Below are 57,671 nucleotides of genomic sequence, written 5' to 3' on the forward strand. Positions count from 1 at the left end.
CAAGCTAGAGCGCAAGCAGAAGCCCAAGCTAAAGCGGAAGCAGAGGCTCAAGCTAAGGCGGAAGCAGAGGCTCAAGCTAAGGCAGAAGCAGAAGCCCAAGCGAAGGCCGAAGCAGAAGCCCAAGCACAGCAAGAACAGCCCAAAGAGAAAAAGTCACTCTTCGCGCGTTTGAAAGCGAGCCTATCGCGCACTAAAGAGAACTTGGGCAGTGGTATTGTTAGCCTATTTAAAGGCAAGGCAATTGACGATGAGCTGTACGAAGATCTTGAAACTCAGCTTCTTGTAGCTGACGTGGGTATGGACACCACACAAAAGATAATTAATCACCTCACTGATAGCGCTTCGCGTAAAGATCTCAAAGATGCAGAAGCATTGCTCGATATTTTGAAGCAGCAAATGGCCGGCATGTTATCAAAAGTGAATCAACCACTTTCAGACGCATTACAAGCTCATGACACATCAGAAGGGCCTTTCGTAATCCTCATGGTAGGTGTGAATGGTGTGGGTAAGACAACCACCATAGGTAAGCTTGCTAAGCAGTTCCAACAACAGGGTAAAAAAGTTATGTTGGCTGCGGGGGATACATTCCGTGCTGCCGCAGTAGAGCAATTACAAGTATGGGGTGAGCGCAATAATATTCCTGTGATAGCGCAACACACTGGCGCTGACAGTGCTTCAGTACTTTATGATGCGCTAGAGGCGGCCAAGTCGCGCGGTACCGACATTCTTATTGCAGACACTGCTGGGCGCTTGCAGAACAAAAATAATTTGATGGAAGAGCTTAAGAAAGTGGTGCGGGTGATGAAGAAACTAAACCCCAATGCACCTCATGAAGTCATGTTAACGTTGGACGCAGGCACAGGGCAAAATGCAGTAAGCCAAGCTAAGTTATTTAACGAAGCGGTTGGGTTAACTGGGATAACCCTTACCAAATTAGACGGAACTGCAAAAGGTGGCGTTATTTTCTCTATTGCCGATCAATTTGAAATTCCTATAAGGTATATCGGTGTGGGCGAAGGCATTGACGATTTGCGTCAATTCGATGGCCAAGATTTTATTGAAGCCTTGTTCAGTGATATTGAAACACCAGAGAGCTGAGCTAATTAGGTTATAAGGGAAAGCAGTAGGGAAAAAATAATGATAAAGTTTGAGCAGGTAAGCAAAACCTATCCCGGTGGCCAGCGAGCGCTCAGCAAAGTGAACTTTCACATTGCTCCAGGTGAAATGGCATTTTTAACTGGTCACTCGGGGGCAGGTAAAAGTACACTGCTTAAACTTATCAGTATTATGGAGCGCCCCACTGTTGGGCGTGTCCTCATCAATGGTCACGATCTTAATACCATAACCCGTCGAGACATTGCCTATATACGCCGTGATATCGGTATGATTTTTCAAAGTCATCAACTGTTAATGGACAAATCGGTCTTTGACAATGTCGCACTTCCCTTAGTTATTGAAGGCTATACGCACAAGGAAATTAGAAAGCGTGTCGACGCAGCCCTCGAAATGGTTGGTCTTCGCGACAAAATGCGCTGTTTACCTATTACGCTTTCCGGTGGTGAGCAACAGCGTGTCGGTATTGCGCGAGCAGTGGTCAACAAACCGCCTTTATTGTTGGCCGACGAACCCACAGGTAACTTAGATCCCAAATTGTCGATGGAGATAATTCGCCTTTTTGAAGACTTTAATCAAGCTGGCGTATCTGTACTTATCGCGACTCATGATTTAGGTCTTATTGCCCGTATGCGCTATCGCACATTAACGCTTAAGCAAGGACAGATGATAACGGATGGGCTTACGAACGATACATTTGTTGCTGGAGATGAATCATGAGTATTTTGTTTAAAGGCCGCGCTCGTGGTGCATCATCGGCTAAAGTTGGGTTCCTTCAAGTCATTTTCATGTTCTTTGTCAGTCATGTACGACAAGCATTGTCTAGCTTAGGTGAACTATGGCGCCAGCCACTAGCTTCTATGATGACTATTGGTGTGCTGGGACTAAGTATTACCTTGCCAAGTACCTTGTATATCATGGTGAAAAATACCGAAAAAATTACTGCGGGTTGGGAGCAAGCGTCTGAAATATCGTTGTTTCTAAAACCTAATGTAAGTGCTACCAGTTCTCAGCAGTTAGTGGCTCGTCTGAATACATGGTCTGAAATTGATACCGTGGTGTATATTCCTGCCGACGATGCGTTAAAAGAGTTTCAACACTTATCTGGGTTGGGCGATGCCATTGCTTACTTAGAGAAAAACCCGCTACCAGATGTGGTACTTGTTACACCGGCAGAAAAGCACGCTTCGCCTACAGCAGCAAAAGCATTGCTGGATAAATTAAAACAGCAACGAGAAGTTGATATTGGCAAACTCGACATTGAGTGGCTTGAGCGCTTGTACGCTGTTATTGAAATTGCAAGCGACTTAGTGACGCTGATTGGTTTGTTACTTTTTATTGCAGTTGTCTTGATTATTGGTAATACCATTCGACTTAACATATTGAATAAGTACGATGAAATTGTAGTAATGAAGTTGGTAGGCGCCACCGATTCCTTTATTCATCGCCCATTTCTTTATACCGGTTTTTGGTATGGTTTACTCGGTGGGTTAATAGCATGGTTTGCTGTCATCATTATTTTATGGTGGATGGACAGCAGTATTACCGCCTTTGCCTCCCTGTATCAAAAAGAGTTTTATATTACAGGGCTAACGGGGTCTGCATTGTTAACGATGCTCGGATTGTCGATTTTACTGGGTTTACTGGGATCACTAATATCGGTTCAGCGCCATGTACGCCAAATAGAACCTAAATAGTCAGGCTGCGTTAGTTTGCTAGGTAGCAAACTAACGCAATTTAGAGCAAGCTCTACGCTATTGCGCGCGGGTAGTGCGAAGATATAGCGCTACGTACACCGTTACCCCAGACAATAGCTTGGTTGTACAGTACGTGAAGCTGTTTTTGGTCGATGTTTAAGATCTTTGCTTGTTTAATTACATTTAACCACAACGCACTCTCTAGCGATCTAACCAGTGTCATGTAGTTATTCATTTCAATGTTCTTACCAAGTAAAGCGTCATTTACTTCGTCTGATAAAGGTAACTGCTTAACAATGTCGGTCATCGATTGGTCTAGTAACCCTTCGAGTAGCGAAAATAAGCCAACCAAAAACGCGATAGGGGGGTTGTTTTTCAGTCCTCGACGCTCGGCCAAAAGATCAAAGAATTTAGCGCGAACCAGTGACATATGAATGATTTCAAGAGGCTTTTCATCACCTAAATTTGTCAGGCTAAGCAGCGCGATAAACTTCTTGATTTCTACTTCACCCATGTAATTGAGGGCGTGCTTTAAAGACGTTATTTTGTAGCGCTTGTTGATAGTTGGGTTGTTGATGAATTTCAATAACAAGAAGCTAAGAGTGGCATCTCGTTCAATGATTTCGCTAATGCGCTTGATGTCAAAGCTGGGGTTTGAGCTTTCCCCCATTAAATCGACCACATTCATCTTTGAAGCAGGTAGTTCTCGCAAAATGCGCGCTTCTGGCTGCGAAAAAAAGTACCCTTGAAATAGGTCAAAGCCCAAGTCGACACAAATTGAGAAGTTGTCTTGTGTATTCACTTGCTCTGCAACAAGCTTTACATTTGCATCGTGATAACGGGAGATTTGTTTTTCGATAGTATCAAAACGGGTTTTTGATACATCCACTTTTACAATATCAATAAGCGGGAAGATATCGTGTTGAGTACCGACCATCATCGGGTCGTCAATCGCCAGTTTGAAGCCCATTTGTTTAATGTGCTGACACGCCTCAAACAGGGCTACCGTATTGTCGGTTGGGTCAGCTAGTTCAACAATAACCCTATCTGGATTAAGCGTGGTTGGAAATCGAGAAATCAGCGTCTCAGAGGAGAAGGTAATAAAAGACGACTTTTCTCCACAAATATCATCAAGGCCCAACGGATGAAATTGTTCGGCAATGTATTTAGATTTTTTTTCATCGTGAATTGGATAACTGCCGTTCTTTCCATCCCTGAAAAGTAATTCATAAGCAAAAACACTTTTGCCTGCATCCAATATAGGTTGACGTGCGATAAACGCGAACATAATTCAACACAGCTCCAACATGGTTCAGTCGACACCTAATCATATGGGCGGCATGCCATTCCACAGAGTTTATAAGCATCGCTTTTTTAATTTCGTAAATTAATGAGCTAAAAATACACACTAATGTTTTAGTGTATGATACGAAAACGCGATTTAACAACTATATTGTTATATATATCGGTTATTGGGCGTTAAACCTTAACCAAACTCTAATCCTTGGAGTCACTGGTCGTTACATTGTGCATATGCTTAGCCCATTTAATTGCTTCGTTATAATAACTATGTAATAGACTTTGTTTTAACTCGTATTTTGCTGCAAACTGTTGAATACCTGCCCACTTCGCTCGCTCAAAATACTGCGTCAGTGTTAGGCAGTTTCTTAATAAACCGGGTTGTCCGCAAAGGGCGTCTTTTACTGCATCGCTAATAGGCACCTTGCTGACGAGGTCTTCAATACTTTGCTCCATCATGGCATCTAATAACGACAATAAACCCGTAAGGAAACCTGTCAGAGGGTTATCGTTAGGATGAATTTGTGTATAGATCAACTCACAGAATTTAGCCCGTACAAGTGCCATTTGCATTAATTCGGTAGGCTGACCTTCGTTTAAATTAGCAAGAGCTAGCAATGATATGAACTTCTTAACTTCAACTTCACCCATGAAAGTCAAAGCATGCTTTAACGACGTAATTTTATGTCGCTTGTTTACTAGTGGGTTATTGATAAAGCGCAACAGTAAATAAGTAAGAGAGGGGTCCCTTTCAATAATTTTGTTCACTTCATCGAAGTTGAGTTTGGGTTGGCTGCTCAGCGTTAGCAGCTGCATCATAGTTAAACCACTTGGGCCTATTTTGCGATGCCTGACTATTTCTGGTTTGGCTAAAAAATAGCCCTGAAAATAGTCAAAGCCCATATCTTTGAACTTTCTGTATTCCTCATAGGTTTCAATCTTCTCTGCCACCAACTTTATGCCATTAGACTTGAAACGGCTGACTAATGCGGGAATTTCATCGTGTGGAATTTCAGTGATATCAATTTTGACAACGCTGGTGAAAGGTATGAACGCTTCCCACTTACCTTTCATATCGTAGTCGTCTAATGCTATGGGATAGCCCAAACCGCGAATATGTTTGCACGCCGCCACTAACTCGTCGTCAACTTCCACTGTTTCAACTACTTCAATAACCACTTTGTTAGCATCGAGCGATGTGGGGAAGCGGAACATTAATGTGTCGCGGTGAAAATTGATAAAGGCTTTTTTATCGCCGGTGATCTCTTCTATACCCAAGCTGAGATGGGTTGATGTAAGGATCTTGGAGGTTGCTTCATCAGGCGGAATGTCGGGGAAGCAGTTATCTTCTCCAATTCTAAATAGCAGCTCGTAGGCGTAAACCTCGCGATTTACATCAAAAATGGGTTGTCTAGCAACATAAGCAAACATCAAATTCCTCTTTGCTGCACTTATCGTATTACCAATACTTCGACTTTTTTCATTATTCGTTAGTGTCTAGGTAAAACGTTACAGCGGTAGTGATATGCAAAAGATCGATTGTTTCGTTCTATTATTTTCAGTTTCGTCTAAGAAAAGCAAGGTATATGATAATGACATTAGTAAAGCAAGATTTAAAACACCCTGCATGCGTCAAAAGTGCAAAAAAATAATCGCTGAAGTTCATTTCTATGAGATTAACGCTTCAGTGATTCCGCGTAATAAAAGTATAATGCAGGGTGTGTAAAATTCGGTGAAGGGTGTGGCGTCTTGTCGCACAGTGTGAATTTAAAAGTTGGTGAGTTTAAAAGCTGATAGTGCTTTTGGCTTAGCAAAAAATTCTGAACGTTTTTTTTATGTCAGAGGTCTTGATATTTTAGAAAGTGTCTCTATACCTACATACCGGATTTATTTCATATCTTAATTAGGTCTCGCGCAGCTTTGGTTAGTTTGCTAACATGAAGCGGTTATTGAAGAGGTGAACAATGAGCAACAATTTGCAATCTATGGCTCTGTCAGTGCCACACAGCGGCAGCATTGAAGGTTATATTCAAGCTGTGAGTAGCATTGATATGCTCAGCGCTGAAGAAGAGCGCGAGTTGGCAGTGCGCCTACGCGAAGATGAAGACTTACAAGCTGCTCGCAAGCTGGTTATGTCGCACCTTCGTTTTGTTGTGCACATTGCGAAGTCATATTCAGGCTACGGTCTACCGCAAGCTGACTTAATTCAAGAAGGCAACATCGGTCTGATGAAAGCGGTAAAGCGTTTCGACCCAACAGTGGGTGTGCGTTTGGTGTCTTTCGCAGTGCATTGGATCAAAGCCGAAATCCACGAATTTGTATTAAAGAACTGGCGAATCGTTAAAGTCGCAACAACCAAAGCGCAACGTAAATTGTTTTTCAACTTACGTAAGGCGAAAAAGCGTTTAGGTTGGTTTACTCATGACGAAGTTCAAACCGTAGCGGATGAACTTGGAGTAAGTACGAAAGAAGTGCTTCAAATGGAAGCGCGTATGAGTAGCCAAGATCAAGCATTTGACCTAACGGCTGACGAAGATGAAACTGGCAATTTTGCTCCTGTTCAGTATTTAGAAGATAAATCTTCTGATGTTGAGACTGACGTTATTAATAGCGATTGGGATACTGCGGCAAGTAAGCGGTTGTATTCGGCAATTAAAACGCTAGATGAGCGTAGCCAAGACATTATTGAAACACGCTGGTTGGCTGACAATAAAATTACGTTGCAAGACCTTGCTGATAAATACCAAGTTTCAGCAGAGCGTGTTCGTCAAATTGAAAAGAATGCGATGAAAAAGCTTCAAGCTGCAATGGTAGCGTAAAGCAACGTTAAAGTAGTTTTTATGACGCGTTAGTAAAACACGCCAAACTTAATTGTTTGGCGTGTTTTTTGTTTATGAGGGGTTGTATGGTAATGATGATTGGTGTGCTACGATCCTAAGTTTACCTAACTTATCCTTTACATAGGCGAAGGTGTACTCTACCTTTGTTTCATCGCCTTTTGTGTCAGTAAAATAGTAGTTCCCCATTGCAACCGCCATCCGACAACTGTTGTTAATTATCCCAACATTATCAAATTTAACGTTGGTGTAAGGCTTTATGGCAAACCCTTTGTCCTCTGCATAAGCTTCGTTTCCCCCGACAAAATAAGAAAGAGCAGCATCAAAGCTAGACCTAAATTGCGCTTTTGCCGCTAATGTCGGCTTAAAGAGTACACTACTTAGATCGTATCCATACATTTCTTGAATAAAGTCTGCTGCCGCAGTGGTGTAATCACCATTTGCTGAATAGGTCGCGCCAATATTTACAATACCGTCTCCCCACATTTTTTGCGCGTTAACCACTTCCCTTTCAGAAATACACTCCTCTGCATAAAGCAACTGACTGTGTGCCGAGATTGGCGTTGAACCTGAATCGACCATCTCTGGTGCACTACTAAAGTTCTTAGAGTGGGCAGTAGAGCAGCCGGTTAAAACTAGTGACGCAGCAGAGATAGCAAGTAATCTTTTAGCAATTGTATATTTCATAGCAGTACCTTCTTATCACTTTACATTTAATGTTTACGGCTCCCTAATTTCTGAGAGCGTTTGACTAAAGCGTAAAGTTCTCGCTTGAATAAAGCTTTAAGGGAACATTAATAGAAGATTAAAACGCTGAATTTGAACTAGACTGAAGACGTCACATAATTCTATGAGGCTGAATACCAAAATTATATTCGCCATAAATAAACACTTTCGACCATTTTAGCGTATGTATTTTAAGCGATTTAAAGCCAACATGACGTGAGTTGAGGTAAGCCGTGTTAAGACAGTTAATATATCGAAGCCGTGCGACTACGCCTATGACAGATGAAGACATCAGAAAGATTGTCGATGACTCACTACCTTTTAACACCGCGCATGACATTACGGGTTTACTTCTCTTTGACGGAGAGTTTTTCTTTCAAGTCCTTGAAGGAGCCAGTGACTCAATCCTGTTATTATTTGAACACTTAAAGTCAGATGCTCGTCATACCAATATTATTAAGGTACTGGATACCACAATTAGGCAACGAGAGTTTGGTAAGTGGAGCTTAAAGCCCTTTGTTTTCAATCACCATAATAATTGCTACTGGTTACCCTCAGGTCTCAAAATTCGTCGCGATAGCCGAGCTTTTTTTCTGTTAAATAGTTTCGCTACTGGCCAATGGCGTAATTGTGTATCCGCGGAATATAGGTCGAAGCTAAAGCGCACTCTGTTCATCGAAGAGCGTGTTGTCGACGCATTTCCCAATAGTGAAATTCAATTTGCATTCCAACCTATAGTAGATATAAAAAATGGTGTTATTTCTTCATTGGAAGCGCTACTTCGCACACCAGATGGAGCCTTTCCGGATGTATTTTTATCCTCGTTGTCAGAATCTGAGCGGTATGTTTTCGATCTCAAGTCCAAAGCCGTAGCTATTGCTCAAGGCGCCAAGCTTCTAAAGCCAGGTCAGGCGTTATCAGTTAATCTACTTCCAGGCGCGATAACCCATACGTCAAATGTCGCAGAGCAACTGATACGGTATTTGGAGGCTGTAAAACTAGCACCTGAGCAGCTGATAGTCGAAGTTACAGAAAGTGAAATGGTTAAAGAAAGCGATGCTTTTTACACAGCCGTCGACAGTTTACGCTCTTCTGGTATTCGGTTAGCGCTAGATGACTTTGGTGCTGGTTACGCCGGCTTGTCGCTCTTGGCTGATTTTATGCCGGACAAAATAAAGCTTGATCGTGCTATTACCAGAGGAATTCATGAAAACGGGCCGAGACAGGCCATATTACAAGCGGTATTTGAGTTTGCTAACGCAACGGGCAGTCATCTTATTGTAGAGGGCGTAGAGTCATTTGAAGAGTGGTTATGGCTTTATAATGTAGGTGTTCAAAAATTTCAGGGCTTTCTATTTGCAAAGCCAAAGCTCAACGGTGTAAATGCAATTAACTTTGATACCAGTGCATTCTCGTCGACTGAAGAAAATGATTTATAGGCTTGGCTTATGTACAAACGCAAGATATATGTCTTTGGTGTAATATCTGGCTTGATAATGATGATATCGTTGGTATGTACCGCCATCTCAGCGTACATGACACGTGCGAATCTCACACAAACCACAACTGCACAAACACTGCTATCAGAGCATCAAAATTTAAGCAGCATTTCCTATCGGATGTTCAAACAGCTTACCGATGAATTACTGTTTGGAAAAAATGCCAATCAAGCGGTTATTCGCAATAAACAAGCACTTATCGAGCAATCGCTTAGCAAAATTAGAGTACTTGAGGTGCAGCAACGCCATGCGCTGGGTAAAGCTATTACTGACGGCAGTGTCGAAGATACCGATGATTTGATGGCGCTTATCAACGAAATTATTGACGAGTTCAATGCAATAGCGACGGAAGACTGGGATAAGTCGTCGGCGTTACAAAACCGCTTACAGTACTTACTCGAAGTTAAGATAGACAATGAGTTCAGAGAAGCAATCAATGCAGCCGTGGTTCGCCAAGGTAATGTAGTGACCTCAATAAATGCAAGAATTGAGATGTTGAATACTGCCATTTTATGGTTTTCTATAGGAATTAGTGTGTTTGCAATGCCGCTAATACTTTTTGCCTGCTATTGGTTGTTCAACCAGTTGTACCAACCCCTTGCGCTTATCAATAATGGAACAAAAGCCATTGCATCAGGAGATTACAAACAGCGCTTACCAGAGACGTTAGACAGTGAATTTACAATATTGGTTGAGAACCTAAATCGACTCGCATCGCGACTGGCAGAGCATGAACAGAAAGAGCGCCAGTCTAGAAAGGAGCTTGAGTTTAAAGTAGAAAAGCGTACACGAGAAATCTCAGAAGTGAACGAGCAGCTTACTAAGGTAGATGCTAGAAGGCGTCAGTTTTTGGCTGATATATCTCACGAGCTTAGAACGCCTCTGACTATTATTCGTGGTGAGGCACAAGTTACCTTGCGTCAGCAGTCGACTTCACAAGATGTTTATCGCGAAACACTTAGTTCAATTCTGACCCAGGCGGTTAATTTAAGTGAGCTGGTAGATGACCTTCTATTATTGGCGAGAGCGGAATTGAACCAGTTAAAGCTCGATAAAGCAAAGCATGTACTGGAAGTGTTTTTACAGCAGCAAATTGAGCAGTGGCAACGTGTTTATCCCGAGCGCAAATTTAGCTTACACGTAGATGAGGCAATGAAAAACGTAGCGTTGAGTTTTGATGAGCAACGTTTTCGGCAGGTTGTTTCAATTATACTGGACAATGCATGTAAATATTCAAAAGCAGATACTCACGTTAGTGTGAAAGCTGAACAACAAAACCAAATGGCTGTTATTAAAATACAGGATTTCGGTGAGGGAATTTCGCCATCTGATATTAACCACATATTTGAACGCTTTGTTCGGTTTAAGCACAAAGCTGAAGGCATGGGGTTAGGTCTTGCTATTGCAAAAGCGATTATAGAGGCGCACGGTGGACGTATTGATGTTCATTCAATGTTAGGCGAGGGGAGTACATTTATTATTCATATGCCACTGGAGTTTGTTGAATGAAAGTGTTGATTGCTGATGACGAAGAATCACTCGTTAATTTCTTATATCGCGGGCTATGTGTTGAAGGGTTCGAGTGTACGAAAGAGTTGCAACTGCACAATGTAGAAACCCACGCAAGGCGTGAGCAACCAGATGTCATCATTTTAGATAGAATGTTTAATGATGAAGACAGTATTAATATTATCGAAAGACTCAAGCGACTACCACATTCTCCAATGGTTTTGCTTCTAACTGCACTGGACGATGTTATAGAAAAAATAGCAGGGTTGGATAAAGGGGCTGATGATTATTTATGTAAGCCTTTTGACTTTGATGAGTTGATTGCTAGGGTTAACGCGCTTTGTCGGCGAGCAAAGAGCAATCATGAGACTAGTGCGAAAGCCTTGCGTTGTGGCAATATTGAACTTGATTTGGATGCACGAATAGCCAAGTCATTCGATGAAAATACAGGCTTTCACGAGCTTAGTTTGACCAATATTGAATTTAATCTATTGCAATATCTTATGGAGTCGCAAAATAAACTGCTCACCCGAGAGCGTATCCTAAGCCGCGTGTGGCAAAGCAACAGTGACCCACTGACGAACATTGTCGACGTGTACATAAGTCGACTAAGACAGAAAATGCCGCCTCAATCTGGTATTGAAATTGTCACTTTACGAGGGAATGGGTACAGATTACAGCAGACGCATAAATGATCTGATTTATACTAGTGTCTAATACATTTGTTCTCACTTATACGATATTTTTCAGGTGCCTGTAGTGTTCATTATTGCTGCGTAGGTTAATTGAAAACTATGGTTCGTGTACAAAATAAGCCTCTTGATAGCGCTATAAATTTTAAAAAGTAGTCGGTAAGGCATTCACTCTTAATGATGTTTTCTTATTCAAGATGATCTACTCTGTCTAAAAACACCAAAGGAAATAATTATTATGTACCGGAAAATGCTTTCAATTGCGGTGGCTGGGGCAATGTCGCTTTCAGTTGCTTCTGCTAACACGGTTGATGTCGACGCATTGGCAAGTAAGGTAGAAGCGGATGTAATTAGCTGGCGCCACCATTTTCACGAGTTCCCAGAGCTTTCAAACCGCGAATTCAAAACCGCAGAGTATGTTGCGTCTTATTTAAAGAGTCTTGGGCTCCAGGTACAAACTGGTGTGGCTAAAACTGGGGTTGTGGCTATTTTAGATTCGGGTAAACCGGGTCCTGTTGTGGCATTGCGTGCCGATATGGATGGATTGCCTGTAAAAGAAGAAAGTGCTTTGTCTTATCGCTCAAATCAATTGGGTGAGTACAACGGCAAAGAGGTACCTGTTATGCACGCATGTGGCCACGATACACATATGGCTATGCTTATGGGCGCGGCAAAAATACTGACTGACATCAAAGGTGAATTGAAAGGTAAAGTGAAGTTTATTTTTCAGCCTGCCGAAGAGGGTGCTCCTGCTGGCGAAAAAGGTGGTGCTGAAGTTATGGTAAAGGAAGGGGTACTTAAAAACCCTGATGTTGACGCCATTTTTGGCCTCCACATTAGCGCAAATACCGATGTGGGCACGGTGCGTTATAACTCTGGCGGAACCATGGCTGCGGTGGACCCATTCAAAATTGTAGTTCATGGTAAACAAGCGCATGGTGCATATCCATGGAAGAGTGTGGATCCAATTGTTACTTCAGCACAAATGATCATGTCTATCCAGACTATTGTCAGTCGAGAGCTTAAACTTATAGATGATGCAGCAGTAGTATCTATTGGCTCCATTCACGGCGGAAACCGCTCCAACATTATTCCTAGTGAAGTTGAAATGGTGGGTACAATTCGTACTCTGAACAAAGCGGCTCGTGAGCACATATATGAAGCATTACCACGAAAAGTAAAAGCTATTGCAGAAAGTATGGGCGCTGAGGCGGAATTAACTTTGCCGCTAGACTACTATTACCCTATTACTTATAACGACCCAGAGCTAACCCAACAAATGCTTCCTACAATGCAGCGTACGGCGGGTGTTGAAAATACCTTGTTGTCTAAACCTGTAACTGGTGCAGAAGATTTTTCATTCTTTCAAGAGCAAGTACCTGGTTTGTATGTGTGGGTTGGTGGCAAGCCACTGGATGTAAGTGAAGAAGACAGCCCAGCACATCATACTCCTGAGTTCTATGTGGACGATTCGGGTATGAAGCTTGGCGTGAAGTTGCTAACCAATTTCACCTTAGACTATATGGCTAAGCACTAAGCGATAGGGCCGGAGACTGAATGTGAAATTAAACCCCTCTTTATTTTCATGGTCTCTGGCGCTTCATGCGATATTGACCTGTGCTTTAGGTACAGGTCTTAATTTTATTCCACCTCCTTTTGATAGTAGTGGCCTTGCCGTTTTTGGCATGGGCGTTGCGGTTTATGCTGCTCTGCGATTTTCTCCTTATTTATCTATACCTATTTCTCTCATCATAAGTGCGCCATTGTGGCTCAATAACGGCAGTATCGTCGGTAAAGAAAGCCTGACTTTGCTTCCGCTTGTTATTAGCTTATTTGGGTACGAGAAATCGATGAAGCAAGTCATCAAAGTAGGGGGCGGGTTTTGGTCTATTGTCTTTCTTCCCATTTTAGTTCTTGAGCATGCATTGTACGATGGTGACAATGCTAATGTGTTGTTTTCTGGTGTGTTAGTTACTTGGATTAGTGGGGTGTTTGGCCTTCTCACTGGACATTTTGCTCACATAGCTGCGGTCGGCTTTAGACAAAAAGCATCGCTTAAGTCTGAACGCGTTAGTTTGCATTTCTTACTCGGGTATTTTTTCTCTGGCAGTTTTTTTGTGGCATCAATGGCGGTAATTTACTTGTCAGTCACTCTGTTCCAACATCAGCAAGAAAGCCAAATTCACCGATACATGTCGCAGCGTACGCAGGTTCTTGAATATCAGCTTTCCGATTTTATTCGCAGGCATAAAAATGCGGTTACAGGGGCTGCTCAGGTTTTATCAAATGAAGCACTTAGCCCGAATTTTAACGAAGCAGCTGATGCTCAGTTGGGAATACTTGCCTCGCAAAATCCTGAGTTTTTAACGTTTCTTGTTGCTGATAAAGACGGTGATATTACCCAGGCGTATCCGCCGTCTTTGTTACAAAAAGCCATCATGGATGGTTTTCCCAATGTCGCCTATCGACCGTATTTTTATGAAGTCATGCAATCAGGCCAACCCTACCTCTCTAACGCCTTTCAGGGCTCGGGATTTGGCAACGATCCCATTATCGCAATATCTGCACCAATTATGAACAAAGATGGTATCCCTAAGGGAATTGTCGAAGGGTCATTGTCGTTAAAGAGCTTTCAGAGCATTGATGCATTAAATTTACCGGGCTTTTTGATGTTAATCGAAGGTGCTAAGGGGGAAGTGATCTACGCATCTTCAGGTCTGGATATTACACCTTTATCAAAAGCACCACTGTACGGCTGTGAGCCCAATTGCTCTCCAGAAGTAAAAGATGGTCCTTTGGGTAAGGTTTGGCTTAGGTTTGCGGCAGACTTGTCTTCGGTTGATTGGAAGATTAGCTATTACTATGACACTCGGCGATTACTGTCGCTTCTCAGTAGGTACTTACTCAAAGATCTTTTATTGCTATTAGCACTGTCTGCTTTTGGCACCTTCACGGGTTATGTGGTTGCTAGAATGGTAGGGGCGCCTATTCGTCGACTCGTTGCATATATTGCCGAATTCAAGCCATCTCAGAAAACACAATCAAAAGTGCCCCAGTTATCATTGCATATTCAAGAGCTTGCTTCCCTCAGTGATGAATTTATGAGTTTGGAGAAGAGGTTACTCGATGCGTTTGATGAACTAGAAAAAGCGCGAAACAACGAGCAACATTTGAATGTTGAGCTGAGTAAATTCAATCAATTACTTGAAGCAAGAATTGATGAGAAAACACAGCATCTAGCCCTTGCTTTAAAAGAGGCTGAGGCTGCCAATACAGCAAAAACACAATTCTTGGCTAATATGAGTCACGAAATAAGAACACCTATGAATGGCATTATTGGTTCCTGTGAACTCATTCTTGAAAACGAACTCCCCAGCCACGTTGAAGCGCGCGCTGAGACAATCGCACGTTCGGCTAATAATTTATTGATGATATTAGACAGTATTCTCGATTGGTCGAAAATCGAGTCTGGTAAAATGCAGTTAGACATTACCAGCACGGAAATTAAAGCGCTAATTAATGCGTCATGTGACTTATATCGATTTACCGCAGAAGCCAAAGGGGTCAGCATTGAACTTGACGTCAGTGACGATGTGCCAGAGCTCCTCAATATTGATACGGTAAAACTCAGTCAAATACTGAATAACTTACTGAGCAATGCGGTGAAGTTCACACGCCAAGGTAAGGTTTCGGTTAATGCAAGTTATAACTCAGGGCAATTAAAGGTTGCTGTTCAAGACACCGGCGTGGGTATTGAAAGCAACAAGCTCAATGTTATTTTTGATAAATTTGAGCAAGCAGATGCATCAATTACCCGTGACTTTGGCGGTACGGGGTTAGGTTTAGCCATATCCAAAGGGCTAATAGCGCTTATGGGTGGCGAACTAGGCGTGGATAGTATAGTTGGGCAAGGTACAACATTTACATTTACCTTACCGTGCTCGCATGGCAAACCTGTGGCTAAAGTAGCCCCTCAGACAGTACTTACGCTACCTGATAAACTGCGTATATTATTGGCAGAAGACAATGATATTAACGCAAGTATTGTGATGGAAATGCTTGCTTCTGAGAATGTTAAGTGTATACGGGCCGTCAATGGAGCCGAAGCAGTCAAAGCAGAGAAAAGATATGATTTTGATGTGGTCTTGATGGACTGCCAAATGCCAGTAATGGATGGCTATTCGGCAACCAAAAAAATAAGACGAGAAGGGCGCAATAAGGACAATATTATCATTATTGCGCTAACTGCTAACGCCTTCTCTGAAGACAAGGCCGCTTGTATCGCGGCCGGAATGAACACACATCTTAGCAAGCCCATCCGCAAAAAAGTGCTATTTGACTGTATTGCCCGTGAGATTGCTCGCGTTTGAGGCTTTTTCAGTGCCCTCGTTGTCAGCGTCACTGACCATTCTCAGTACCGCGTATCCCAAAACGGCTGAAACTAAAGAGCCTGCGAGAATTCCAACCCTTTCATCAAAAATTTGATTGATACCCGTTTGCGCAAATGCCAGGCCGCCGATAAATAAACTCATGGTGAAGCCCACACCACACAGCAGTGCGCAGCCGTAAATATGTTTCAAGTTAAGGTCGGTTGGGAGCTTGGCAATATTCATTTTGATCATGACGTAGCAAAAGCCGAATACGCCAACTTGCTTTCCAACAACAAGCCCCAGAAAGATGCCAAAGGTTACGGGATGGAAAATACCCTCAGGGCTGATATTCCCGAAATTAACGCCTGCGTTTGCAAATGCAAACAAGGGCAGAATAGCGAAGCTGACTACGCCATTTAGCGCGTGTTCAAGACGTGTAACAGGTGAATATGATGTGTCTTTTACGTCGCGCATCGGAATAAACCCAGCCAGCACTACACCGGCAAGTGTGGCATGAACACCAGACTTCAACATAGCAACCCAAAGTACCGTTCCTACAAAGACATAAGCGGGAATGTCGACAATATTGCGTCGATTCATTTGCCAAAGCACTATTAAGCAACCCGCAGCGATGTACAGCGCACTCGCAGTAATTTGCTCAGTGTAGAAAAGTGCAATAATAACAATGGCGCCGATATCATCGATAATGGCTAATGTTACTAAAAAAACTTTCAATGCGGTGGGTACACGGCTACCAAGCAATGCCAATATTCCTAATGCGAAGGCAATATCTGTGGCGGCAGGTATGGCCCAGCCTGCAACGGCAACGGGGTTGTTCCAGTTAATTCCAACGTAAATTAAGGCCGGTATCAGCATACCGCCAAGGGCGCCTGCGGCAGGTAACACAATTTGCTTGGGATCAGAAAGCTCGCCTTCGCAAATTTCTCTTTTGAGTTCAAGGCCAACATGAAAGAAAAATACCGCCATAAGGCCATCGTTTATCCACAATAATAATGGCTTGTCGATTGCCCATGTTCCCGCTGAAATTTGCACGGGTAAGGTGATAAGTTGATCGTAAATTGATTCTATTGGTGAGTTCGCAATGATAAGAGCAAGTACCGTCGCCATCATGAGCAGAATACCGGGAGCAGCTTCTCTGTTGAGAAAATCTGAAACGACATCTTGTACTTCTTCAATTACTCCATCAATTACATCAGATTCGTGCTGATTTGCCATTTAACACCTCACAATTAGCTGGTTCTACTGGTCAATTCAACCATGCAAAGAAGCGCGCACTACTATTTTTTCCACATCATTAGGAAAAATATGAATAAAATAACGCTAAAATTAACTTTTATTAATACGGGGGATCGGGCGATATGAGATCATTCAATCTGCTCGTTTTACCGTTTTGGACGGCGACTTGGTGATGATCTTAGCGGTGGGATTCTGTACGGTTTTACGCTACAATCGCGGCCTTTCCAATGTTGTCCACTTTACCTACCCCGAGGATCTCTAGATGGCAAAAGTCGCGATTGTGATGGGTTCAACTTCAGACTGGCCTACTATGCAACAGGCCGCCAAAATGCTGAAGTCGTTTGGTGTTGAATTTGAAGCGAAGGTGGTGTCTGCGCACCGCACCCCTAACTTGCTAGTTGAGTTTGCTGAAAGTGCAGCAGATGAAGGCTTCAGTGCCATAATTGCTGGTGCTGGCGGTGCTGCACACTTGCCTGGCATGATCGCAGCGCATACACACCTTCCGGTATTCGGTTGCCCAGTAAAATCTAAAGCACTGAACGGCTTAGACTCGTTACTTTCTATTGTTCAAATGCCAAAAGGTGTTGCTGTGGGAACGTTGGCAATTGGCGAAGCTGGCGCTGCAAATGCAGGTCTACTTGCAGCGCAAGTAGTGGCGTTGCAAGACGAAAGTGTTCGCGATGCTGTTATCGCGTTTAGAAAAGCACAAACAGACACGGTGCTAGCGTCTAGCAACACATTGGAGCTAGATGAATGAGAGTGGTAGTTTACGGCGCAGGCCAGCTTGCACAAATGATGTATCTTGCTGGAAGCCCTTTAGGAATAGAGGTTCAAGCGGTTGATGTCAATGACGATACCGTTGTACATCCTGTAAGTAAAACGCCACTAGATGTCACGCTGCAACAAGCTATCGAAGGTGCTGATGCACTGACGGTAGAGTTTGAACACGTTCCAGAACGGTTGTTAGAACAAGCGGCACAATCTAACAAGCTCATGCCAAATATTGACAGTATTCTGGTTGGCGCAGATCGCGTTCGCGAGAAGAAGCTTTTGGAAACAATGCATGTTGCCAACTGCGAACACAAGATAGTGACGCAACTTGACCAGCTTGACGAATGTGTTGCCGACCTAGGCGAGAAGCTCATTCTAAAAGCCAGTCGTGATGGTTACGACGGTTATGGGCAATGGCGTCTGTCTGATGCATCAGAATTACCGGCTTTGAAAAAGTCTCTTCAAGGTCTAGATCTTGAAAATGTGCCATTGGTTGTAGAAAAGATGGTGGCCTTCGATAGAGAACTGTCACTTATTGGCGTACGTAACGCGAATGGCGATGTACGCACTTACCCACTTGCAGAAAACTTACATCACCAAGGTCAACTTCATGTGTCTGTGGCACCGGCCACACAAGTGGATGAAGCACTTCAGGCACAAGCTCACGACATATTTGTGAAACTTGCTGAAGGCATGAACTACATTGGTGTACTGGCGGTTGAGCTATTTCAAGTTGGCGACAAGCTTCTGGTCAATGAACTTGCACCACGGGTACACAACTCAGGCCACTGGAGTCAATCTGGTGCGGTTACTAGTCAATTCGAAAACCACTTGCGCGCAGTGTGCGGTTTACCGCTTGGTGATACGTCAGCCATTGGCCCAAGCGCAATGGTGAACATCATTGGTTGCAGTAGCTTCTCACGTGATCTACTGAGTATCGATGGCAGCCACTTGCACTGGTACGGTAAATCGGTGCGTGAAAAGCGCAAAATGGGTCACATAAATGTGACGACTAACAGTTACCAAAAGCTTGGTGAAAAACTGATGGCGTTGAGTCAATATTTACCGCTTGAGTACTTCCCTAAATTAATTGGCGAAGCAACGCGATTAAAAGGTTGACACCAACGCTTTTATCGCTAGAATACGCATCCGCTGTCACAGGCAGCGGTTTTTCTAGTGTGCCGACTTAGCTCAGTTGGTAGAGCAACTGACTTGTAATCAGTAGGTCGCCAGTTCGATTCCGGCAGTCGGCACCATTTCGCTTTTTTCTTAAAGCGTTCTTACGTACACTAAGTTCCTAAACCAATATGGAGCAGGCTGTATGTCATCATTCCCCAAGTTTTCTAATACGCTACTAGCTGTATGCGCACTTTTTACTTTTCCAGTTTTCTCTGCCGCAGCCCAGCATAATCATACTTCCAATCAATTGGCCTCTGAAGAGTCTACTATCATGGTAATGAACGGGTACGCACGAGCGACATTTGCGATGGCTAAAACGGGCGCTGCGTACTTTATGCTACACAACCAAAGCGACGTGGATATGGTACTCACATCGGTTGACGTAGACGCTACTATTGCCGATGAAGCACAAATTCATACCACCGAAATGCAAGGGGATATGATGAAGATGCGCGAAATGAAAGAGGGCGTCACTGTTGCTGCAAATGGCATGGTTTCGTTCGAATCTGGTGGTTATCACGTTATGCTTTTGGGGTTGAAGAAGGGCTTAGAAGAAGGCAGTGAAGTGGCACTTACGTTAACTTTCGATGAACAGACCACTGTATACGTTGTACTTCCGGTCAAAAAAGATGAAAACCAAGGTCATCATCACCATCACTAACTAGAGCGTGCTGAATATCGAGGCAAGATTTAAACCCTCTGATTCTTCACGCTCAATAACCTTGTATTGAATAAGGCGATTCGTGCAATCAGTTTTATGCGAAATCTTTTTCAGTGAAACTAGCGTAGTATTAATCACACATTAAAGATTTCTATTCAAACTGGTTTTGAAAATAAGCTAAGGAGTGTGACATGAGCAAGATTGATATTGGTATTTCTGAAAGTGATCGCAATGCAGTGGCAGAAGGACTGAAAAAGCTACTGGCAGATTCGTACACGCTTTACCTTCAAACCCATAATTTCCACTGGAATGTAGAAGGCCCGCAATTTCGAGAGCTTCACCTAATGTTTGAAGAACATTATACCGAGCTTGCAGAAGCAGTGGATGAGATTGCAGAGCGTATCCGAACGTTAGGTATCGCTGCGCCGGGTACATATAAGTCATTTGCACAATTAAGTTCGATTGAAGAAGTAGAGGGTGTGCCTGAGGCAACCGAAATGGTTCGACTTTTAACACACGGACACGAGCAGGTGGTTAAAACCTGTAGAGCATCTCTGAAGCTAGCGCAAGAAGCTGATGATGAATCGTCTGCTGCACTTATTGGCGATCGTATGCGTGTGCACGAGAAAACAGCGTGGATGTTACGCGCAACATTACCTAAGTAGGTAAACTTAAATAGCGCAATAGTCTGAGTATTCGCGTTTAGCGTAATACAACGGCAAATTATCTTAAGGGTACAGCGATGCTGTGCCCTTTTTTGTATACTAGATAAAATTTACAAAAGTACTGCGACCTTCTTACGTCGCGAAAAACTAGACCGAGGCAGAAGATGATAAAAACAACACGGTTACTCAGTGCTGGTGCTGTAGCGTTGGCGCTAACTCAAACAGCGTTAGCACACGAAAATCACGATCACGGAGACCATGGTATTACCGATAGTGATATTAACGTTACCACCCTTGCTGAAGGTTTAGTTAATCCTTGGGGCATGGTATTTCTTCCTAATGGAGATTTATTGGTAACTGAGCGCGCTGGCGGTATTCAACGCCTTTCTAAAGAAGGCAAGTTATCCGGAAGATTGGCGAACGTTCCAGATGTCGTTGCACAAAACCAAGGTGGTATGCTCGACATTACTATCGATCCAGACTTCAATGACAATAACACGATTTACTTTTGTTACAGCAAAGCAAGCGAGGTTGAAGGTAAGCCTGGCAGTAGCAGCAGTGTAGCGAAAGCCACACTTACCGACAGTGGTTTAGACAATGTTGAAGTTATCTTCAGCGCCGATTCAATTGTAGATAACGGCTTTCACTTTGGCTGTCGTTTAGCCTTTGATGCAGAAAAGCAGCTATATATCACCATGGGTGATCGCTACAAATACATGCAAGAAGCACAAAATACCAATAACCATTTCGGTACTATTGCTCGAATTAACCGTGATGGCAGTGTGCCTAGCGATAACCCGTTTATTGATGGCGACGCCCCTGAAGTATTTAGTTACGGTCACCGCAATGTTCAAGGTGTAACAATACACCCTAACACTGGAGCCGTATGGGCAATGGAACACGGCCCTAAAGGCGGTGATGAAATTAACCAAATTAAGGCTGGTGCAAACTATGGTTGGCCTGTGATCACCTACGGTATTGATTACAGTGGCGATATTATTAGTGACAAAACCCACATGGAAGGCATGGAGCAACCTTGGGTTTATTGGGACCCATCAATCGCACCGAGTGGACTCACTTTCTACACTGGTGAAATGTTCAAAGAGTGGGAAGGTGATGTCTTAGTTGGCTCACTTAAGTTCACCCATCTACGTCGTATTGATGTAGAAGATGGAAAGCCTGGTGAGCAGTTCGAGTATGTACGCGACAACCAAGCGCGTATTCGCGATGTAGAGGTAGCACCTGACGGTTCAATCTATCTGCTTACCGATGCGCCCAACGGTAAAATTTTAAAGCTAACTAGAAAGTAGTCTATGTGAAGGCCGAGTTTTTAAACTCGGCCTTTTTACTTGCGAAGTTATCGTTGCAAGGCTGTGCAAGCGTTACCTATCAGTAGACAACTGCTGGCACAAGCTTGCAATCTAATCACTATTTGTTGTCATTTGCTTTCGTTTTATAGCGTTCAAACCACGCCAAAATATTTCCTACTTTTTGAATCAGACGTGATGGGCGACTAGCAATACCGTGCGATGCTCCGGGAATACGCACCATTGCAGCATCAACACCTTGTAGCTTGAGCGCTTGATAATACTGCTCAGACTCACTGATTGGCGTGCGATAGTCAGATTCACCGGTTAACAACAAAGTAGGCGTTGTTACATTGCCTACCAAAGACAGTGGGCTGCGCTTCCACAATTTATCAGCAATATTCCATGGCATGTCTTCCATCCAATATTGGCTGAAGAAAGGGTATGCATCGGCAGTTAACGCAAAACTCAACCAATTGATCACAGGCTTAGCGACTACTGCCGCCGCAAAGCGTTCTGTCATACCAATAGACCACGCAGTGAGCACACCACCACCAGAACCACCCGTAATAAAGAGGTTCTTCGTATCCACATAGCCCTTGGCGATGACGGCATCAACCACATCCATAAGGTCGTTATAGTCTTCTGATGGGTAGTTATGGTGAATTAGGTTTCCAAAGTCTTCGCCATACGAGCTACTGCCTCGTGGGTTTGACCAAACAACCACATAACCCTGCGCCGCCATGAGTTGTATTTCCGTGGAAAAATGTGGCCCGTAAGCTGCGTGTGGTCCGCCGTGGATTTCCAGGATAAGCGGGTACTTTTTGCTGCTGTCAAAATTGGGAGGAAGGGCAATCCATGCGTCGATGTTTCTTTCATCCACCGTAGACGTCACATTCAAGTCTTCTACGTTTGCCAGCGTTTTGTGCCCCAGTGCGTCTGTGTTCAACTGCGTCAGTAGCGTTGGCGCTTTGTCTTTGCGGTATAGGGCCAAATCACCCGGCATAGTACGAGACGCTGTAGTAAATACAATATCGCCTTTTTTACTTACTGCGAAATCGCCTGAAGTATAGGGTCTGCCAAACGATTGGCCCCCCATTGCAATATCTAGTGGTCTAATTTCACCTTTTAAGTTAGTAGCAGCAAGCTTGGTTTCACCTTCATCAAGGTAACTAAATAAAAGGCCTCTACTGTCTTGGCGCCAAACAAATTTTCCCAATGCTCTGTCTAATGATGTAGTCAGTCGTGTTACCTCGCCACTTTCTAACTCCATCACAACTAAGTCGCTGTTTTGATACGACAGCTTCCTGTCATTGAGTTGACTAAATGCTAGGTATTTACCATTGGGGCTAATTGTTGGTCTACTTTCTGGGCCATCTATCTGAGTAACCTGTACTACTTCAGCACTATTCACATTAACTTTGTAAATATCGCTGAAAAGCGGGTGTAAGGCATAATCTTCACGGTGTGGTGTTGCGTAGTAAATCCACTCATTTGAGGGAGAAAAAGCAAGCGAGCCGCCGTTAGGATATTTACCTGTAGTCAATTGACGGGGAGTACCGCCCTCTACGGGTAATACATAAATCTGCTCATATCCTTCGCGAAGGTAACCACGCCCGTCACCGCGATATTGTGTCGCATCTATGTATTTGGCTTGTTCTGCCCATTTTGCCCCTTTCGGCTTGGCGGGCATTTTAGTAAACAGTGGAGCTTGCTTCTCTTCAGTAAACAAGGTGAACGCTAATGTCTTGTTATCGTTTGACCACGTTATTTGGCGAGGCGACTCTGATAGATTAGTTAATCGTACAGACTGTTTACTATCTAAATAATACAAATGCAGTTGCGTACGTCCATCCACTGCCTTGGTGTAGGCGATGAGCTTTCCATTAGGGGAAAGCGTGGCTTGAGACAGGTTGGCTTCATCACCAATGAAAGGGCGGTGCTCGCCTGATTTGATGTTAACTTGCCATAAACTACTGTGTCTGCCATCTGACATGATGTCCATGCTTTGTCGACTATAAACCACAGTGTCATCACTAATGAATTGCGGGCTAGTTACAAACTCAAGGTTAAAGGTATCCTCGAATTGTAGAACCTGACTTAGTGAGTCATTTTGAGGTGAAGCTGAGGTTGAAGATGCGTGCTCTTCTGCGTACACCGATGTTGCACTAGCGAGTAGCAAAGACAAAGCTACAGAAGTCGAAAGGCGACGCTTCTGTTTTATGAGTTGAAACGCAAACATGTCATGTTCCTGGTTTTTTATTGTATTGCACGCTTTTTCGAAAAGACGCAATACGTTATTAAGTAACTTTCCTAATAAAGTTACCTACCATATAGGTTTCTTGCATACAGTGACAAGCTTGTGCGGTAAAACCCCCTTCCTACATGATAAGAGCCTGTTTATCTTTGCTCACAAAAAACAAAGATAAACAGGCTCTAATAAAAGCATATCTAAACATCACAAATAATATCGCCTTGGTATTATTGTTTTGATGTCGTCACATTAAGGCTGCGCATTTCCTTTTAAACTTATTTTGCCAGTCAGGATATCTTTAAACATTACCCAATCACCTATAAAGCTATACAGTGGGTATTTAAAGGTAGCGGGTTTATTTTTTTCAAAAAAGAAATGACCAACCCAAGCGAAGCCATAGCCAACCAGTGGAACGAACCAAAGCAATGCCCAATTAGTGGTATAAAAAGCAAGCGCTATAACGCCAAGTACTAACCACGACCCAATAAAGTGCAGTGTTCTGCAGGTGGCGTCGTTGTGTTCGTTCAAATAAAACGGGTAGAACTCGCGAAACGATGTAAATCCAGTAGAGGCTTCAGTTTTAGTGCTCATAATAGGTACTCGCTTTGTAAGTTTAACAGTGTAATTTTACATTAAGTTAACATTGATGGGTGAGCTAAAATGTCATCTATTTGACATTGTTGTGCTCTTTTATGTTTTATCCCTATCAAGCTTGGCTTCGCTGACCTTGTAATTTGACTGCAACTACCCCATATTCCTTGGCATTAAAGAAATGTTTAAAGGCACGCGTTATGGAAAATATTGTTGCGAATAGTCAAGCAACCATCGTAGATATTACGGTAGAAAACTTTCAGCAAATCATTATAGAAGCGTCACAAGAAAAGTTAGTGCTTATTGATTTCTGGGCTGACTGGTGCGAACCCTGCAAAGATTTGATGCCTATTCTAGAGAAGTTGGCAGGCGAATATAAAGACCACTTAATTTTGGCAAAAGTCGACTGTGAAGCACAGCAAGAAGTGGCAGCGCAGTTTGGTATACGCAGTTTGCCGACGGTGATGGTGGTTCAAAATGGTCAACCTGTAGACGGCTTTGCTGGAGTGCAGCCCGAACAGCAAATACGCGAAATGCTCGCTAAATATTTACCTAACCCAGAAGACGACTTGTTGGCTACAGCTGGCAAAGCAATTCAGCAAGGCGACTACGCAGAAGCGCTTCCTGCGGCAAAAGAAGCCCTTGAACTAAACCCAGATAATGTAAATGCCAAGTACATGCTTATCGATTGCTTTATTGAGACTGGGTCAATTGATGCGGCCAAATCTTTGCTTGAAGAGATAAAACTTGTCGATCAAGACTCTCGTTATCGCTCACTTGCTGGAAAAATTGAGCTGGCAGAGCAGGCTGCTGATACGCCTGAAATTCGCCAACTTACCCAAGCGGTAGAAGCTAACCCGGACGATCTGCAATTAAAAGTTGATTTAGCTGTGCAACTACAACAAGCAAATAAGGCACAAGATGCATTGGAGCTGTTGTACTGCGTATTGAAAAAAGAGTTGGGTTTTGGTGATGCACGCAAGCTTATGATGGATATGATGAATGCGCTTCCGGATGGCGACCCATTGAAATCAGAATATCGCCGCAAGGTTTACAGCTTACTTTATTAGATAAGAAAGCGGGGCGTATATAAATGTTTTAAGACGAGTGTTTATCTGGGAACAATTGGTGAATAGCCTTCTTTGTGAAGCCAATTCAATGCACCGAAATACGTTTCAAAATATTCTCTTTCGTACCCCGCAACTTCAAATTCTCGCTGCTTAGCGGGGTGTGTGCGCTCTAGTTGGGCGCGCTTAACCATTCCTGAATCAAGTACATAAGCTGAGCGACGCAGACCTCGCGTGATGTTAACTTTTATGGCATCGGCTAGGCAGGTTTGACACTCAGGCGTCGCTAACACCCAGCGTCTTCCATCCATTAATGCCGCCCATGTTTGGTCGCGGAATTTAGTGGTGAGATCATGCATTTCCTCAACAAAATTTTCCGTTGTCCTTAAATTCCATGCACCCGTGGCAAATACTTCAAGTACGTTGCCTGACACATCTAATGAGTAATTTCCATAATTGGGAAAACGCATAGCCAACCTTTTTTATGTGCATTACTGTATATCAATAACTTACAGTTTCGAATGCTGACAAAGTGCATACTAAAGGGTATAGCAGACTTTTAGGACTTTGTTACAAAAAAGTGTACAGCAAGTTGCAACCTTCTCTCGCTTTTGGGCAAAAGAATTTACACTTAATTTGTAAATAAATGTGTTAGAAATGGCGCAAGCTCATGCCAAAAATGCATAATTTTGGTAGGGTTTGTAGGTCTTTGGTTTTTGGTACTCATCCATGTCATATCAGCAGTTTTATCAGGGCTTCCTTTCGGCAAACAAAAATAAACAACACTACGCATGTCACAGTCACTACTTCTGGCCAGACTGTACACGAGATGCCATGTTGCAATATTGGGATGACAGCGCCAAATACGTTGATGGTAAATGGGGATATTTTTTCGAAACCTTGGTGCCAGAGCTACAGCAGCGCATTAGTACTATCTTAAATACTGGTGCCCCTGAGCAATTGGTATTTGCGCCGAACACCCATGAATTGCTCTATCGGATCATGAGCTGTTTTGATGCCACAAAGCAACTTAAAATTGTTTCTACAGACAGCGAGTTTCACAGTTTTCAGCGTCAAGCTAGCCGCTTACAAGAAAGCGACAATGTAGAAGTGGTAACAGTAGAAACTAAACCTTTTGCCACATTCGCAAGGCGATTTAACGAGGCAATAGCTGAGCATAACCCTGACTTAGTATTCTTCAGTCATGTCTTTTTCAATTCAGGTTATATGGTTAACGACTTAACGGGTATTGTTAACAGTGTAACTAACGACGAGACGATTATCGTTATCGATGGCTACCATGGTTTTATGGCAAAGCCCACCGATTTAAGTGAAGTAGCACATCGCGCGTTCTACCTTGCAGGAAGTTATAAGTACGCTCAAGCAGGTGAGGGCGCGTGTTTTGCTCACGTGCCAATTGGTTGTAATTTACGTCCTGCATATACTGGGTGGTTTGCTGAATTTGGCGCACTAGATAAGCCGAGACCGGGCACCGTACAATACAGTCAAGATGGTATGCGCTTTGCCGGTGCGACCATGGATTTCACTGCGCTGTACCGCTTGCGCGCTGTATTACAGTTGTTTGAAAAACACAGTTTAACGGTAGATGTTATCAATCGACATGTTGTTGATATTCAAAACCACTTTTTAGCCGAGCTTGCAAAGTATAATCACCCACAACTCAATCAAGACAATCTAACGGTGAATGACGAGACTGAGCGAGGGCATTTTCTGACCTTTGAACTGGACAGTGCAGAAACCACAGAAGCACTGGCAAATGCCCTTAAATCACACGGTATCTTAACCGACTACCGAGGCAATAGACTGCGCTTTGGGTTTAGTTTGTATCACACTAAAGACACAATCGATTTGTCAGCAATTGCAACGCTTTAAAAATCGCGTTAGAGGATTTATTTCGTGGATTGGTTGTTACCCGCTTTAGCATTGGTATTAATTGTTGAAGGGCTTGGCCCTTTATTGTTTCCCAATAAATGGCGACGTTATTTGTTACAGGTAAGTCAACAACCCAGCAATCAGTTACGACAAATAGGAGGCGTGCTGGTGGTATTTGGCGTGCTCCTTTTGCTGTATTTTGGTGAGTGATTGCGGGTAATTGCAGGTATTTGCATAGTAAGACGGGAAGTGAGGGTGTCAGTATCGGCGGTGGTCACTATGACCTATCCTAGCAGCGTGATGAAACGTACTAGACCACTTGTTCAGTTTTAATCAGCATTTTAACTACTAAAACTTTGCAAATTAATACGTTACAGAATGCGTCTCTTTGCTTGACTCTTTTCAATGGCGTTTTAGGAAATTATGGAAGCAAAAATAAAACGCTTTTCGTTGCATTTTTGTGCGAAAAAGGGGTGATCCTTTGCGTAGAATTTTGTAGAATCCCCGCCTAATTTTTTAACACATATGATTCATGGCAAAGAACGTTGTGGTACTCGGCACTCAATGGGGTGACGAGGGTAAAGGCAAGGTCGTAGACCTACTCACTGATCGCGCAAAATATGTTGTTCGCTACCAAGGCGGGCACAATGCAGGTCACACTCTAGTTATAGACGGTGAAAAAACCGTACTTCACTTAATCCCATCAGGCATTTTACGTGACAATGTTACCTGCATAATTGGTAACGGTGTTGTGCTAAGCCCAGACGCACTAATGAAAGAAATTACTATGCTTGAAGAGCGTGGTGTTCCTGTGCGCGAGCGCTTAAAGATTAGTGAAGCTTGTCCGCTTATTCTTCCGTATCACATTGCACTTGATGTTGCGCGTGAAAAAGCGCGTGGCGCAAAGGCAATTGGTACTACAGGCCGTGGTATCGGTCCTGCGTATGAAGACAAAGTGGCCCGTCGCGGCTTGCGCGTTGGCGATCTGTTTAATGCAGAAGATTTCGCTGCCAAGCTTAAAGAAGTACTCGACGTACATAACTTTACACTTACACAATACTATGGCGCAGAAGCGGTTGACTTCGATGAGACCTTAAAAGGTGCGATGGAAGTGGCTGATATCCTTAAAGCCATGGTTGTTGATGTTACCGACGAACTAGATAAAGCGCACAATGCCGGTTTACCTATCATGTTTGAGGGTGCACAAGGCACTTTATTAGACATCGACCACGGTACTTACCCATATGTTACATCGTCAAACACAACAGTTGGTGGTGTTGCTACAGGTGCTGGCTTTGGCCCACTTAAACTCGACTACGTTTTAGGTATTGTTAAAGCCTATACCACTCGCGTTGGTTCAGGTCCATTCCCTACCGAACTAGACTGTGAAGTGGGTGAACACCTTGGCGTGAAAGGTCACGAGTTTGGCGCAACCACAGGTCGTAAGCGCCGTACTGGTTGGTTTGACGCGGTAGCGATGAGGCGCGCGGTTCAAATTAACTCGATAACGGGTTTCTGCTTAACAAAGCTTGATGTACTTGATGGCCTAGAAAGTCTTCAGATTTGTGTTGGCTATAAAGATGCTGATGGAAACGTTAAAGACGTACCACCTATGGCAGCAGACGGTTACGAGAAAGTAACACCTGTTTATGAAGAAATGCCGGGTTGGACAGACAATACCTTTGGTGTAACTGAGTTTGACGCATTGCCACAAGCAGCGAAAAATTACATCAAACGTCTTGAAGACATCACTGGTGTTCCGGTTGATATCGTATCAACAGGGCCAGATAGAAACGAAACTATTGTTTTGCGTCATCCTTACGACGCATAAAAAACAGTAAACGTTTGAAAAAAGCCCAGCACTGCTGGGCTTTTTTGTGTTTTCGAGTTGGCGCGCTCGAATTTGTGCTATCGAGCAGCCAAAGCTCATTTCAGTGGCGCTGCCCCAGTCGTTTGAAATGTGCCATTGCCAAAGCCCGAAAACGGCTTACCCATAGGAGACTTACCCGTATCACTTACTCATTCTGATAGCAGTAAATACAAAATTTCTTAACATATTCGTTAACAATTTAGTTGCGTTGCGCGCTAACATCCCTATTAATATAAGAGATAAAGCTAATTTTCTTCGCGTTAAAACGCCACTGGAGTCTTCTCATGCCAAACAGACCTTCGCTTCATGCGGTTGAATCAGGTATTTGTTTTGTTGATACCGTGCAAAAACTCAATGACAGTTACATGACCGGTAAAACCCACGCACTTGATTGGCGCAAAACCCAGCTGTTGGCATTAAAGCGTATGTTAGTTGAGAATGAGCACGATATTCTCAAGGCGCTTAAAGACGATCTTGGTAAGTGTAAAACAGAGGCGGTTGTTGCTGAGCACGGCTTTTTGTTATCTGATATCAAACATACGCTAAAACACCTTAATAAGTGGGTGAAGCCTAGGAAAGTCTCTACGCCCATGGCGGCATGGCCAGGAAAAAGTTTTCAACAACCAGAGCCCCTCGGCACTGTTCTTATTATTGGTGCTTGGAACTATCCATTACAGCTGTTACTGGCACCTTATATCGCGGCAATTGCAGCGGGTAACTGTGCTGTACTGAAACCTTCTGAGCTGTCACCTGCCACGTCTTCGCTTGTGGCAAAGTTAATACCGCAATACATGGACACGTCATGTGTGGAAGTCATTGAAGGCGCCAAAGACGAAGCCACCGCGCTTCTTGCTTGCCAATGGGATCACATTTTTTATACTGGCGGTGAAGCAGTAGGTAAAATTGTTATGACAGCTGCTGCACGTCACCTTACACCGGTAACCTTGGAGCTTGGCGGTAAGAGCCCTTGCTTTGTTGACAAGAAAACTAATCTACAAGTAACTGCACGCCGCTTAGTGTGGGGGAAATGGATGAATGCAGGGCAGACCTGTATTGCACCCGATTATGTTATCGTAGAAAAAGGCACCGAATACGAACTTATCGATGCCATTAAGCTGGAGCTGAGTAAGCAGTTTGGTAAAAATCCGCTTACATCCAGAGATTATGGCAACATCGTCAATCATCGTCACCTGAGCCGTTTACAAAGTTACTTAGAGGGGATGAATGTGGTGCATGGTGGCGAGGTTGATGAAGCTCGCCCAACGATGGCACCAACCATTGTATTAGAGCCTTCCTTAGACAGCGCGGTAATGAAAGAGGAAATTTTTGGCCCTATATTGCCTATCATTACAGTTAATAGTATTGATGACGGTATTGCCTTTGTGAATAAAAGGCCCAAGCCGCTTGCGTTATACGCTTTTAGCGACAATGATGAGGTGCTAGATCACATCATCAAAAACACAACATCAGGCAGTGTTTGCACCAACGATACTATGATGTTTATGACCAACCCTGAGTTGCCATTTGGTGGAGTAGGCAGTAGCGGAATGGGAAGCTATCATGGTCGCGCAGGTTTTGATACGTTCAGTCATATCAAAACAGTTATGAAGCGTTCATTTGCTCTTGATGTACCGTTTCGGTATGCACCGTTTTCAAAATTAAAATTATCACTACTTAAGAAGTTCTTATAAAGGAAGCATTATGCCACAGCCGTTTCACCTTGCCATTCCTGTCACCAATCTGCACGATGCAGAAGCATTTTACGGTGAGCTACTCGGTTGTGGTAAAGGGCGAAGTGATACACAGTGGATTGACTGGAATTTTTTCGGTCACCAACTGGTTACCCATTGCGTAGAACAAATGCCCTCGCCGCCATCTCACAATGGTGTTGATAATCACGCTGTTCCAGTGCCGCATTTTGGTGTTGTGCTTTCAATGCAAGATTGGCAGGCATTAGCAAGTAAACTAGAACGTGCTGACATCGAATTTGTTATAGCACCTTACATACGTTTTAAAGGGCAACCAGGCGAACAAGCCACTATGTTCTTTAAAGATCCCTTCGGCAATGCACTGGAATTTAAGGCTTTTGCTGACATCGAGCAGCTATTCGCTACGTAAATAGCTGCTTCGCCCACTTAACGTCTAAATATACTGCGATTACGACGAGGCCTAAAACGCTGATAAAGCAGGATTAGGCCAGTTAGGGTAAACAATACCGCACTGCCAGAAAACGTTAGTAATAATGGACTATTAAAGTTACTTCTGTCTTTGTAATCCATGATATGCAGCATCCACATAAAATCGAACAGACGCCATGTATTGGTGCGTACACGCATCACCGAACCTGTATTTGGGTCTAGGTAAAATCGCGTCTCAAGCTCATCATCAAACTGAACTTGCCAAAGAGGGGCGGTAAGGTTTTGCACTTCTTGAGGTAATTCATCAATAAGCGCAGTGGTAACAACATTACCATCGCCCTGATATTGATGTGTGGCGAGCGCAGCAATAGCGTCTTCGTCTAACGCTGAAAGCAATTCCCCAGTTTGCGCATTATAGCGATATGTACTGCCGTCGTTGGTAATCTGATACACGGGTATGCTGCTTAACGCATCATTTTCACCAGAGCGAGAATCAACAATAACGCGCTGCGAAAAAGATAACGACGCGTCTTTACCGTATGAATGCAATACGGAAGAAGGGGAGGTTGCAGCGAGGTGCCAAGAGGTCTGAGGTGAGGTTTTTAAATGGTTCCCTCGCACTTCTTCAATGGGCAAGTAGGCCATAACGAACCCACTGATAAACCACAAGCCAATCTGTATTCCTAAGATAAGCCCCAGATAATTATGAAGCGAACGCATCAACCTAAACATAATTTATTGTCTATTTTTTATTATTATTCGTTTATACAAACAGATAATAACGAATAGCGCAACAATTCGCGTTACACTGGTGTTATTGAAAAGCATTTAAAAGAAGATGATACATTGGAAAACGCCCTCATTTTAGCCGACGTACAAAATGTTTATTACACCTGTCGTCAGGCTTACAAACGCAATTTTAACTACAACAAATTGTGGAGTAGTGTTAGCCAACAAATGTCTATTCAAATGGCTTTTGCTTATGCAATAGATAAAGGCGACACCAAGCAGCGCGAGTTTCAAAATATCCTGCGAGCAATTGGGTTTGAGGTTAAATTAAAGCCTTTTATCCAACGAGCAGATGGCTCTGCGAAAGGTGATTGGGATGTTGGGCTAACTGTAGATGCATTAGAACACGCGTCACATGTTGATCATGTGGTGTTGCTTTCAGGTGATGGTGACTTTGATATCTTGGTTGAAACTTTAAAAGCAAAAGGAAAAACGGTGACGGTTTACGGTGTGCCTTCACTTACCGCAGACAGTTTGCAAAAAGCAGCATCTAGGTTTGTTCCCATTGATACTGCTTTTTTGTTGTAGCTTTCGTTTTAGTACGCCATTCCCGGCTACTGAGAAACGATACTCTTTCCTCGGCCACTCTTTTCAGAGGCAGCATCTAAACCAGTAGACGTGCGCTTAATTAAGTGCACATCACCGAAGCGTCGGTTATCAATAATATAGCCTTTAGCCTCTAGTGCTTTCAGTGTGCCTTCATCAAAACCATCGTGCATTCGAATGGTGTCTTTGGGTAAAAGCTGGTGATGGAAGCGAGGTGCGTTAGCGGCGTCCTCTGCACTCATGTCATATAACAAAGCGTTCAACAATGACTGGGTTACTGATGAAATGATAGTTGTGCCGCCAGGCGAGCCTGTAACTAAAACTACCTTATCGTCTTTGGTAACAAGGGTTGGCGTCATTGACGATAACATGCGTTTGTAGGGTTCAATAGCATTGGCTTCCCCACCTACGGCACCAAAAAAGTTTGGTACACCGGGTTTTGCACTGAAGTCGTCCATTTCATCGTTGAGCAAAAAGCCTGCACCAGCAACCACTACACCACTGCCAAACGTTAAGTTAATGGTTGTGGTATTTGCAACGGCATTGCCCCATTTGTCCATTACTGAAAAATGTGTAGTATCTTCGCTCTCTTTAAGTCCTGGCTTTATGGTTTCGGTTACAGATATTTCTTGTGGCTGAATAGCCTGTGCGCGCTGCGCAATGTAAGTGGGCTCAGTGAGTTCTGCGACCGGTACTGAAACAAAGTCTGGATCGCCCATATACTCTGCGCGATCGGCAAATACGCGCTTACCAATTTCCGACATCACGTGAATATAGTCTGTACTGTTTTGTTCAGGCAAAGTGTGAGTTTTTGTATATGCTTCCAGCATACCAATCCACTGCGCTACCGCTACACCACCTGAACTTGGCGGTGGTGCTGTCACAAGCTCATAGCCCTGCCACGTTAAATGCAGTGGTTTGCGCCATACCGCTTTGTACGCTAACAAATCATCGTAGCTAATAAGGCCACCGTTTTGCTGCATGAATTCCACAATATGCTCGGCCACTTCACCGGTATAAAAACCTGCTTTACCTTTGCTTTGTATGGCCTTTAACGTAGTAGCAAGTTCTGGCTGTTTGAATAATGTATTTGCTTTTGCGTGAGCGAAGTACTGACTGAAATTACTCTTGATGCCTTTCTCTTGAGTTCGTGAAATATAATGTGCAATATTGCCCGCCAGTTTTTCATGCACGATAAAACCATTTTCCGCTAACTCCACTGCGGGTTGTAGCAGACGCTCCCAGCTCAACGTGCCGTATTTCTTATGCGCAGCCCACATCCCCGCTACCGTTCCAGGTATACCTGATGCCTTAGCGCCAAAGAGTAATTCATGGGTTTTTACATCGCCCTTGTCATCTAAATACATATCGCGATGGGCTTTACTTGGTGCCATTTCACGGTAGTCAAGAAAGTCGGTAGCATCTTCATACTTAATGGTCATAAAACCACCGCCCCCTACGTTGCCCGCTTCAGGAAGTGTTACTGCCAGTACAAACTGTGCCGTAATGGCTGCATCAATGGCATTTCCACCTTCTTGTAAGACTTGCATTGCGGCATCGGCGCTATAGCTGTCAGGCATGGCAACAGCTTGCTGACTAAGTTCAGAAGAGGTTACGACATGCGCTGTGTTATTGGTGTCTTGTGGCGCATAAGCGCACCCAACTGCAATACCTACAAATGCTAAAGTAACTACTAGGTAAAGTTTCTTCGTCATTTTGCTAATCATGTATAACCTCCTTTATATCCATAAAAAGTGTGTCTGCGATTTGCCATGCGTGTGAATAAAAGCGCACTGTACGTGTTTGTTACAGCATCACTAAACTTGCGACAAAATAGGCAATAAGGGTGAGTGCCCCAGCAAAAAGTGCATAGGGGAACTGAGTTTTTACGTGTGTGAGTACATCACATCCTGCTGCCAACGATGACACTGCGGTAGTGTCAGAAATGGGAGAGCAGTGATCGCCAAAAATTCCGCCTCCTAAAATAGCGCCTATTACCAATGATGGGGGTAACCCTAAACTTTGAATAAGGGGAACACCAATTGGAATTAATATGGCGAAAGTACCCCACGATGTGCCGGTAGTAAATGACATAATGGCACCAGCAATAAATAGCATTGGAACAATTAATACAACGGGTAAGTATTCACCCACAATGCCAGCAACAAAAACGCCTGTTCCTAATTCTTTTAGGCTGTTTCCTAAGGTTAGTGATAACAGCACAATGGTCACCAAGGGCAGTAATTCACCCATTCCCTTAAACCCAATATCTACCGCTTCTTTGTGGGTAAAACGTTTGTGAATAAGCAACAAACCATATGCAATGGCTGTAGCAAGCGCTGTCGCGTAAAGAACGGATTTACTACCGCTCCCCTCAGACAGTACACCATTGCCTGTCCAAAACATAAAGCCGACCATGCTTAACACCATGACAAGCAATGGTACTAACATAAAGCGTGCTTTCGTAGCAGGTTCGGTTACTTGGGTTGCCTCGGTGCTAGATAGCGCCAGTTCTTCGTCCTGCATCAGCCCGTGAACTTTGTCGGCCGAAATGGTGTAGGCCACGATTATCAACGTGAAAATGGCGTAAAAATTGAAAAATACACTGCCCCATAGAATAGAAGCAGAAGACGCTGGTAGTTCGTAGCTGTCGAGTAAACTTAAAATAAACGCACCCCAACCATTGAGTAATATCAGGATGCACACGGGGGCACTGGTAGAGTCGATAATATAGGCTAGCCGTGCTCTACTCATTGAGAAGCGATCAAACAAGCCGCGCGCGAAAATACCGGCTGTCAGTACACTTAAGTTTGATTCGATAAAAACAGCAATACCAGTCAGCATGGTAAGACCGCCCACTTGGCGTCGACTCTTTGCTACGCCTTTGCCAACCAAGTAGTTCACCGTTGCGGTTACACCACCTGAATCTCGAATAAAAGCGAGTAACGCGCCCACAAGTACTGAGAAAATAAGCACGCGGGTATTACCTGGGCTTGAAGCAGTATCAACAACACGTTCAATAGCGTTTATTGGGGCCATAAAGCTAGTGGTTATATCAGCATTGACTAAAATGAGGGCCTCTGCACACAGCACAGCTAATGCTAGAGCTAGGATGACTTCTTTTTTCCAAAAAACGACAGCAATAGCCACGAGAGGGGGGATGACTGACATCCAATCCATACTTCTTTCCAATGTTAAATGTTTTAGTTATTTCTGAGCTTTTGAAATGCAATTCACCCTTGTAACCGAGTGTCAATTCGCGGGTCTAGTCAGAAAAACCAAAGGGTGAACCTATGATGAATAACCTACTAACCTGCTAAAGTTATAAAGGTGACAGGCTCAATATTTACTACAATTCATGCGTCTATGCGCTTCTTTTTATACAAATCACATAGCACATTACACACTAATTTATGGTAGCGTACCGTATTGTTCGTTGTGATACCAAGGATATGATCAACATTGCTATTTTCTCAATTATTTAGGTCCTTTTCTTCATCTCACCTAAATAGGTATGTTGCTAGTTTATTTGCTCTGTTCGGCTGGAGCATTTGTGCTCAAGCGCAGCCTACTCTAACGAGCCTAGCATCGATGCAACTTACAACCAATTTGACTGAGCTAGCATTGGAAAAAGAAACGCACGCAATGCTGGGTCAAAAAATTATCCTGGATTTTCGTTATTTCTGTAATGACGATACACCGTCAAATCAATGTCGCACGCCATTGACCGAGATCCCTTCGGAAATTTTAGAGTTACTCAGTACACACAATATTGGTGGAGTTATACTTTTTTCCGAAAATATCAAAGACTCCACTCAATTAATTACTTTAAATTACACCATGCAACAGCACATGGCACAAAAGGGGCTGTCACCATTATTTATCGCTGTAGATCAAGAAGGCGGCAGAGTGGCTCGGTTACCATCAGCATTGCTTCCTCCTTTTGCAGGCAATATGGCCATAGGTGCCAGTTTTCATCATCACGGCGTGGCATTTTCTGAGAATATTGCCGCTTACATTGGGCAAACGCTATTGCCTTTGGGGATCAACACAAACTTTGCGCCCTCGGTAGATGTAAACAGTGAACCGAAGAATCCCGTCATTAATATACGAAGTTTCTCTGAGCAACCTCAGCAAGTTGCCGCATTGGGGGGCGCGTTTGTGAAAGCAATGCAAGGTGCTGGTGTCATTAGCGCTCTAAAGCACTTTCCCGGTCACGGTGACACTCATATTGATAGTCATACTGGGTTGCCCCGAGTGGATCATACGCGTTCACATGCTATGTCCAGTGATATACTGCCTTTTGCCAGTATTATCAATAGTGAAAGTGCTCCCGCCATGGTGATGACAGCGCATATTCAGTATCCGTCTTTGGACAGCACGACGGTGGAAGACAAAAAAGGGAATATGCAAGTTTTACCTGCCACGCTATCGAAGCGAATTATCACAGATTTACTCAGAGCTCAGCTTGGTTATCAAGGGGTGGTGGTAACTGACGCACTTGATATGGGTGGAATCTCGCAGTTTTTTGAGCCCGAGGAGGCTATGTTGAAGGCGTTTCAAGCCGGTGCTGATATTGCTTTAATGCCATTCACAATACGCAACCACAGTGACATTCAAGAATTTGGTCATTTGATGCAAACGGTTTCTAGGCGCTTGCAAAGCAGCAAAGAGAATCTTGATATCCTTAAGGCATCGTACAATCGAATTAATAAAGTCAAACAACGTTATCAGTTGCAGAAGTTTGTTAGTAAACCCCAATCATGGTGGATAAAAGAACTTAAAGGGCGGAGCGATACCTCCAACACTACTTCTAGTTCCCATTCTCATAAGGGTAAATATCTTGAGAGAGCGCTTTCTGAAGCTGCAGCCACCGTTTTGTATGGCAAATCTCATTTACCGCTCACACAGAAACAGTGGTTAGCACTAATGCCTGATACAGCAAGATGTTTAGCGTTTGAATCAGCAATACTGAAGAGCTTTAAGATACAAGGAAATGCCGAAACAGAGCTTCAATTCGCGTGTTTACCACTTACCTCTTTGCCGAACAAACGGTTGACCAAGCGCCTTATTACTGAATCCAACGTACTGATCGTTGGAGATATCACTCCACAACATGCTAATTACGAACTAGGCGGTCTAGATAATAAAGAAAGCATAGCTAAAAGAGCTAAGTTGGATGATGTTCACGCGTTTGCGAAAGAAATGATGCAGTTTGCCAAATCAGAAGACAAAACCGTGGTATTTACACCGTTTCGCATGCCCTATATAGCCGCTGAGGTTAAACCTTTTACAGATATTGCGATTGCTACGTTTAGCTATGTAGTAACCATAGAATCTGAAGTAAACGAAGCGACAGTAGTACATAGTCACGTATTTAATGCATTGGCTCATGTATTGACAGGTAAAATAAAAGCACAAGGGCGATCCCCTGTCAGTAAGATGCAATTACTTTCTGACAGTAAAATCCAATAAGGAGCGCCAGATGGACTCACAACATCTTCTCGACAACCTACTTAACGTTATTTTTCTTTTCATCCCGTTGATTATCGTAATTGTTTTGGTTTTGGGAAGCCTCGCTGGGCTTCATTATTTTCTACTGGCTAAACACGGGCACCTTTCTAGTGAGCAAAAATTGCTTAGACAAGTAAGTATGTTGGTACTTACTATTGTAGGATCTGTTGTAATTGCGATGACATTACCGGTTAGTGAAAGTACACGAAACCAAGTTATTGCTCTTATCGGAGTATTGCTTTCTGGTGTTATCGCCTTTTCTTCTACCACTATAGTCAGTAATTTAATGGCGGGTATCGTCCTTAGAGTAAACAAACCATTTAAGGTGGGAGACTTTATTAAGGTAGACCGATACAGCGGTAGAGTGACCGAAATGGGGTTACTAGATACCGAGATCCAAACCGAAAGTCGAGAGCTCATTGCCTTTGCGAATACGTTGATGGTGAATTCTCCAGTGTCAGTAACACGAGCATCGGGAGCGGTGGTGAGCGTTGAGTTGAGTTTAGGGTATGATCTACACCATAGCTTGGTAGAGCGCTTCCTGATTGAAGCGGCAAAGGCCGCACAGCTGTCAGATCCTTTTGTGCAAGTAATATCCTTGGGTGATTTCTCTGTTAGTTATCGGGTTTCTGGCTTGTTGCTTGAGGTTAATAGTTTAGTGAGTGCGCGGTCTCGCTTACACAAAGCCGTTCTTGATACCCTACATAACAACGATATAGAGATAGTTTCTCCGGCATTTGTTAATCAAAGACCACAAATTGAGGGCTCTAGAATATTGGCTAAAACACCTAGACAGAACATTCTTTCAACAGCTATGGCTGATGCTTATTCATCCACTGTAGAAAATACTCCAGAGAATGTTATTTTTGATAAAGCGGAGCAAGCGCAACAACAGGCGAGAACTAAGGATTCACTTACTCAAGCGTTAGCTGAAATTGAATCTCAACTAGAAAATGCACAAGGAGAAAATAAAGCAGAACTAAAGCTAAAAAAAGAGAAAATTGAAGAAACGTTAGGCGAATTGATAAATCAAAAGCTTCAAGATGATGACGTGGTAACCACTACAAACAGGAATATTTGAGTGCTCAAGTTTACGAAATAGTTAACTTGAATTGGCAAATGTAACGGCCATCTATATCATTAGCAATTTGGTAAGACGAACAAACGAGACTGCGATAGCTGCCTGTTAGTTGCTCATTTTTGTTCTTTTTCTGGATAGAGTAAATAAGAGTGGCGTTTGCGTTTAAACCCCTCTAAATCTTGTTGCCATGAATCTCGTATCTGCTTTGCGTTTACACCGTTTTCTAGCATTTTTCGTAGTTGATCCGTACCAGCTAATTTATCAAAAAACGCGGGGCGAGTGAAAAAGACATCATCTTTTCCTTTCATTAAATTAAACTGTTTGTAAGTGTTTACTATCATTTCAATGTTTAGCCCTTCTATTTTATTATTCTTGGTAAAATTATGTGTGTTAGTGTTTACTAACATGGTGGCGTAAAGTTCTGTGTCTTCGTGTTTTGGAGAAGGCGCTGCCTGATTAGCCTTCACCGTTATACGGTCGTCACCAATAGGTACTGTCGGGTGACCAACTAATTGAAAAGGAAATGTTGTACCTCTGCCAACACTGATATCAGTGCCTTCAAAAAAACACAATGTGGGGTAAAGGGTTATAGCGGCATCATTTGGTAAGTTTGGACTTGGTGAAACAGGTAGCGAATAAATCTGCTGTTTAACGTAGTTTGATATAGGTATAACCGTTAGAGTAGAGGTGCTATCAGCAGGGATGTCAGCCCAGTTCTCACCCAATATCATATTGGCCAGTTCGCCAAGCGTCATGCCGTGCAATACGGGAATGGGGTGCATACCCACAAATGATGAGAAAGCGCTTTCTAGTAAAGGGCCGTCTACAAATCGTCCATTGGGGTTGGGGCGGTCGAGCACAATCACATCAATGTTATTTTCAAAGGCTGCTTCAATCACATAATGCAGCGTACTTAAGTAAGTATAAAACCTTACGCCCACATCCTGGATATCAAAGACAAGGGTATCGATATCGGACAGCATCTCAGGTGTTGGCTTTTTGGTTTTGCCGTACAGTGAAAAAATGGGCAATCCAGTCTTTGCATCGATATGGTTGTTGACCTTTTCACCAGCGCCTTTGTCACCGCGAAAACCATGTTCAGGGGACAGCACCGCAGTAACATTGATATTTTTAGCTAGCAGTTTGTCGAGTAAATGTGTGCTATTTGTGTATTGAGCAGCCATGTCCATTTTCGACTCGCCCGTAAACTTCACATGGCGCTTCACACCGCCCTTGATATCGTTCTTCACATCGCGCGCTACATCAAACTCTCGCAAAAGGGCACTTTGATTAACCACTAATCCAACCCGTTTACCTTCTAATAATGGTAAGTAAGTACTGAGCTGTTCAGCACCCATGACTAATTCTTTCTTAGCGCTAACGGCGTTGCTAGCATGGACTGACTCAGTAAGCGTCGCGTTTGCGTTGGCATAGTAACTACCAGCAAAGGTATAAAGCGTGCACCAGAAAATGATTAAAACTCGCATGTTTAGAAATCTAGTTATTAGAGTGTGAAGAGGTGATGGCATGTCGCAAATAGCCTTGATGCTCACTAAGCTGTTCGCTGGCGCCTTTTGACGTCAAACCCGTCAGTATCATAAGAATAGCTACCTTAGCTTTATTATTGCACTCGGTGAGGGCGTTTTGCGCTGTTGCTTCGTCGCATTCAGTGGCTTGCATAACAATTCTAAGTGCGCGAGCTTTTAACTTTTCATTGGTAGCATTCACATCCACCATTAGGTTTTGGTAAGTTTTCCCAAGTTTGATCATAGTAGCGGTGCTAATCATGTTCAGAATCATTTTTTGCGCCGTACCTGACTTCATACGTGTACTGCCGGTAAGGGCTTCTGCGCCCACCACAGGGCAAATGGTAATATCTGCGTATGTAAAAATACTTGCGTTGGGGCTACAAGCAATTGCTGCGGTAGCGCATCCTAGCGATTTGGCGTATTCAAGTGCGCCACTTACGTAAGGCGTGCGCCCACTAGCAGATAATCCCACTACAGTGTCATTCATGTGAAGGGCTATATTCTCTAAATCGATCTTTCCCGCTGCAGTGTTGTCTTCTGCTCCTTCAACAGCGTGAACAAGGGCTTTATTGCCTCCTGCGATAATACCCACAACCAATGAGTCTGGAACGCTAAACGTGGGGCGGCATTCAACAGCATCTAATATGCCTAATCGCCCACTGGTACCAGCCCCGATATATATTAAACGGCCGCCTTTTTGAATACTGGTAGTGGCTGCATCTACCACTTGGGCAATACTCGGTATTTGAGTCTCAACAGCCTGTGCCACCTTTTTATCTTCATTGTTGATACGCTTTAAAATGCCTTCACTTGGCAAAGTATCGATATCTAAAGTATTCGGGTTTCGCCCCTCAGATACAATTCGCTCTAGAGAGTGGGCCAAAGTATGAAGGTGTGCATGTTCGTTGGACATTAAAAAGCCTTAGTGATGCTGTATAATACGAAAGTTAGCCGGACCTGTTGATAGACCAAAACTCGCATACAAAAAAACAACAGGTACTTTGGCTATGCTAACAAGAAAATGCATATTGTTCTTCAGTGAAGATGGTCTTCGATATGAATTGCCTAACTTGTCTATTCTAAAGCACGTTTTCATGAAACTCGTGATACAATTTCCTTTCCAAATCCTCTTGTTCTAACGATATAGGCGCTAACGTCTAATTTCATTCAAGGAAGTTGTTTTTCTGTGAGTCGACAAACACAAGCTATTATTCATGCTGACGCAGTACTGCATAATTTTAAGCAACTTGCAGCTTTGGCACCGAATAGTAAGTCTATGGCTGTGGTGAAGGCGGACGCCTACGGCCACGGTGCAATTAATGTGGCGCGCATTTTACAACATGTTTCCTCTCGATTTGCTGTGGCAATTATTGAGGAAGCGATAGCGCTTCGCGATGCTGGGATTTCGGCGCCTATTGTGGTGCTTGAAGGGGCGCATCAAGCGAAAGAATGCCAAATGGCATCTCAACATAATTGCATTTTGGTTGTACATTGCGAAGAACAATTGCAATGGTTGCTTGCCTGTCCAGAGGGTAAGCGGCCTCATATTTGGCTTAAAGTCGACAGTGGCATGCATCGTCTTGGCTTTGCTCCCTCAGAAATAGCTTCTGTTGTGTCTCGTTATCAGGCTCTCATTACCGATGAAACTGTTGTTGCTACCCATTTTGCATGTGCAGATGATGTAGACAATGGGTTTACGGAGAAACAGCGTCAAGCGTTTATGCATCATGTCGCGCCGCTGAACTTACCTCTGAGTTTGGCGAATTCTCCCGCTACTGTGAATAACGCATTAACACGAGGTGCATGGAACCGCTTGGGGTTAGGCGTTTACGGTGGGCAAGTGTCAACTGGTGATATTGGCTCTCTTGAATTGCGTGCGGCAATGACCCTAAGAGCCAGCATTATTGCTGTACGTGATATACCAGCGGGTGAAGGTGTTGGTTATGGGCAAACTTGGGTGGCAGATAAACCCAGTCGAATTGCGACTGTGGGAATAGGGTATGCCGACGGGTATCCTCGTCATTGCGCAAATGGAACTCCGGTTATGGTGCGTGGGCAGCGCGCGTCTTTAGTGGGGCGAGTCTCAATGGATATGATCACTATTGATGTTACTCATATCAACAATGTTGCACTAGGCGATATGGTGGAATTGTGGGGAGAGCATATTAGTATTGGTGACGTTGCCCGTTGTGCGGGAACGATTGATTATGAGCTAATGACTCGAGTCTCACAGCGAGTCCCCAGAATTGTAAAGTACCTTTAATCTAAGGCTTTGAATCCTAAAAAGTTGTAATAGTGTCCCCAGTGAATTTACCCTCTATATACAAATTTATCACCAACTATTCACCAAAAGAATGAGGCTAAACACCCCTCAACTGGTCTATACTAGACATGCTTAGTAGTAGGATTGTAGTGAATGTTTCACCTCCAACTGCACTGAGCAAAACTCATAAGTGAGGTTTGTATGCGTACTTCGTTTTCTCGTCCTAGAGTCAATCGTGGAGTAGTAAGTCGACCGTCAAGACCTGTACAAAAGAAGCAGTAAGTGCAAAAGAAAGACGTTTAAGATACAAATTTAAGCTATATTACAAAGTTACAAAAAAGCCCGATGCATTCACAATAGAATGGTCGGGCTTTTTATTTATTTCACGCTCTAGCCATTTTGTGGGTGCATATCACCAGATAATGCATTGTGGTCTGGTGTTGTCTCGTTTTGCTTAGCTTCTACAGAGTTGTCTGATTGCACAGGGAAATAGCGCTCCGGTCTATGATTAAGAGAGATCACCATATTTAAGCAAAATGCAGCCAATATAGACACTAGCACTAGTGGCCAGCTAATAAAGACAAGTGAGCATAATAAAATACTGGTATCTACGACTAACTGGAATGTACCTGCGCGTAGGTTGAAACGCTGCTGTAAATAGAACGCCATGATACCCACACCACCTAAGCTCGATGCATGTCGGAACATGATTAACATACCTACACCAATAAGAATACCGCCAAAAATGGCTGCAAAAATAGGGTTAACATGACCAATGTCGACAAACGATGGAATTTGTTCTGTTAATACCGAAACGGTCGTGACTGAAATAAAGGTATTTATCGTAAATCGCTTGCTTATTTGCGTCCACGCCAATGCGTAAAAAGGCAGGTTGATCAAAAAGAACAACACGCCAAAATTGATATCAAACGCATGCGTCGCCAATAGGGCAAGGCCGGCTGCACCGCCAACCATTAAATCTTGTGATTGAAAAAGAAATACGCCAAACGCCACAAATAAGCCGGCGCTGACAAGCGCGAAAACATCTTCGATAACACTGTGCTTGGTTTTTTGCATGATAAAAACCTTTGTTGAGAAAACACAGCGTAATTATACGTTTACAGTGGTGGGTGATACAGTGCTTGGAAAAGTTAATTCAGTCGAAATTATAGGCAGGGGTAATGTTCGCTTTACGACTTTTGTAACTGCAGTGAACAAGGTGTTGCATGCATGTAAACGTTGCACCAAAAGCGAACAGGCAAAAAGTATATTCCAAGCCTCTCGTGGCTATTACTCTACCGTTGAGAATACAACAATATCTTGTTTATTGAACTCAATGCTACATTGCATAATACCAAGATGCAAAGGGCTGTAGGCGTCTATATGACTCCCATTGGCAATAAAATGCGTGTCCCAGACTAGCAAGTCAGCGGTATCGAGTTGGCGCAACACACTTTTTTTCGACACTCCTGGTGTGAAGTTATCGCACAAATAAATAACTTCACGACGTGCTTCAATCCAATAAAACGTAATGGTGATCAACAGTGCAATAGCAGCAATGGCCACCACATCTGCAATAATTGAACGTTTCATGGCTTGCACGTCATTTACCTCTTTGGCTTCGCTTCTACTTAAAATTCTTGTTTACCCTAACGCAGCGCTGGCCTAATTTAAAGTGTGGCAATTTAATGTATATAATTTTTGTGATTGCTAAACATACACTCAGAAATAGTACTATTATCAAGTTATTCTGATGATTTGTTGTTAACTCTCTAGAGGCTATTTGTATGTTTTGGAACAAAAAAGAAAAGAACCAAGAAAAGGAATTTAATAGTCCAGCCTATCAACACGAGTTTAATGTTCTTACTTCCCTTAAAAAAGTATTTGCGTATATCGAGTTTACCCCGAAAGGTCATGTCATCACTGCAAATGACCTTTTTTTGAGAACAATGGGTTACGAATTAAGTGATATTGTTGATCAGCACCACCGTATGTTTTGCTTGCCTCAAGAGGTCAATTCAAGTGAATATCGAGAGTTTTGGAGTAAATTAGCACGGGGCGAGTCATCTTCAGATAGATTCCAGCGTATAAAGAAAGATGGTGGAACGGTTTGGATTGAAGCTTCCTACACACCAGTTTTCGATGAGAATGGACGAGTTACTAGTATTGTTAAACTAGCGACTGACATTACAAAGCTTAATGAAGCTGAAATTAAAAAAGCAGGGCTACTAGAAGCAATAGAAAGGTCGATGTCTGGAATATCTTTTGATGTGAATGGTTATATATTGGAAGTGACAGACTCTTTTCTAAATGTAGTTGGATATCGAGCGGAAGATATTATTGGAAAGCACCACGCGATCTTTTGTCCCGAATCAATTAGTTCTAGCACTGAATACAAGCAGTTTTGGAAGGATTTGAAAGAAGGAAAAATTCAACGAGGTTTATACGAGCGGGTTGACTCTCGTGGGAATACGCTGTGGTTAGAAGGCGTCTACAATCCTGTTTTAAACAGAGATGGCAGTGTTAACCGAATTGTTAAGTTTGTGTCAGATGTAACTCAACAAACTCAAAGTATTAAAGACACAATTGAAGCGGTACATTCAACAGCAACTGAGACCGAACAAGTGAGTGCTGAAGCCAAGCAAACGTTAGAGCACAGCGTAGGAACAATGGATGATATATCCAAAGATATTGGCGTTGTCTTTGTTGATATAAAAGAGCTTAATAATGAGTCTGAGAAAATTAATGCCATTGTGAATACGATATCGGCTATTGCTGAACAAACTAATTTACTTGCGTTAAATGCAGCAATTGAGGCTGCGAGAGCGGGTGAGCAAGGTCGCGGATTCGCCGTGGTTGCTGATGAAGTTCGAACACTGGCGGCAAGAACATCTAATTCTACCTCGGAAATTGCTAATGTTGTGAAAAGTAATAACGAACTAACGCTACGTTTGAGTAAAAACATAGAGTCAGCTCAAGAAAAGTCGCAAAAAGGCGTTCAACTTATTAGTCATGTGGATGGCATATTCAAAAAAATAAACCAAGGAATGTCTGGAATAGTTGAAGTGGTAAAACGCTTGTAATTGAACCGCCTTACCACAACAACTGAATACTAAACCGTGAAGCGCCCCACATTGGCCATCAAGTTATTGCTTACAGCATTGACGTTTTCACTGGCACTATTGGCCGCTTCAACGGTTCTAACAACATCTAAGGTTAGTACGTTTAGCGAAGATATGTTGTTGTTTACTGCGTCTACAACTTGGCTTTGTTCTTCAGTGGCGGCCGCAATTTGATAAATTCTATCTGTGGTGTTAGAAACTGATTCAGATACTTTTATCAGGGTGTCTGAAAGACTATTCGATAGCGCGACCACATCGGTAACTTGTGAAGCGCCTTTTTCAATGGCTTCCACAGCTTCATCAACACCCTTGTTCAGGTTGATCAACATGGCATTGATGTCACTGGTCGCTTGTTGCGTTCTATTGGCCAGTGAGCGAACTTCATCAGCAACCACGGCGAATCCGCGACCTTGCTCACCCGCTCTCGCAGCCTCAATTGCTGCATTTAACGCAAGCAAATTGGTTTGTTCAGCGATATCTCGAATAACATTCAGAAGCGAAGAAATACGCGATGTTTCACTTGCTAGCTTTTCGATAACTTTGCTCGAATGGGAAATGGTGGATTCCATCGTCGTGATACTTTGCATTGACTTGGTCAGTGCGTCTTTAGATTCGATAGCATCGTTATTGGTGGACTTGGTTTCAGCAAGCGACACTTGTGTATTTTCGGCAACCTCGCGAAGGGCTTGGCTTAATTCGTTTACTGCGGTAGCCACTTGGTCCAAATTATCACTTTGACTTTGAGACAACTGGCAGGTGGATTGAGAGGTTTGTGCCAGTGTAACTTTCGCTTCACTCAACGAGATAGCATCGTTTTTTTATGATGGAAATTAAGCCCTGTAAGTTTTCTATGAAGTTATTAAACTCTTCCGCTACACGGGTTATTTCATCGTTACCTGCTGTGCTAAGTCGCTGGGTTAAGTCACCTTCACCTTCGCTAATCGAGGACAGCATTTTACGCATAGTGTTAATGCGATTAGTGATCAATTGCGGCCCTATAATTAAACTTACTAAACACGCAGCAATGGCGAGCAATATGGCAATGCCTAAAACTACCATTTGTGAACTGTTAGAGGCTAGCCCTTCTTTTGTGATTTCGTCGGAACGATTCTTAACGGCCTCGCCAATTTTATCGTAATTAGTTCTTAGTTGTTCAAATAAAGGGCTTCCTTCTCTTTGGTACAGTGATGACGCAGCTGCAACATCGCCGTTATTCACCATGGCGATCACTCTGTCATTAAAACTAAGCCAGTTTTTGTAGTCGCTGTCGAATGTACGTAGTACACCAAGCAACGCAGGAGAGTCAGAAATTAGCGACCTTACTTTCTCCATTCTGTCTTTTGCTTGAACGGCATTTTCCTCGTAAACCTTAAGATAAACGTTGGTATTACCAGCGCCTAAAAGGTCGTTAAGCATAAATTCTAAAAGGGCAGCGTGTGCTTGGTATAAATCTCTGTCAGCATTCAGGGAAGTGCTAATGGCTTCTGTATAGACCGATGACAATACTTGTGTGTTTTTGGCTAAAAAGCGACTGTTCTGTAGGCTAACGATGCTTACAACGATGATTAAAATCATCACCAAACTCAAAGGAAGGGAGAGTTTTTTACGAACACTTAGGTTATCAATATTCAACATCAGGTAAGTTATCTCAAGAATATTTTTATAAACACAGCGTAGTACAAATTGCGGAGATAGCACAAATTGTTGAACATATTCTAAAGGCCAAGTGCAATTCGCCAGTTACATTCTATACTGAGCTTCATAACTCACTGATTTAACACTTGGGATTAGTCATGTTAGCGAGATCAAAAGGTAAGTTCCGTGGTTTACATGTAAAGCAACTCGCGGTTTTGGCATTAGCTTTCAGCGCTTGTATTGTACAGGCAGATGAAACGAGTTTTGACGTAAGTGGCTCCTATCGATTGCGCTATGAATCATTGAATAACCCAATCTTTCCATCCTCTGCGCAAAGTAGAGATAGAACTAACGACCGAATTTCTTCAAGGCTTAGGGTGAAGGCAAATATGTCGTGGGATGCGTGGGGATTCACCGCTGAATTGCAAGATTCTCGGGTGTTTTTAGATGATAACGACCCAACGCTTCGCTCTTCTCAAGTCAATACTCTTGAACCTCTTCAGTTCTACACTACTTACACGCCGAATGATAACAGTGTGATCAAATCTGTTTCGTTAGGAAGGATGGAGCTCACTTATGGGAGTCGACGGTTAATATCTAAGGCTGTGTATCGCAATGCGACCAACACTTTTGACGGTATTGAAATCGACAGCAACCTAAACGATTGGAGTGTAAAAGGCATTTATTTATTGCCAGTTAGTCGCCTACCCACAGCACAGGACGCCTTAGATGATAACGAAAGGGCTTTTGACAAAAGCTTCTCAGAGCGCAGGCTTTTTGGCTTCTTTGCAGTATCACCTGACAAAGCGCTGGAAATACAGAGTTACTGGTTTAAAGAAGATGACGCAGACGACTTAAACACAAAAAATCGTGACTTGTACTCATTGTCTCTCGATTACACCACCTCTCTTTTTGATGATTGGGAAGCAAATGTTGAGGTTATTGGGCAAGTGGGCACATCTCATCAAACCACATCAGCAAGCGACAATGTGGAAAAAGACGTTCGCGCGTTTTTATTCTTTGGCTATTTAGGGCGGAAAGTTTTTGATCATACGTTTTTGCGCGCTGAAATTGACTTCTTTAGCGGTGATAATAATAGTGCTGACGATACTATCCGCGACTTTGACGGGTTATACGGCGTAAGGCGTTTTGATATTGGGCCTACTGATGTTTATCAAGGTATGCCCCGTAGAAATCTAAAATCAATTGGCCTTCGAAGCGTGTCTAAGCCCACTAAACAACACAATATTATGGCGGCGTATAAATCGTTTTGGTATCACCGCGCACCTGAAGGTGTAGACAGCTTTATTGGTCATCAATTTGAAGTGCGCTGGCGTTATCAAGTACTGCCTTCATTGCGACTTGCTCTTGGCGGTGCCTATTTACTGAAAGGTGAGGGCTTTGAGCGAGGGGATTACTCAGACAATACTACATTTGTCTTTACGGGGGCCTTGTATACCTTCTAGCGCTGATCGAGTTTTAACTTATCTCGCCTGTCTGGTCTGTGTGAAGACTTGATTCATACCCTTGATTTTACAGGCGAAGGGTTCTTTCCTCAAAATTGGTTAACTGCTAAGGTGAGTTCCTTATTTTGCTGTTAACCGAGGTTGTCTTGTCAAACCCTGCTGAATTGTCATTGTTTGCCCGATGTGGGGCGCTATTGAAGCTATTGGGCCCTGGTGTACTTATGGCAACCGCAGCGGTTGGGGGAAGCCATCTTGTCGCTTCTACGCAAGCTGGTGCTAAATTTGGTTGGCAGTTAGCGCTACTTATATTACTCGTTAACGTGCTCAAGTACCCTTTTTTCCGAGCTGGAGTAAGCTACACCATTAGTACCAAACAAACCTTACAGCAAGGTTATCTTGGTATGGGGAAGCGATATCTTGCACTTGCACTCGCGCTAAATATGGTGGCTTCTGTTGTTAATGCTGCTGCGTTATTGTTGTTTGCAGCTAGTTTGTTGTCGTATTTCATCCCCTTTGATATCGCTATCACCATGTCGGCAGCCATTGTACTTGGGCTTATTTTACTTATTCTGTTGGCTGGGCATTTCGAAGGGCTGGACAATATCGCTAAAGCCATAATGGGTGTGTTAATTGTAGCGACTATTGCTGTATTCATAGTGGCACTAAGCAATCACAGCGGGGTAGAAGCGCCGCTCAATCCTCCTTCTCCGTATACCCTAGCGACATTGGGTTTTCTAGTGGTAACAATGGGGTGGATGCCTGCGCCAATTGAAATCTCCTCCATTACTTCTTTGTGGTTAAAACGCCAATGTGCGAGTAAAGCGGTTACACCCAAAACAGCCTTGTTCGATTTCAATTTAGGCTACTGCGTAACGGCATTATTGGCACTGCTCTTTCTTGGTCTTGGCGCATTAATTTTATATGGCAGTGGCGTTGAGTTAAGTAGCAGTGGTATTGGCTTTTCACATCAGCTCATCAGTATGTACTCGTCTACCATTGGTCAGTGGGCACATTGGTTGATTGCATTAGTCGCGTTCTTATGTATTTTCGGCTCTGCTCTGACGGTATACGATGGGTATGCGAGGGTAGTTGCTGAAGCGATAAGCTTGCTAACGAGTAAAGAGAAGGCGGCGCGCAATGCCTTGGTTACCCCAGTATTACTAGCCATGGCTGTATTGAGCTTTGTTATTGTACTATTTTTTAAGTCAGCGCTACTTGCCATGCTTGGGTTTGCGATGACATTAGCGTTTGTAACAACGCCAATGTTTGCGTGGCTTAATCACAGACTTGTTCAAAAAACAGTGCTACATGAAGACGCCTCGCCTAATAGGCTCGTGCGAATTTTAAGCTATGCAGGACTGGTGTATTTATTTGGCTTTTTAGTTGTCTTCATTTGGTGGAAATGGTTTAACTAACGCTTTTCTTAGGGCAAGCCATTATTGATAAGTGCTTGCCCTAATATTCAACACTATTGTGCGTAAACTGGGCGTTGCGCGGTGATGTTTGCCACGTTTTCGCGAACGGTATTCAGAATGCTATTGTCACCCGCCGACAATAGCGCATCACAAATCCAATGTGCCAATTGAGCACAATCGCTCTCAGTAAAATTACGAGATGTTACCGCTGGTGTACCTATGCGAATACCGCTGGTCACAAAAGGCGATTGTGGATCGTTGGGAACGGTATTTTTGTTCACCGTAATATTTACACTATTTAAAATAGCGTCGGCTTCTTTCCCCGTTAAACCTTTATTGATAAGGCTTAACAAGAACATGTGGTTGTCGGTACCATTAGATACTACGTCAAAGCCCCTTTCTATAAACACACTTGCCATGGCACGTGCATTAATAACAACTTGTTGCTGATAAGCTTTAAACTCATCAGACATGGCTTCTTTTAGCGCTACGGCTTTTGCGGCAATGACATGCATAAGTGGGCCGCCTTGAATTCCCGGGAAGATTAACGAGTTAAATTTCTTTTCAAGATCGGGGTTTGCCTTGCACATAATCAGTCCGCCACGTGGACCGCGCAGGGTTTTATGGGTGGTAGTGGTAACCACATGCGCAGCTTCAATGGGAGAAGGGTAAACATCCGCGGCCACCAAACCTGCTACGTGTGCCATGTCTACCAATAGATACGCGCCAACGCTATCAGCAATGTCTCTAAATCGTTGCCAATCAACAATGCGTGAATAGGCAGAGAAACCCGCCACAATCATTTTCGGTTTATGTTCATTAGCGAGAGTTTGAACTTGCTCGTAATCAATTTCACCCGTGTCGGTATTCAAGCCGTATTGAATGGCATTATAAAGCTTGCCTGAAAAATTGGGCTTTGCGCCATGGGTTAAATGACCGCCGTGATCAAGGCTTAAACCAAGAATGGTGTCGCCTGCAGAAAGTAGCGCCATATACACAGCGGTATTCGCTTGCGAACCAGAGTGGGGCTGTACATTCACATAGTCAGCGTTGAACAACGCCTTTGCTCTGTCAATTGCCAACTGTTCAACCTTATCAACAGCTTCACAGCCGCCGTAGTAGCGTTTGCCCGGGTATCCTTCAGCGTACTTGTTCGTAAGTTGGCTACCCTGCGCCTGCATAACGGCTTTGCTGGTATAGTTTTCAGACGCAATCAACTCAATATGATGTTCTTGACGCGCATCCTCTTGTTCAATGAATTGTGCGATGTCCGGATCTATCTCTGTGAGCGTGTGGTTAAGGTTATTCATGTAGGGTCCTTAAAGAAATGACTTTTTTTGATAGTAGAATTTGAAAAAGAATAAATAAAATTAATAAAAAATATGGCATCATAACTTTATTAAATGTTTGTATTTTTCGTATGTGGTAGAACCATGAAGAATTTGTCTATCGACTTTTTGCGCTCTTTCGTGATTATTGCGCAAACAGGAAGTTATACGCAGTGCGCTGAGCAGCTTCAGCGCACACAACCTGCAATTAGCTTACAAATTAAGAAACTAGAGGAAATGGTTGGCGAGAAACTGTTTTCCCGTGATAAAAATCGCCTTTCACTTACTGTCGCGGGTAGCAAGCTTTTGACCTATGGTGAAAAAATAGTGGCTATGAACGACCAAGCTATGGCTGAGTTTGGCAAGCCACAAGTAACAGGCAACATAAAGTTGGGCATTCCCAGTGAGTTTTCTACCATTCTTATGCCCAAGATTATTCGCCGTTTTACGCAGACTTACCCTGAAGTGTCGCTAGAAGTGCATTGTGCACTAAGTAAAGACCTTCTTACCGAGCCTTTAAAGAGCCAGTTTGATTTAATTTTATCACTTCAAGAAACGCCCGATCCGACACAAGACGGTTACATCACCACCGACCAATTAGTGTGGGTGGGAAGTCAGCGTTTCGTCAATAGCGTGCCGCAGAAGTTACCGCTTATCGCGGCGCCTAGTCCGTGCACTTACAGAAAGCGCGCAATTAATTTGCTCACCGCCATTAAAAAGCCTTGGCAGGTGGTTTATACCATTGCTGATTTAAATGGCATTCAAACAGCCATAAATGAAGGGTTGGGTATTACCGTATTAGCTAAAAGCTCTGTGCCTTCTGGGTTACATATATTACCCAGTAGCGCTGATCTACCTGAACTGGGTTACATGGGCGTGTGCTTGCTTAACCCACAAAAAGTGACATCGAAAGCCATCAGCCTTCTTGCTGATACCATAGTGACTGAGGTTGCTAACTTTTAGTATGTAATTTAGAGCGTACTGATCTTTGCGGTACACTTTGCTGCAAAAACGTATCGCAATGGTCAACACGCTTTAGTGAAAGAGGCCGTAACTAAAGCTTTAAGAGCGCTTAATTGTGCAGTGCAATGAAGGACTTGAAGAGAGAAAAGTAGGGCCTGAAAGAGTAACAGGCCCAAGGTAGCAGTTAGGCTTTCTTCACAAATTGTGCGGTTAGCATCATTTCACCAGCACCGTCCACTTTACAGTCTAGCTGGTGGTCTTTACCTTCTTTTACGTGACGAATTACGGCTTTGGTACCAATTTTTAATACCAGTGAACTGCCTTTTACTTTTAAATCTTTGGCAATTGTAATTTTGTCTCCAGCGACCAGTGGCGTGCCGTTGGCGTCATTGGCTGATACTTGCTCTTCAACTTCGTTTGGGTTCCATTCATGACCACACTCAGGGCAAATAAGTAGCGCTTGGTCTTCGTAAACATATTCAGATTGACAGTGAGGGCAAGGAGGTAACGACATAGTAATTTCTCTTAAAAGGCCAATGAGCCAAATGACTAAAGGGCTCGGGTCATGAAGTGGCTATTCGGATCTAGCTGATAATGGCTAAATGGTTCGCAATCTTCAAAGTGGAATTTCTTGTAGAGTTGACGGGCCGCAGAAAAATAATCCTGAGTACCTGTTTCTAAACTCACCGAGCGATACCCCTTTATTTTCGCATGTTCAAGCGCAAAAAGTAATAGGGATGAAGCAACCCCTTGTCCTCTAAACGATTTTACTGTTCTCATGGACTTTAGCTCGGCGTCATTTTCCGTTAATGCTTTTAATGCAACACAGCCAGCTAACGCGCCATCTATCCATGCGCTGAAAAAGGTAATATTAGGGGACTTTAGCGCTTCAATATCAAGGGCATGTACACTTTCTGGCGGTGATGTTGCGTACATGTCTCGAAGGTGCTCTTCTAAAAGAGCAATGACTTCACCACTACTCAAATCATCTTGTATTATTTGCACTATTGGAGTTTCCCGTTTTGGCTTGTAGCGCAATTATTTATTTGCGTTAACTTTTTTGTTTGATAAGGCGCTCATGGTTTGTGCTCTCCTCACCATTCGCGTCTTGTGGATTAAACAGTTTCTCTAGACTAATTGTCGTCGTCATCAAACAGCCCGAATAAAAAATTGGCCGTTTTTTCAAATGATTCTCTTCGTTCTTCTTTTGCCCGTTTCTTACTTCGGTAGTCAGAACAAAGTGCTTGTGTAGCATCAACATTTCGACTTTTTTGAACATCACTTCGTGTTGCAATATCTCTGCACGCAGCGATATCTTGTTTATCGCTCTTAACAACACACCCTGAGAGCAAAATTAGCGTAAAAAAAAGCGTTATGAATAATTTCAATGTAGTTCCTTTAACAATATTACTGCGCAGCATGCACTTATGTTTACCAATAGCCTATTGACCATTGTAGTGAGTTTTAGTTTCACAATACGAGGGTTAGGGAAATAATGTCGCCTCTAACGCGTACATAGCAAAAAGGCTACCCAGAACAAAGCTCGCATTTATCAGCGCGCGAACAGCCCAAGGTAAACTGCTGTAATTTACATTAAGCGTTTGGCATGTAATGACTAATATACCCATTAACCCAAACCAAGGTGTGAAGAAGGCAACGAACTTCCATTTTATCACTGATACAGCAACATCATGCAGCGCACCGCTCACCAAAAACGTAGTGAAAATAGCAAGCCACATGGGGAAATGCTTGTTCACCGGCCTTGTAATAAAGCGAGATAAATAATAACTCCAAATGGGGTTCCAGTAACGCCAAAAAAGTGGAAAAGAGCCTGCCCCCAACGAGCGAGAAAGCATATTGGGCAATGATTTGTTATGGCCTAAAGGAACGCCCGTGCGCTTTTTTACATAGGCTGAAAGGGACGTATTTTTTCTCATTGTTAGAACTTAGCCCCGCTGTTTCAATCGCTCTTGTATCAATGTAGGAAGTTTAGCGCGCGCCCATTGTGTAATGCGTGTTTCGTGCTTTTGCCATAGCACACCTAAGGAAATTACGCCTAGACCGATGGCGGTGAGTACAATTGGAAACAGCCAACTGTTTTTAAATACATCTGATGCTAAATAGCCTAGATAACCGCAGCTACCCAGTGCACCAAAAATGACAAACACCCTGCGTCCTAATAGCACACCGAAACCAATCATTAGCACGTTAATACAGAAGTAAATGAACTTAGATAATTCACTTTCGGAGTACTGAAAAGACAAGCCACACCAAAACGCTATCACACCAAAAATGTAAATCCAAAACGCAAAATCAGCATTGCTGCGTGTGCGCAAATCAATCCAACATGCTAATCCAATCATTAGCAAGCCGGTATACATTGAGACCAGTTTTCGTAACTCCCATGTGCTATCTCCTCCAGATAGCATGGCGGCTATATCCATGGTCATGTACCACAAGGTTACGGCAATTGGCATTAACATGAACGGATATTTATATTTCCACGCAAGAACTGTCCCCACGGCTAACGTGCCTAGCTCCATATAAAGCCAATGCCATTTTATATAGCGATGGTAACTGCGATATTCGGTGTCGTCTGGCCATACGCCCAACCATAGCTGAAAACCGTAAATGGCTAATGGGGTTAAACAAACAACAAAGGTGGCACAGATCCCCGCGGGTATCGTCAGTCCTTTATTACTGAAATAATGTGTTAATGTGAGGCCAGCCATAGCGTACAACACTGAAATAAAAACAATACCTGCACCGCCAAATGCCTCCCAGCCTAAGTTCATAAAAAGGGTCATGGCGCCAATAGCAATAAGCCCGCCTACGTAATACAACACGTGGGTGAAAGTAAATGCCGGTGAATGTTGCGCTTGCGAAGTTAAATAGGCATAAAGCGCAGTTGCTTGTTGATGCGAGATAATTTGCGCTTCAGCGGCATTTTCTAACGCTTGCTTTGTTATCTTCATTTGGTGGCTCTTTGCTAAAGATTAAACGGTTTTAGTGTATTCAGTGCTTTGGGTTTTCTGTTGGCATGTTAGTTTTCTGGCGCGCGTAAAACGCGCTTTTTATTTTGCGGGCTTGCCGCCGGTTTGCCAAAGCGTCTAAGAGCTTTGTAATAAGCTGAAGCTTGAAAATTAGATACACCGTCTTCTTTGCACATAGCTTTAAATAATAAGTCTGCAGTTTTGCGATGGGTACGCGTGGTTAAATTTTCACAACGCATTAATTGATACAAGGCGTCGTGAACTAAAGAAGCGCGCATGTTTTGTTCAGTATCAATAACTGGGCCCGACGGACCGTCCCAGGCGTACCCTCGTTTTACGACAAGCTCTCCAGATGTGCTTAGCGTTATAAATGCCGTAGTAATATCAGTTTTAGGGTGAATGGGAATGTGCTGAATATAGTCTTCAGCAAGCTGATATTTGTAATCTGCGCGGTATTTTATATATCCCTGAGTTGCCATATTTCATCCTTAAAGAATTTACGGAGCATAGCGCCATGTAAAAAGTGCCAATCACTAATTTAGCGTCATATTAGGCGTAGGTCGAATGAATGCCATCGTTATTGCAATAACTATATGACGCTGCTAGCATTTAATCTCTCTTTTTAGCACAGCCGTCTTTCGCGAATTTCTTTTAATACTAAGGCTTTGGCTATCATCTTCATCTGAGTATTGATTTATGCGCTTCTTGGCTAGCATGTTGGTTTTTTCGCTTGGTATTGTGCTTTTTGCCAATTCATTTGTCGCAAGAGCAGATGCTACTAAACCAGATACGGAAAGTGTGTCAATTCCTCACGTCGACTTCTCCAAACCTTTTCATGTAACAAGTGGCGCGGCCGCAGGATACGTTGAAGATAAAGTGTGCGCTACTTGTCATACCCAGAAATACGTAGGTTACCAAGAAATTGGTATGTCTCAGTCTTTCAAAAAGCCAGCAAAGCGACATTTCATTGAAGACTTTAATGCTAAGCCCTTTTATCACGCCCCATCAAAGCGTTATTACCAAATTAAGCAGCAGGGCGATGACCTGACTTTTGTGCGATATCAAAAAGACACCAACGGACATGTAATTAACTTATTTGAACGTAAGATTGACTACATCATTGGCTCGGGAAATAAAACCCGTAGTTACTTATATCAAACTGAGGTGGGAGAGCTTTTCATGCTGCCACTGAGTTGGTACAGCGATACCCAGCAATGGGAAATGTCACCGGGCTTTGAAAAAGCCGATCACATTGGTGTATCTAGACAAATTACCCGCGAGTGTATGTTTTGTCACAATGCGCTACCAGAAGTGCCAACCGATTCAGACTGGCATTGGCAACCCCAAGTATTTCCACATGAACTACCAGAAGGCACAGGCTGTCAACGTTGCCATGGGCCGGGTGCTAATCACGTTTCTACGGTATTGTCTGGCAAAGCCTCCCTCGATGATATCCATAACGCTATTATCAATCCTGCTAAGCTTGAACCCAAGTTACGCGACTCTGTGTGTTTTCAATGTCATATGCTTCCATCAGTAGCGATGACGGGGCCACGTCGCTTTGAGCGCCCTGAGTACTCATTCAGGCCCGGACAATACATCAACGATTATTTACTTCATATTGATATAACC

General features: G+C 43.3%; 51 protein-coding genes, 1 tRNA gene and 1 pseudogene (1 of these 53 running past the window's edge). 30 read left to right on the forward strand and 23 right to left on the reverse strand.

Annotation, left to right across the window (positions count from 1 at the left end):
• The 3 genes from ftsY to ftsX form a co-directional block, all read left to right on the forward strand.
• Positions 1–1,098: signal recognition particle-docking protein FtsY (ftsY, locus tag EYR97_RS19585; protein ID WP_131095361.1), on the forward strand; the 1,098-nt coding region annotated here is incomplete at its 5' end.
• A 39-nt stretch (positions 1,099–1,137) separates the two neighbouring features.
• Positions 1,138–1,833: a cell division ATP-binding protein FtsE gene (gene ftsE, locus EYR97_RS19590; RefSeq protein WP_131095362.1), complete on the forward strand. Its 696-nt coding sequence runs from the start codon at positions 1,138–1,140 to the stop codon at positions 1,831–1,833.
• Entirely contained in the window at positions 1,830–2,810 is a 981-nt protein-coding gene (gene ftsX, locus EYR97_RS19595; protein WP_131095363.1) for a permease-like cell division protein FtsX, read from the forward strand. Before ftsE ends, ftsX begins: the two co-directional genes overlap by 4 nt.
• 52 nt (positions 2,811–2,862) lie before the next feature.
• Here ftsX and EYR97_RS19600 read toward each other — a convergent pair whose 3' ends face one another.
• Both EYR97_RS19600 and EYR97_RS19605 read right to left on the reverse strand, forming a co-directional pair.
• On the reverse strand, positions 2,863–4,098 hold the full coding sequence (locus tag EYR97_RS19600) for an EAL and HDOD domain-containing protein (RefSeq protein ID WP_131095364.1): 1,236 nt from the start codon (positions 4,096–4,098) through the stop codon (positions 2,863–2,865).
• 209 nt (positions 4,099–4,307) lie between these two features.
• Positions 4,308–5,540, reverse strand: coding sequence for an EAL and HDOD domain-containing protein (locus EYR97_RS19605; RefSeq protein WP_131095365.1), 1,233 nt, complete (start codon positions 5,538–5,540; stop codon positions 4,308–4,310).
• Between the two features lie 533 nt (positions 5,541–6,073).
• Between EYR97_RS19605 and rpoH the strand changes: the two genes are divergently transcribed.
• Positions 6,074–6,928, forward strand: a complete 855-nt coding sequence (gene rpoH / locus EYR97_RS19610) for an RNA polymerase sigma factor RpoH (protein ID WP_131095366.1) — start codon at positions 6,074–6,076, stop codon at positions 6,926–6,928.
• Between the two features lie 72 nt (positions 6,929–7,000).
• Here the strand turns inward: rpoH and EYR97_RS19615 are convergent, their stop codons facing one another.
• Positions 7,001–7,633 (reverse strand): phosphoribosyl-AMP cyclohydrolase, encoded by a 633-nt coding sequence (locus EYR97_RS19615; protein ID WP_131095367.1) that lies wholly within the window; start codon positions 7,631–7,633, stop codon positions 7,001–7,003.
• A 272-nt stretch (positions 7,634–7,905) separates the two neighbouring features.
• Between EYR97_RS19615 and EYR97_RS19620 the strand changes: the two genes are divergently transcribed.
• The 5 genes from EYR97_RS19620 (at position 7,906) to EYR97_RS19640 (ending at position 15,742) form a co-directional block, all read left to right on the forward strand.
• A complete protein-coding gene (locus tag EYR97_RS19620) occupies positions 7,906–9,111 on the forward strand; it encodes a diguanylate phosphodiesterase (RefSeq protein WP_131095368.1) in 1,206 nt (401 codons plus the stop codon).
• 9 nt (positions 9,112–9,120) lie between these two features.
• Positions 9,121–10,680, forward strand: coding sequence for a cell wall metabolism sensor histidine kinase WalK (locus EYR97_RS19625; protein WP_131095369.1), 1,560 nt, complete (start codon positions 9,121–9,123; stop codon positions 10,678–10,680).
• Positions 10,677–11,375: a response regulator transcription factor gene (locus tag EYR97_RS19630; RefSeq protein ID WP_131095370.1), complete on the forward strand. Its 699-nt coding sequence runs from the start codon at positions 10,677–10,679 to the stop codon at positions 11,373–11,375. Before EYR97_RS19625 ends, EYR97_RS19630 begins: the two co-directional genes overlap by 4 nt.
• 235 nt (positions 11,376–11,610) lie before the next feature.
• Positions 11,611–12,909, forward strand: coding sequence for an amidohydrolase (locus tag EYR97_RS19635; protein ID WP_131095371.1), 1,299 nt, complete (start codon positions 11,611–11,613; stop codon positions 12,907–12,909).
• Between the two features lie 22 nt (positions 12,910–12,931).
• Positions 12,932–15,742 carry an ATP-binding protein gene (locus tag EYR97_RS19640; RefSeq protein ID WP_131095372.1) on the forward strand — a complete coding sequence of 937 codons (2,811 nt, stop codon included), beginning with the start codon at positions 12,932–12,934 and terminating at the stop codon, positions 15,740–15,742.
• On the opposite strand, the gene nhaA is transcribed toward EYR97_RS19640, so the two are convergent.
• The gene (gene nhaA / locus EYR97_RS19645; protein ID WP_131095373.1) at positions 15,704–16,978 is read right to left on the reverse strand and encodes a Na+/H+ antiporter NhaA; all 1,275 of its coding nucleotides are present in this window, start codon (positions 16,976–16,978) and stop codon (positions 15,704–15,706) included. The two genes, EYR97_RS19640 and nhaA, sit on opposite strands and share 39 nt — an antisense overlap.
• A gap of 283 nt (positions 16,979–17,261) precedes the next feature.
• Here nhaA and purE point away from each other — a divergent pair, with 283 nt between their 5' ends.
• From purE to EYR97_RS19675, 6 genes are all read left to right on the forward strand, one after another.
• Complete coding sequence (purE, locus tag EYR97_RS19650) at positions 17,262–17,756, forward strand: 5-(carboxyamino)imidazole ribonucleotide mutase (protein WP_131095374.1); 495 nt, start codon at positions 17,262–17,264, stop codon at positions 17,754–17,756.
• Positions 17,753–18,889 (forward strand): 5-(carboxyamino)imidazole ribonucleotide synthase, encoded by a 1,137-nt coding sequence (locus EYR97_RS19655; protein WP_131095375.1) that lies wholly within the window; start codon positions 17,753–17,755, stop codon positions 18,887–18,889. The genes purE and EYR97_RS19655 overlap by 4 nt, the downstream gene beginning before the upstream one ends.
• A 61-nt stretch (positions 18,890–18,950) precedes the next feature.
• Positions 18,951–19,026: transfer RNA gene (locus EYR97_RS19660), tRNA-Thr, on the forward strand.
• A gap of 65 nt (positions 19,027–19,091) precedes the next feature.
• Positions 19,092–19,610: a copper chaperone PCu(A)C gene (locus EYR97_RS19665; protein ID WP_131095376.1), complete on the forward strand. Its 519-nt coding sequence runs from the start codon at positions 19,092–19,094 to the stop codon at positions 19,608–19,610.
• Positions 19,611–19,801: 191 nt separating this feature from the next.
• Positions 19,802–20,275: a Dps family protein gene (locus EYR97_RS19670; RefSeq protein WP_131095377.1), complete on the forward strand. Its 474-nt coding sequence runs from the start codon at positions 19,802–19,804 to the stop codon at positions 20,273–20,275.
• 164 nt (positions 20,276–20,439) lie between these two features.
• Positions 20,440–21,585, forward strand: coding sequence for a PQQ-dependent sugar dehydrogenase (locus EYR97_RS19675; RefSeq protein WP_131095378.1), 1,146 nt, complete (start codon positions 20,440–20,442; stop codon positions 21,583–21,585).
• 118 nt (positions 21,586–21,703) lie between these two features.
• On the opposite strand, the gene EYR97_RS19680 is transcribed toward EYR97_RS19675, so the two are convergent.
• Positions 21,704–23,824 (reverse strand): S9 family peptidase, encoded by a 2,121-nt coding sequence (locus tag EYR97_RS19680; RefSeq protein WP_131095379.1) that lies wholly within the window; start codon positions 23,822–23,824, stop codon positions 21,704–21,706.
• A gap of 261 nt (positions 23,825–24,085) precedes the next feature.
• Complete coding sequence (locus tag EYR97_RS19685; protein WP_131095380.1) at positions 24,086–24,427, reverse strand: DUF962 domain-containing protein; 342 nt, start codon at positions 24,425–24,427, stop codon at positions 24,086–24,088.
• A 200-nt stretch (positions 24,428–24,627) separates the two neighbouring features.
• Between EYR97_RS19685 and trxA the strand changes: the two genes are divergently transcribed.
• A complete protein-coding gene (gene trxA, locus EYR97_RS19690) occupies positions 24,628–25,497 on the forward strand; it encodes a thioredoxin (RefSeq protein ID WP_131095381.1) in 870 nt (289 codons plus the stop codon).
• 41 nt (positions 25,498–25,538) lie between these two features.
• Here trxA and EYR97_RS19695 read toward each other — a convergent pair whose 3' ends face one another.
• Complete coding sequence (locus tag EYR97_RS19695) at positions 25,539–25,964, reverse strand: hypothetical protein (protein WP_131095382.1); 426 nt, start codon at positions 25,962–25,964, stop codon at positions 25,539–25,541.
• Between the two features lie 259 nt (positions 25,965–26,223).
• Between EYR97_RS19695 and EYR97_RS19700 the strand changes: the two genes are divergently transcribed.
• The 5 genes from EYR97_RS19700 (at position 26,224) to EYR97_RS19720 (ending at position 31,375) form a co-directional block, all read left to right on the forward strand.
• Positions 26,224–27,387, forward strand: coding sequence for an aminotransferase class V-fold PLP-dependent enzyme (locus tag EYR97_RS19700; RefSeq protein WP_131095383.1), 1,164 nt, complete (start codon positions 26,224–26,226; stop codon positions 27,385–27,387).
• A 24-nt stretch (positions 27,388–27,411) separates the two neighbouring features.
• Positions 27,412–27,597, forward strand: a complete 186-nt coding sequence (locus EYR97_RS19705; protein ID WP_131095384.1) for a DUF2065 domain-containing protein — start codon at positions 27,412–27,414, stop codon at positions 27,595–27,597.
• 322 nt (positions 27,598–27,919) lie between these two features.
• A complete protein-coding gene (locus EYR97_RS19710; protein WP_131095385.1) occupies positions 27,920–29,218 on the forward strand; it encodes an adenylosuccinate synthase in 1,299 nt (432 codons plus the stop codon).
• A 323-nt stretch (positions 29,219–29,541) separates the two neighbouring features.
• Positions 29,542–30,948 (forward strand): aldehyde dehydrogenase family protein, encoded by a 1,407-nt coding sequence (locus tag EYR97_RS19715; protein WP_131095386.1) that lies wholly within the window; start codon positions 29,542–29,544, stop codon positions 30,946–30,948.
• Between the two features lie 10 nt (positions 30,949–30,958).
• Positions 30,959–31,375: a VOC family protein gene (locus tag EYR97_RS19720; protein ID WP_131095387.1), complete on the forward strand. Its 417-nt coding sequence runs from the start codon at positions 30,959–30,961 to the stop codon at positions 31,373–31,375.
• A gap of 17 nt (positions 31,376–31,392) precedes the next feature.
• Here EYR97_RS19720 and EYR97_RS19725 read toward each other — a convergent pair whose 3' ends face one another.
• Positions 31,393–32,127, reverse strand: a complete 735-nt coding sequence (locus EYR97_RS19725) for a PepSY domain-containing protein (protein ID WP_131095388.1) — start codon at positions 32,125–32,127, stop codon at positions 31,393–31,395.
• 114 nt (positions 32,128–32,241) lie between these two features.
• On the opposite strand from EYR97_RS19725, the gene EYR97_RS19730 reads away from it, so the two are divergent.
• On the forward strand, positions 32,242–32,712 hold the full coding sequence (locus EYR97_RS19730) for an NYN domain-containing protein (RefSeq protein WP_131095389.1): 471 nt from the start codon (positions 32,242–32,244) through the stop codon (positions 32,710–32,712).
• A 26-nt stretch (positions 32,713–32,738) separates the two neighbouring features.
• On the opposite strand, the gene ggt is transcribed toward EYR97_RS19730, so the two are convergent.
• The gene (ggt, locus tag EYR97_RS19735; RefSeq protein ID WP_404840977.1) at positions 32,739–34,457 is read right to left on the reverse strand and encodes a gamma-glutamyltransferase; all 1,719 of its coding nucleotides are present in this window, start codon (positions 34,455–34,457) and stop codon (positions 32,739–32,741) included.
• Positions 34,458–34,536: 79 nt separating this feature from the next.
• Entirely contained in the window at positions 34,537–35,910 is a 1,374-nt protein-coding gene (locus EYR97_RS19740; protein ID WP_131095390.1) for a Na+/H+ antiporter NhaC family protein, read from the reverse strand.
• Between the two features lie 411 nt (positions 35,911–36,321).
• Here EYR97_RS19740 and EYR97_RS19745 point away from each other — a divergent pair, with 411 nt between their 5' ends.
• Positions 36,322–38,205, forward strand: a complete 1,884-nt coding sequence (locus EYR97_RS19745; RefSeq protein WP_131095391.1) for a glycoside hydrolase family 3 N-terminal domain-containing protein — start codon at positions 36,322–36,324, stop codon at positions 38,203–38,205.
• A gap of 10 nt (positions 38,206–38,215) precedes the next feature.
• Entirely contained in the window at positions 38,216–39,325 is a 1,110-nt protein-coding gene (locus tag EYR97_RS19750; protein ID WP_131095392.1) for a mechanosensitive ion channel family protein, read from the forward strand.
• Between the two features lie 113 nt (positions 39,326–39,438).
• Here the strand turns inward: EYR97_RS19750 and EYR97_RS19755 are convergent, their stop codons facing one another.
• A complete protein-coding gene (locus EYR97_RS19755; protein ID WP_242635131.1) occupies positions 39,439–40,812 on the reverse strand; it encodes an exo-beta-N-acetylmuramidase NamZ domain-containing protein in 1,374 nt (457 codons plus the stop codon).
• A 10-nt stretch (positions 40,813–40,822) separates the two neighbouring features.
• Complete coding sequence (gene murQ, locus EYR97_RS19760) at positions 40,823–41,767, reverse strand: N-acetylmuramic acid 6-phosphate etherase (RefSeq protein WP_131095394.1); 945 nt, start codon at positions 41,765–41,767, stop codon at positions 40,823–40,825.
• A 273-nt stretch (positions 41,768–42,040) separates the two neighbouring features.
• On the opposite strand from murQ, the gene alr reads away from it, so the two are divergent.
• Positions 42,041–43,117 carry an alanine racemase gene (alr, locus tag EYR97_RS19765; RefSeq protein WP_131095395.1) on the forward strand — a complete coding sequence of 359 codons (1,077 nt, stop codon included), beginning with the start codon at positions 42,041–42,043 and terminating at the stop codon, positions 43,115–43,117.
• 390 nt (positions 43,118–43,507) lie between these two features.
• Here the strand turns inward: alr and EYR97_RS19770 are convergent, their stop codons facing one another.
• Together EYR97_RS19770 and EYR97_RS19775 are read right to left on the reverse strand one after the other, a co-directional pair.
• Positions 43,508–44,194: a YitT family protein gene (locus tag EYR97_RS19770; protein WP_131095396.1), complete on the reverse strand. Its 687-nt coding sequence runs from the start codon at positions 44,192–44,194 to the stop codon at positions 43,508–43,510.
• A 213-nt stretch (positions 44,195–44,407) separates the two neighbouring features.
• Positions 44,408–44,719 carry a hypothetical protein gene (locus EYR97_RS19775; protein WP_131095397.1) on the reverse strand — a complete coding sequence of 104 codons (312 nt, stop codon included), beginning with the start codon at positions 44,717–44,719 and terminating at the stop codon, positions 44,408–44,410.
• A gap of 296 nt (positions 44,720–45,015) precedes the next feature.
• On the opposite strand from EYR97_RS19775, the pseudogene EYR97_RS19780 reads away from it, so the two are divergent.
• Positions 45,016–46,131 (forward strand): annotated as a pseudogene (locus EYR97_RS19780) (methyl-accepting chemotaxis protein); the annotation flags it as partial.
• A 98-nt stretch (positions 46,132–46,229) separates the two neighbouring features.
• Here EYR97_RS19780 and EYR97_RS19785 read toward each other — a convergent pair.
• On the reverse strand, positions 46,230–47,039 hold the full coding sequence (locus EYR97_RS19785; RefSeq protein ID WP_131095399.1) for a methyl-accepting chemotaxis protein: 810 nt from the start codon (positions 47,037–47,039) through the stop codon (positions 46,230–46,232).
• Positions 47,032–47,874 carry an MCP four helix bundle domain-containing protein gene (locus EYR97_RS19790; protein ID WP_131095400.1) on the reverse strand — a complete coding sequence of 281 codons (843 nt, stop codon included), beginning with the start codon at positions 47,872–47,874 and terminating at the stop codon, positions 47,032–47,034. Before EYR97_RS19790 ends, EYR97_RS19785 begins: the two co-directional genes overlap by 8 nt.
• Before the next feature lie 158 nt (positions 47,875–48,032).
• Between EYR97_RS19790 and EYR97_RS19795 the strand changes: the two genes are divergently transcribed.
• Together EYR97_RS19795 and EYR97_RS19800 are read left to right on the forward strand one after the other, a co-directional pair.
• Entirely contained in the window at positions 48,033–49,340 is a 1,308-nt protein-coding gene (locus tag EYR97_RS19795; RefSeq protein WP_131095401.1) for an alginate export family protein, read from the forward strand.
• Between the two features lie 146 nt (positions 49,341–49,486).
• A complete protein-coding gene (locus tag EYR97_RS19800; protein ID WP_131095431.1) occupies positions 49,487–50,755 on the forward strand; it encodes an NRAMP family divalent metal transporter in 1,269 nt (422 codons plus the stop codon).
• Between the two features lie 53 nt (positions 50,756–50,808).
• Here the strand turns inward: EYR97_RS19800 and glyA are convergent, their stop codons facing one another.
• Positions 50,809–52,065, reverse strand: a complete 1,257-nt coding sequence (gene glyA, locus EYR97_RS19805) for a serine hydroxymethyltransferase (RefSeq protein WP_131095402.1) — start codon at positions 52,063–52,065, stop codon at positions 50,809–50,811.
• Between the two features lie 123 nt (positions 52,066–52,188).
• On the opposite strand from glyA, the gene EYR97_RS19810 reads away from it, so the two are divergent.
• Positions 52,189–53,046 (forward strand): LysR family transcriptional regulator, encoded by an 858-nt coding sequence (locus tag EYR97_RS19810; RefSeq protein WP_131095403.1) that lies wholly within the window; start codon positions 52,189–52,191, stop codon positions 53,044–53,046.
• A gap of 184 nt (positions 53,047–53,230) precedes the next feature.
• On the opposite strand, the gene EYR97_RS19815 is transcribed toward EYR97_RS19810, so the two are convergent.
• The 6 genes from EYR97_RS19815 to EYR97_RS19840 all read right to left on the reverse strand — a co-directional run bounded on the left by EYR97_RS19815 (position 53,231) and on the right by EYR97_RS19840 (position 56,518).
• Complete coding sequence (locus EYR97_RS19815) at positions 53,231–53,560, reverse strand: zinc ribbon domain-containing protein YjdM (RefSeq protein ID WP_131095404.1); 330 nt, start codon at positions 53,558–53,560, stop codon at positions 53,231–53,233.
• 35 nt (positions 53,561–53,595) lie between these two features.
• On the reverse strand, positions 53,596–54,051 hold the full coding sequence (locus tag EYR97_RS19820; RefSeq protein ID WP_131095405.1) for a GNAT family N-acetyltransferase: 456 nt from the start codon (positions 54,049–54,051) through the stop codon (positions 53,596–53,598).
• A 128-nt stretch (positions 54,052–54,179) separates the two neighbouring features.
• Positions 54,180–54,434, reverse strand: a complete 255-nt coding sequence (locus EYR97_RS19825; RefSeq protein ID WP_131095406.1) for a hypothetical protein — start codon at positions 54,432–54,434, stop codon at positions 54,180–54,182.
• A gap of 96 nt (positions 54,435–54,530) precedes the next feature.
• Positions 54,531–54,983, reverse strand: coding sequence for an acyltransferase (locus tag EYR97_RS19830; RefSeq protein WP_131095407.1), 453 nt, complete (start codon positions 54,981–54,983; stop codon positions 54,531–54,533).
• Positions 54,984–54,992: 9 nt separating this feature from the next.
• Entirely contained in the window at positions 54,993–56,021 is a 1,029-nt protein-coding gene (locus EYR97_RS19835) for a DUF2157 domain-containing protein (protein WP_131095408.1), read from the reverse strand.
• A gap of 68 nt (positions 56,022–56,089) precedes the next feature.
• On the reverse strand, positions 56,090–56,518 hold the full coding sequence (locus EYR97_RS19840; RefSeq protein WP_131095409.1) for a DUF1353 domain-containing protein: 429 nt from the start codon (positions 56,516–56,518) through the stop codon (positions 56,090–56,092).
• Positions 56,519–56,735: 217 nt separating this feature from the next.
• Between EYR97_RS19840 and EYR97_RS19845 the strand changes: the two genes are divergently transcribed.
• On the forward strand, positions 56,736–57,671 hold the 5' end (the start) of the coding sequence (locus EYR97_RS19845; RefSeq protein WP_131095410.1) for a tetratricopeptide repeat protein. 1,065 nt of this gene lie beyond the right edge of the window; 936 of the gene's 2,001 nt are visible here — the first part of the coding sequence; its start codon is at positions 56,736–56,738; its stop codon lies beyond the right edge, outside the window.

It is taken from the genome of Alteromonas sp. KUL42, from assembly GCF_006538325.1.
Classification (GTDB): Bacteria; Pseudomonadota; Gammaproteobacteria; order Enterobacterales; family Alteromonadaceae; genus Alteromonas.

Bases quoted from the DNA above. Each gene is read 5' to 3' on its own strand.
- ftsE (WP_131095362.1), top strand. From the start codon at position 1,138: ATGATAAAGTTTGAGCAGGTAAGCAAAACCTATCCCGGTGGCCAGCGA.
- ftsX (WP_131095363.1), top strand. From the start codon at position 1,830: ATGAGTATTTTGTTTAAAGGCCGCGCTCGTGGTGCATCATCGGCTAAA.
- EYR97_RS19600 (WP_131095364.1), bottom strand. From the start codon at position 4,098: ATGTTCGCGTTTATCGCACGTCAACCTATATTGGATGCAGGCAAAAGT.
- EYR97_RS19605 (WP_131095365.1), bottom strand. From the start codon at position 5,540: ATGTTTGCTTATGTTGCTAGACAACCCATTTTTGATGTAAATCGCGAG.
- rpoH (WP_131095366.1), top strand. From the start codon at position 6,074: ATGAGCAACAATTTGCAATCTATGGCTCTGTCAGTGCCACACAGCGGC.
- EYR97_RS19615 (WP_131095367.1), bottom strand. From the start codon at position 7,633: ATGAAATATACAATTGCTAAAAGATTACTTGCTATCTCTGCTGCGTCA.
- EYR97_RS19625 (WP_131095369.1), top strand. From the start codon at position 9,121: ATGTACAAACGCAAGATATATGTCTTTGGTGTAATATCTGGCTTGATA.
- EYR97_RS19630 (WP_131095370.1), top strand. From the start codon at position 10,677: ATGAAAGTGTTGATTGCTGATGACGAAGAATCACTCGTTAATTTCTTA.
- EYR97_RS19635 (WP_131095371.1), top strand. From the start codon at position 11,611: ATGTACCGGAAAATGCTTTCAATTGCGGTGGCTGGGGCAATGTCGCTT.
- nhaA (WP_131095373.1), bottom strand. From the start codon at position 16,978: ATGGCAAATCAGCACGAATCTGATGTAATTGATGGAGTAATTGAAGAA.
- purE (WP_131095374.1), top strand. From the start codon at position 17,262: ATGGCAAAAGTCGCGATTGTGATGGGTTCAACTTCAGACTGGCCTACT.
- EYR97_RS19655 (WP_131095375.1), top strand. From the start codon at position 17,753: ATGAGAGTGGTAGTTTACGGCGCAGGCCAGCTTGCACAAATGATGTAT.
- EYR97_RS19665 (WP_131095376.1), top strand. From the start codon at position 19,092: ATGTCATCATTCCCCAAGTTTTCTAATACGCTACTAGCTGTATGCGCA.
- EYR97_RS19670 (WP_131095377.1), top strand. From the start codon at position 19,802: ATGAGCAAGATTGATATTGGTATTTCTGAAAGTGATCGCAATGCAGTG.
- EYR97_RS19675 (WP_131095378.1), top strand. From the start codon at position 20,440: ATGATAAAAACAACACGGTTACTCAGTGCTGGTGCTGTAGCGTTGGCG.
- EYR97_RS19680 (WP_131095379.1), bottom strand. From the start codon at position 23,824: ATGTTTGCGTTTCAACTCATAAAACAGAAGCGTCGCCTTTCGACTTCT.
- EYR97_RS19685 (WP_131095380.1), bottom strand. From the start codon at position 24,427: ATGAGCACTAAAACTGAAGCCTCTACTGGATTTACATCGTTTCGCGAG.
- trxA (WP_131095381.1), top strand. From the start codon at position 24,628: ATGGAAAATATTGTTGCGAATAGTCAAGCAACCATCGTAGATATTACG.
- EYR97_RS19695 (WP_131095382.1), bottom strand. From the start codon at position 25,964: ATGCGTTTTCCCAATTATGGAAATTACTCATTAGATGTGTCAGGCAAC.
- EYR97_RS19700 (WP_131095383.1), top strand. From the start codon at position 26,224: ATGTCATATCAGCAGTTTTATCAGGGCTTCCTTTCGGCAAACAAAAAT.
- EYR97_RS19710 (WP_131095385.1), top strand. From the start codon at position 27,920: ATGGCAAAGAACGTTGTGGTACTCGGCACTCAATGGGGTGACGAGGGT.
- EYR97_RS19715 (WP_131095386.1), top strand. From the start codon at position 29,542: ATGCCAAACAGACCTTCGCTTCATGCGGTTGAATCAGGTATTTGTTTT.
- EYR97_RS19720 (WP_131095387.1), top strand. From the start codon at position 30,959: ATGCCACAGCCGTTTCACCTTGCCATTCCTGTCACCAATCTGCACGAT.
- EYR97_RS19725 (WP_131095388.1), bottom strand. From the start codon at position 32,127: ATGTTTAGGTTGATGCGTTCGCTTCATAATTATCTGGGGCTTATCTTA.
- ggt (WP_404840977.1), bottom strand. From the start codon at position 34,457: ATGATTAGCAAAATGACGAAGAAACTTTACCTAGTAGTTACTTTAGCA.
- EYR97_RS19740 (WP_131095390.1), bottom strand. From the start codon at position 35,910: ATGGATTGGATGTCAGTCATCCCCCCTCTCGTGGCTATTGCTGTCGTT.
- EYR97_RS19745 (WP_131095391.1), top strand. From the start codon at position 36,322: ATGCAACTTACAACCAATTTGACTGAGCTAGCATTGGAAAAAGAAACG.
- EYR97_RS19750 (WP_131095392.1), top strand. From the start codon at position 38,216: ATGGACTCACAACATCTTCTCGACAACCTACTTAACGTTATTTTTCTT.
- EYR97_RS19755 (WP_242635131.1), bottom strand. From the start codon at position 40,812: ATGCGAGTTTTAATCATTTTCTGGTGCACGCTTTATACCTTTGCTGGT.
- murQ (WP_131095394.1), bottom strand. From the start codon at position 41,767: ATGTCCAACGAACATGCACACCTTCATACTTTGGCCCACTCTCTAGAG.
- EYR97_RS19770 (WP_131095396.1), bottom strand. From the start codon at position 44,194: ATGCAAAAAACCAAGCACAGTGTTATCGAAGATGTTTTCGCGCTTGTC.
- EYR97_RS19790 (WP_131095400.1), bottom strand. From the start codon at position 47,874: ATGTTGAATATTGATAACCTAAGTGTTCGTAAAAAACTCTCCCTTCCT.
- EYR97_RS19795 (WP_131095401.1), top strand. From the start codon at position 48,033: ATGTTAGCGAGATCAAAAGGTAAGTTCCGTGGTTTACATGTAAAGCAA.
- glyA (WP_131095402.1), bottom strand. From the start codon at position 52,065: ATGAATAACCTTAACCACACGCTCACAGAGATAGATCCGGACATCGCA.
- EYR97_RS19810 (WP_131095403.1), top strand. From the start codon at position 52,189: ATGAAGAATTTGTCTATCGACTTTTTGCGCTCTTTCGTGATTATTGCG.
- EYR97_RS19815 (WP_131095404.1), bottom strand. From the start codon at position 53,560: ATGTCGTTACCTCCTTGCCCTCACTGTCAATCTGAATATGTTTACGAA.
- EYR97_RS19830 (WP_131095407.1), bottom strand. From the start codon at position 54,983: ATGAGAAAAAATACGTCCCTTTCAGCCTATGTAAAAAAGCGCACGGGC.
- EYR97_RS19835 (WP_131095408.1), bottom strand. From the start codon at position 56,021: ATGAAGATAACAAAGCAAGCGTTAGAAAATGCCGCTGAAGCGCAAATT.
- EYR97_RS19840 (WP_131095409.1), bottom strand. From the start codon at position 56,518: ATGGCAACTCAGGGATATATAAAATACCGCGCAGATTACAAATATCAG.